We start from the raw sequence: 57,671 nt of genomic DNA on the forward strand, positions 1-57,671 counted from the left end.
CTATCGCATGCGAAAAATATGACATCTTTTTTTAAAAAACAATTCTTTATAACGATCTCTGCCTGCCTGATACTCAGCGCGTGTGGTGGCGGCACGAGTGATGCCGGAACAGGCTCTTCCTCAACCGGCACGGCGGCCACTTCAGCTGGCACGGGCTCTACGACAGCCGGCACAGGGTCCACGCCAACCGGCACGAACGGGACACCAGCCGGCACGGGCTCTACGCCAACTAATGGATCCGGAGGCACCTCGACCGGCAGCGCGGCGGCCACCTGGACCAGCGTCAAGTGGGGCGGCGGCGGCTATGTCAGCGGCCTGATCTATCATCCGACGTCGCCTAACGTCTTGTACGCCCGGACGGACGTTGGCGGAGCCTACCGCTGGAACCAGACCACGTCGCAATGGGCGCCCATTACCGATGGCCTGGGTTTCAGCCAGGCCGACTCCGTCTTCCACTGCATCGAAAGCATCGCCCTCGATCCAACCAACGACCAGCTCGTCTACTTGGTCGGGGGTAATGGCGGCAACGGTCGGCTGTATGCTTCCAGCGACCGGGGCGCCAACTGGACGTGGGTCAGCCTGCCATTCATGGTGAACGGCAACGCTGAGGGCCGGGCGATCGGCGAGCGCCTGATGCTCGATCCGACCAATCCGTCGACGATGTTCTACGGTTCGCGCAATGCCGGCCTGTGGAAGAGCGCGGACTCGGGCCATACTTGGGCGCAGGTCACGGGATTGTCTTCCCTCAATATGAACACCGCCGCGGTCGGCGTCGAGCAGATCATCTTCGACAATGGGAACGTGGGCGGCGGCCAGACGACCTGGAATATGTGGGTCGCAGTCGCCCCCGACTACGCCAACGCGGCGGGCCTGACCTCCACCTTCTACAGGTCCAGCAACGGCGGTTTTTCATGGACGCCGGTCGCGGTGCCGGCCGCGGTCGCCGGGTATTACATCCCGCACTTCGCGCGTGCCGCCGATGGCATGTACTACGTGGTATTCAACAAGAACGCGGGCCCGGGCGGCGATGGTCCCGGCTACCTCTATAAGTTTAGCGGTAACAATGGCGGTATCTGGACCTTGCTTAGCACCACCACCGCGGGCGGCTACGGCGGCGTGTCCGTCTATGGCAGCGGCCCGACCACCCGCGTCGCGCTGGCTGTGACCAATACCTGGACCGATTTCCCCGGCCAGAAGATCACCCAGTTGTCCGACAACGCCGGCAGCACCTGGCGCGAAATCGAGTCCCAGATGCCCCACACGCAGACCACCTCCGGGTACTGGGGCTGGAATGATGACGTCGAGATCGATCCGAACAACCGCGACCACATCATGCACCTTGACGGTCCCGGCATCTGGGAGACGATGAACGCCTCGTCGGCGACACCGAGCTGGACCTTGAAGGTGAACGGCATCGAGGAGACTGTCACCCTGGCCGTCATCACCCCGCCAGCCGGTGCGACGTACAAGCTCATCAACAGCGGGGGCGACATCGGCACCTGGGTCCAGACGGACCTCGCGACGATGCCGACCAAAGGCCCCACCACGGGCTGGATTAATGGCAATTCGGCCGACATGAGCTGGTCCGATCCGCAATACATTGCCGCTGTCGCCGCCGCGAACGGGTCCGGTGGCGCAGGATACGGATACTGGTCGGGCGACGGCGGCGCCACGTGGGCGAACTTCGCCACCCTGCCTGCCGGCGCCGCGGCCGATGGGCGCGAAGCGTCCAACATCGTTGTCACCGCACGCAACAAGGCGATCTGGGCGCCGTCCAATGCGGTGCCGTCCTACACTACCGACAACGGCGCCAGCTGGACGGCGACGAATCTCCCCGCGCTGACGGTGTTCGGCGGCTGGACACGCGCCTACCGGCTCGCGGTGGACCGCAAGAACCCGAACAAGGTCTATGCCTACGATTCGGGCGGTGTATGGTGGTCGGGAACGCCAGGCAGGGTCTATGTCTCGACGGATGGCGGCCATACCTTCACCCTGAGCCAGGGCTCGGTGTCGGCGGGGCTGCGCGCCAATCCGTGGCACGCCACCTCGATGGCCGTCAATCCGAACGTCGAGGGCGACGTCTGGCTGGCTGACGGCGATACCGTGTACCACTCGGTCGACTCGGGCGCCACCTGGACCAAGCTTAACAACTTCGCGTCTATCTTCAGCAACGGCAACGGGGCGCCCGACGCGCAGGGCGCCAGCGTCGTGGCCCTGGGCAAGGCAGCCGTTGGCGCGCCGTACTCGGCCGCAATCTACGTGGTGGGCGTGATCAACGGCCAGTGGGGCGTGTGGGCTTCCGACAATGCAGGCAGCACCTGGAACCGCTTTAACGACGATGCCCACCAGTTCGGCGGCATCGGCGCGATGGCGGCTGACTGGAACATCTACGGCCGGATCTATGTCAACGGCGCGGGCCGCGGCTTGCTGTATTCCAATTAATGTCGCTTGATCGCAGGTGGACAAGGGCGGCTGCGGTCGCCCTTGTTATTTTGGGTCGCTGGATAGCGACGCTGGCGCGGTTGACGCCCTGGCGCAATCCGCCGGGCATCTTGGCCCAGATGGCGTGCTACAGCAAGACGGTCAAAAGCTGTTGGAACGGTGAGAAAAACGGGATTCTGAAATTTCCGCCGGTTTGGGCGTAGAACCTCAGTTAATGAGCCAAACTAGAGGATTGAACCGACACCATGAGCCGGCGCGCGCAGTCATCCCCCCGCCACGCCTGCCCGCTAAATTGGGCGGTTTCGACTCAAATTTTTGGAATTGATGCACATAGGGAAGTCCTGCCGTCTGAGGGCCAGAATGCGTCGAAAAAAAGTGACGCAAAATGACGCACCTGTGGAGTGAACCCCTGCCACTGGACCAAGGGAAGCAAAAAATTCAAGTCGCCTGTTGTACGTGTTTGGCCTCAAATTGGTACAGCGACGAACAGCCGAAGGTAAATTGGATGTCCGTTTAAGATAGTTAAAATTGCCGATAACGGGATCGCTTCATATAACTAACGTTTATTAGGTACGTCAATCATTCGTGTTCCTGAGGTGAGGCTAGTACTTAACCCCCACACTGCGCTAGCCCAAAGAATGATACCGGCACCAAGACATCCGACTGGATCGCTGGCACCAGCTTGAGCAAATAGTGGATAGGCGATGGCTAGCAACATCAACGAGCTTCCGGTGACATAGTGAGCTCGGTTTGAAAAGATACGGGCCAAGGGTAAGAAGTGTAGGCCAACGATAAAAATGATAGAGGGGACAATCCACGAAGTCATGCCAAAATTTGGGAAAACATTGGCAACAATAATGATGAGTGTCCATTGAACTGCATTTACTATATTAAAAACGCGCGCTGTTCGCCGTCTTTCGGGAGAATTAGCGTTTGCCGCTAATGCGTCTCGATATCTGCGATATCGCAATAGTGCGCAAGAAAATAATATGATCGTCGCAGTGACGACGCCCCCTAGGACAATAGGGGTTACCCCGAATACCGAATAACTCCACAAGATTAGCCAAGCACCACCAAAGACGCTGAAAAACATTACACCAATTGCTCGGCTGGCACGCCGAGCATCCCTGATTATTGATGGCGATGTAGTATTCATGACCGACGGCTCCCTGATTTCTAATTTCGGGTTACTTAGCCTCATCCGATGCGAGGAATTGCTTTGAGGATATATATATTACTTATATTGTTACCAATTGAGTGCCATTTTTTACAAAAATAGAGGTACAGTGAATTTCCCTCCTAGCGACCGGATTAGGAGAAGTAAAAAATTCAAGTCGCCTGTAGTGCGTATTCCGCCTCGAATTGGTTGGGTGACATGTAGGCAAGCGCCGAGTGCATACGCTTGGCATTGTAAATTTCTTCAATAAAGCGTGGCAGACGTGCCGTGACATCCGCAAACGTTTCATAGCCGGCCCAATATACCTCTTCCACCTTGAGCGTCTTCATGAAGCTCTCTGCCTGTGCATTATCGTACGGATTGCCAACAGCGCTCATCGAGCCGATCAGACCATAGGCCTGCATGGCCTGTCGGTAACGGATGCTGCTGTATTGGCTGCCCCTGTCCGTATGGTGAATGCATGTGCCGGGCGGTGGATGCCGTGCCTGCATAGCGGCCTTCAGTGCCGCCAGAGTCAGCTGTGTATCGATCTGCGGGGAAAGGCATAGCCAACTACTTTCCGGCTGAACGCATCCAGAATCGCCGCCAAGAAGACGAAACCGGCTACAACCCGGATGTAGGTAATATCTGCAACCCAGACCCTGTTGGGCATGGTCGGGATGGCATTGCAGTACAGATTGGGAAACACCGCCGGATCTTCCTCGGCCGCACCAGTACGTACGAAACGTCGGGGTGGCTTGATGTGCAGATCATGTTCACGCATGAGGCGCGCAATGCGTTTGTGATTGACGACATAACCGCGTGCACGCAATTCCAACGTGACACGCCGGTAGCCATAGCCGGCGAATTCATCCTGGATATCGCGGATTAGCGCCACCAGTTTGCCATCATCCAACGCGACTAGTGCTGCAGTTGAACGGTAATAGTAGGTGCTTCTTGGCAATTGCATCACTTGGCACCCCCGTCGGATGGAGAGGGTCGCGGGCCGCTGACGATCGAGGACGACTCGTTGTTGCTGACGATTCGTACACGGGATGTTTTTTTTAATAGATCCAGCTCCATCGTGAGCTGTCCGATCTTGCGTTCCAAATGGGCAATCTTGACTTCGCACACGGCGACGGTGACCTCTTCTGCGTCCAGCTCGCCTAGATCATATTGCCTGAGCCAGATCTGGATCAGCTGAGATGACAAATGATAAAGCCGCTCCGTTTCGCGTCGGCCATACTTGCCACTACGAATGTCGCTACAAACCTGCGCTTTGAACTGCAAGCTATGGCGCCGATTGGATGCTCTCTTTGACATGATGCTGCTCCTTTTGGTAAAGGCACAGCAAGCGTATCAAATTCTCCCCCCTACCTGGCCCAGCCGCAGGGGTTCACTCCACTGGAGGGGTAAAACGAGGCTCTTGATATGAGCGATGAAAAGCTGATTTTAGGTTTGACCTCGGGGAAAAGGTAACATTGGTAACCTCCCCCATTTCCCGCTTGCAAGTGCCTGATTTATATAGATTTAGATGGTTACCTTTGAAGGTAATCTTTGGTAACCTCAAAAGTAACTTACACCTAAGTCATTGATATATATAACTATTATTTTTAGCTATATTACCTTCTACGATGGTAACCATGTTACCCAAAGGTTACCCGGAAGTTACCTTTTATCAAAACTCGCAAAGTCTTATGCAGCAAGGCTTTGCGGCCGATTTTAAAAAAAGGTTACCAATGTTACCGTTTTCCCGAGGGGTACTTTATTTTAGAAGCAGGTTCGCTCTATAGTTGAAAAATGCGTTATTTCATGCGCAAAGTTGGCACAGCACACGTTCGCCAGAGTTACTACAAATTGCACCAGGTCAATAACACGCCAGCTAGAATACTCTCAACGGCCTTAAAAAAAACTGAATTCTCCGTCCACATGAATCACCATAAAAAATAATTGGATATGAAAATGTCAGCAGATAGAGTATTCGAATTGTCGACTTGGGTTGGCGTCGTTGCTCTCACTATTGGGGTCGTGTGTTCAGCTCTAATTGCTATTTCTGGGAAAATACGAGACGACAGCCTAAAACTTGAACTCAGCGCCTCTGCGGAAAGAGTAGCAGCGGCCGAATTGAAGACGGAGCAGCTTCGAAAACAACTAGGCCCGCGCCAGATTCAGCGGGACTTATTTCTAAAAGCGATCGAGGGGCAACCTCAAGCACATGTCGAGATAGTGTATTTGAGAGACGATCCAGAATGTTTCGATGTTGCCCAGCAAATATGGCGAGTTTTGCAGGACGCAAAATGGGAGGTCGTAGCACCTGTTCCGATTCCGCAAAACGCTTCAATTGCATCGCAGCAGAACCCGACAGCAATATCTGTTGATGGGCAGCCGTCCGGGGTGACGGTCGTAACGCACTCAGTTTCAGAGCAAGAAGCGGAAGCAGGAAGCAAACAAATGCTAGGCGTGCCATGGGAACGAACACCGTGGACAGTGCTTATGAACGCGCTTAATCAGTCATTGGGGCGAATTGGTGGAAGTGGTGGCGGCTCGAATAGTCCGCCTGAAGGAACACTTCGCGTCGTTGTAGCACCACGATAGCCATGTACACAAAATTTACACAATGACTAAAAAAACGATATAGATATTGGGCTTCAGAGTCCGGCCTCGGGCACCAATGAATATAAGGCTCTCAGCGATGAGAGCCTTTTTTTCTTGCGCTCTGTAGATCATTGGAAACAGAGAAAGCGGACCTTATTGCGGTTTGGCGTATTTTGCGACGCCTGTCACATCGAACAACACACAACGCTGGTCGCCGACTACCCAGGCATCATGCCCAGGCGGCATATAGAAAAGATCGCCCGGTCCGTATTCCGTCTCGGCCCCATCATCCATCCTCACGACCATCCGACCTTCAAGGATGATGCCGGTATGCGCGGCATGGCAGGAATCCGTCCCGGCTATCGGTTTCACATGCAGGCTCCAACGCCAGCCGGGCTCGAATTCGCCACGGCCCATTGTCTGGTTACCGAGTGTAAAGACGGCTAGCTGGCCCTTTCCTTCTTTGAATGGCCGAACTTCGTCCGGTTCACTCAAAGATTTTTTCTCTAACGTCGCACTCATCGCATTTTCCTCCGCAAGAGGTGGGTGGATATGGCATTGACGAGTCAGGATAGTAGTTCAGCGGTGACAACTATTGATCAGGCGCGCCGCTACCTACCGAATAACCGGCTTTGAAAGCAGGACTGATAGTCAATAGTTCAATATATGCCGGGGCATGGCAAGTGCAAGACGCCTCCTATTTTGCGATATTGGAAGCGGCACTATGAGCTGGCGCGCAATGCTGCCGCTTTCCCGAGGGCTACTTTATTTTAGCGATTTGCTAGTTTAATGCAGAAATATTGCTTAATATCAATATTTCCCATCCTGCGGAATATGAGATGAATTTCAATCCTGCAATTCCCATAATCGCCGCCGCAGCCGAAATGCCCGTGATCCGCCCCATGACCCGCAGGAGAGAAAACAATATGTCGATTGCAAAGACGAGTGCTATCCATATCGGATATCGCGTACCCGCAGCGGTACTCACCAGCCTTGCCCTGTTTGCCCCCCATGCCGCGCTCGCGGATGAGCCCGTAGTCACCAATCCCCCCTTGCTGAAGGCACTTACCCCGACGGTGCAGCCACCGGTGCAGGAAACCGGCAGCGAGCAACCGCGCCGCCTCAATCTGCTGAGCCTGCCACGCGCCAATGAGCTATCGCCCGGGGTGGCGCGCGAGGTGTATTTCGATCTGAACATCCAGTATGTGAATGGCTGGATTCGCAACCCGGCGCGCGAGAAACCGGGCGAAATCAAGTATGACAAGGTGCAACTGCGCAGTTATGCGCAAGGGGACGGCAGCCCGGCCAAACCGACCGAGCCGTCCACGCAATGGCCCAAGGAGGGCTCGACCGTTTATATGGCACCGGAAATCGAGGCTTATCCGGGGCAGACCATCCGCATCAATCTGAACAACAACCTGCCGCGCGACCATAGCTGCACGCCCCCTCCCCCCAAGCCCGGTGAACCCAAGCACGACATCAACAAACCGCATTGCTTCAACGGCACCAACCTGCACTCGCACGGCTTGTGGGTAAACCCGGCCGGCAATAGCGACAACGTGCTACTGTCGATCAACCCCGGCGTGGGCTTCCAGTACGAATACAACATCCCGCAGACCCATCCGGCTGGCACCTTCTGGTATCACACACACCGCCACGGCTCGACTGCCTTGCAGGTATCGAGCGGCATGGCCGGCCCCTTGATCGTGCGCGGCACCCGCTTGCCGACGCCGACCGAGAATGGCGATCTGGATACGCTGCTCAAACCCTACGGCGCGACGACCTTCCCGGAACGGGTGCTGGTGTTCCAGCAAATTCAGTACGCCTGCCGCAATGCGCAAGGCGCCGTCAAGAAGGACACCCAAGGCCGGTATGTGTGCGATGCCGGTGACGTAGGCAAGATCGACGCTTACGACCAATTCAGCTCGTGGAACGACTCAGGTCGCTATACCAGCATCAACGGTGTCGTCATGGGCACGCTCGCCAAGGCCAAGGCCGGCGAGATCGAGCGCTGGCGGATGATTCACGGCGGGGTGCGCGATACCATTTCTTTCGTGATTCGCCGTCTGGCCAGCAACGCCCCCAAACCGGCCGGTTTGCAGGCGGCGGCGACCGAGCAATATGTCAACAAATATTGCACCGGCCCCAAGCTGGACATGCCACTGGTCGCAGCCGATGGTTTGACCCTCTCCAAGGCGCTGGTCAGGCAGTCGGTCACGTTCCAGCCGGGCTATCGCTGGGACGCCCTGGTGGTCTTCCCTGAGGCTGGCGAGTATTGCGTCATCAATGATGTGAAAGTGGCGGATACCGTCGACCAGGCCGTGCCTTCTGCACGCTTGCTGGGGCTGGTGAAAGTCGAGCCGGGCGTTCATGAGCCGATCAAGAGCATCCCAGCGTATGTGGAAAGCAAACTGCTGGAAGCCGCCAAGGCCAATATGCCTGTCGACGTGCAGGCCAGGATTGGCGAAGAGCTGCGTGGCGGCCTGAAACTAAGCAGCTTCGAGCCCCATCGGACCATCGACCCGAGCGAAGTGACCGGCACGCAAACCCTGGTGTTCGATATCAAGCTCAAGACCGAGACCACGCCCACGCTCTTTCAGGTCGGCACCAATGACGCGGACGTGCATTCGTACGACCCGGCGTTGATCGACCGCAAGCTACGCTTGGGTGATGTGGATAAATGGGAAATGACATCGATGCTCGGCAGTCACCCGTTCCACATTCACGTGAACCCCGTCCAGATCGTCAGCATCATTGCCCCGGATGGGAAGACAGACCTGAGCCAGGACAGCCCGCAACCCGATCCTTTCGACGACCAGTTCCGCGGCATGAAGGGCATGTGGAAAGACACGATCTGGATACTGAATCAAAGCCAGAACAAGGAAGGCACTGTCCCGTCAGGGCGAGTGGGTAAATACACCGTGACCTTCCGTACCCGGTACGAGCGCTACATCGGTGACTTTGTCCTGCATTGCCACATCCTTGACCATGAAGACCAAGGGATGATGCAGAACGTCCGCATCGCCTTGCCGGATGGCGCGGGCGGCGTCGCAATGGCGCATCACTGATCGCATGCGTCATGCCATGACCGGAGCCGCGCAAGTGGCTCCGGTAGCAGCTGTCGGCAAACCCGCGATCATGTTGCAGCGACTGTCGTTCATGTGCTCAACTGAAAAACTGCAAAACTGCAAAACTGCCGGGATCATATTCAAAATCCGGCTATTTTCCAATCCCAATCATTGTTGAGGCATTTGCGCCGGTAGTGGTAGTCGGAAGTTTGCCGTCCCATTTCTCAATCCAGCGCGATTGATTCTTGACCTGGGCGGCCTCTGACCCATAGCGCTTCATCGCTTCACCCACAATTTCCAGCGAGCGTGCATCTCCCTCTGCTTCAGCAACCTTTGCATCTGCCTTGCCCTTGGCAATTGCGACGGCATTGGCTGCGTCCGCCTGGTTTTTGCGCAATAAGGCTTCTGACTGCAACGCCTCCTGTGTCGCCTGGATTTTTGCGTTGATGGCGCCTTGAATATTGGCCGGCAGCCTGAGTTCATTGATAAATCCGAACTGCTCGACCAGCACACCGTAAGGTCCGAGTTCATGGTTTATCTCGGTACGCACCTGCTCGGCCAGCTTGATCTTGCCGCCGGATAGCAGGCCCTCGGCGTCATAAGCTGAGCCGAAAGCGTTCAGTGAATTCCGAATGGCGTTGCGAATGATCTGCGACGTGATCTCTTCATAGCCACGTTTGTATTTTTGATACAAGGCCGGCGCTTTGCTCGGGTCGATGCCATAAGAGATGCTGACATCGGCATTGATCACGACGCCGGAAGCCACTTGAAAATTCACGGATTCGTTTTCAGCGCGTCCCTCTGTCAACGATTTTGTCCAAGCGTAGGTTTGCGTAAAAGTCGGGAAATCCACAACAGTAGTACCGAATCCGATCAGATGCCAACCACTGGTCAGCGGTGCGGGTTCGACACGGCCATCGACTCGATTAAATTCAACACCGACATGATTGGCTGGTACTGAGGCAATGAAAGTATGAGAGAACATGCCAAGCACAAGCAGAGCGCCCACGACCATAACTGCCGGTTTACCAAATGAACTACCTTGCATCTTATTTATCCCAGCGCCTGTGCCCGGCGTGCGGTGGATTCAGGCGAATCCATGCTGGGATTGTAAATCAAAGATGCCGCTCAGAAACTATGATGTCTCTGATTTTCATAGGGCAAAGTGATTTTGTTTTCTCCTGCTGTGGTGCATCGGCGGTGCGTTGAAGGTAATCCATCTTATTAACTACCGACTATCGTATGCGCGAGATCGTTTTAAAGCACCGGTTTGTCAAATTCCCCACCGCTGGCCAGCGAGCAAGGATTGCAGCACACCATGCCGTCGATTTGATCTAGAATTACCAGTTCCACCTTAGGGAGAAACGCTAATGAGCCCGTTAGCCGCTATCACAGCAATCCTTAGCGCGTTATTAATCGGGGCGATCAGTCCAGGCCCCAGTTTCGTGATTGTTGCCCGCAACGCTATCGGCCTGTCACGTCGCGATGGTTTGGCCACGGCTATCGGAATGGGGATCGGGGGAGTTTTTTTCAGTGGCGTTGCACTGGTCGGACTTTACTCGCTGCTGGCTTCGGTTGCATGGCTCTACATCGGCCTCAAAGTGGCAGGCGGGCTGTACCTGGTTTACCTTGCGGCTAAAATCTGGCGCGGAGCGCCGGCTCCGCTTACCGTTGACAGCGACCGCTCTGAAAGCGGCGGCAACCTGCAAAAATCTTTCTGGGTCGGTCTCAGCACGCAATTGAGCAATCCGAAGACCGCCATCTTTTATGGCAGCATCTTCGCAGCGCTGCTGCCCCAGCATCCGCCCCTCTGGTGCTACTTCGCCCTGCCGCCGCTGGTTTTTGCGGTCGAAGCCGGGTGGTACACGACCGTCGCCCTGTGTTTTTCCAGCCAAGGTCCGCGCGAACTTTATCTGAAAGCCAAGACATGGATCGATCGTGTCGCAGCCGGCGCAATCGCAGCGCTTGGGCTGCGCTTGATATTCACAGCGCATAAAACCGGCATTTGATATTTGAACCGGATTTATCTCTGTCGAATCAATCAGAGAAGGCCGCAGACGGCACCAACACCACGCCCTCCATCAAGCGGCGCGCGCTGCGGCTCATGACGGCTTTGGTTACCACCCAGGCGCCGTCGCGTTGCTCTGCCTCGGCGCCGACAGTCAAACTACCGGAGGGATGGCCGAAGCGGACCGCACCCGCCGCCTGGCTCGCTTGCTCAGGCATCATACGATTGACGATGGTGCCGGGAATGACGGCGGCGACAGCGATTGCTACGGCCCCGGTTCCGGTCATCGCGTGATGCAATTTTCCCATTGAAAAAATCCGGACATTGAGATCCAGCGCGGCGGGGTCGATATGCTTGCCGCTCGATGCCACGTAGGCCAACGGTTTGGCGACGAAAGCCAGTTTTGGCGTATGCGGCCGCAGTTGCGTTGCTTCCTCTGCAGTCTTTGCCAGCCCCATCCGGACTGCTGCGTGAGCGCGGATCGCCTCCACCTTTTGCAGCAATTCGGCGTTGCCATTGACGTCACGCTGCAATTCAGTTCCCGTCAGCCCGAGCGTTGCAGCATCCACAAAGATAGTCGGATTGCCGGCATTAATCATGGTCAGCGCGACCGCACCCACACCGGGTACATCGAGCATGTCGATCGGCGATCCGGTCGGAAACATGCCGCCTGCGCCGTCCTCAGCGCCATCACCGCCCGGATCCAGGAATTCGATTTTGATTTCGGCCGCCGGAAAAGTAACGCCGTCCAGCTCGAAATCGCCCTCCTCAACTACCGCACCGTCTTGCATCGGCACGTGGGCGATGATCCTGGCGTTGATGTTCGCCTGCCAGATGCGGACGCTTGCGACGCCGTCACGCGGCGCACCCACCAGGTCTTGGGCGATCGCAAACGGGCCAACCGCTGCAGTCAGATTGCCGCAATTGCCTGACCAGTCGATCATCGCCTTATCGATGGCGACCTGGCCGAACAGATAATCGACATCGCAATCTTCGCGTATGGAGCGGCTAATCAGCACAACCTTGCTGGTGCTGGAGCTCGCACCTCCCATGCCGTCAATCTGCTGGCCGTAAGGATCCGGGCTGCCAATCACGCGCAGCAATACGCGGTCGCGCAATACCGGATCGGCCGGTAGCCAATCCTTACAAAAGAACACCCCTTTGCTGCTGCCGCCACGCATATACACGGCTTGAATTTTGCGTTGTGCCAAGACTGCTCCCGAAGATACGCCCGGTCATCGGACTAGGCATTGCGCCTATTTAACTACGAACGTATCTGCAATACAAGATCAGTGCTGCACGGATGTCGAGGCATAAAGAGTTGCTGACGGCGTCGACGCGCCACTAGCCGCCCCCAGAGACAGCAGCCGCTGCGCCATGCAAAACACGAACAGCAACACACCGATGACGATTTTGGTCCACCACGAACTCAAGCTGCCGTCGAAAGCAATCAAGGTCTGGATCAGGCCCAGGATCAGCACCCCGGTCAGGGTACCGGCGACATAACCGTAACCACCGGTCAGCAAGGTGCCGCCGATCACCACAGCGGCAATCGCATCCAGCTCCGTGCCCTGCGCGTGCAAGCCATAACCGGACAACATGTAAAACGAAAACAAGACCCCGGCCAGGGCTGCGCAAAATCCGCTGAATGCGTAGACCATCACCTTGGTGCGCCCGACCGCCAACCCCATCAGCAACGCCGACTGCTCGTTACCGCCGATGGCGTACACCGCACGCCCGAAGCGCGTGTAGTGGGCAATGTAGATGGCCAGCCCAAGCATTAGCATGGCGATCGCTACGCTGGGCGAAATGAAGGCGCCAAAAATTCCTATGCGGGCCTGCGACAAGGTCACATACAGCGGCTGATCGATCGTGATGGAATTGATGCTGATCAGGTAGCACAAACCACGCGCCAGGAACATGCCGGCCAAGGTGACGATGAACGCCTGCAATTTAAAAAAATGAATCAGCGCTCCCATCAGCGCGCCGAAGCCGCTGCCGATCAGGAGCACGCAAGCAATCACCAACAGCGGCGGCCAGTGCCACATCTGCAACAGATAGGCCGAAATCATGGTGGTCAGGGCCAGCACCGAACCAACCGACAGATCGATGCCGCCGGATAAAATGACGAAAGTCATGCCAATCGCGATCACCAACAGGAAGGCATTGTCGATCAAGAGATTCAACACCACCTGCAAGGAAAAAAATCCGCTGTAGGCGAATGATCCGAGAGCGAACATCACGATCAGCAAAGCAACGGTTGCCAGCGAAGTGAAGTAAGGCGACGACAGTGAGCGGCGGAAGGATTTCATATTTTTTTACGATTCACTTTCTCACAGTGCGCGACCGTGAAGCGCCGCCAAACATCTCGCTTCCAAGACCGCGAAACTCAGGCGATTGCGACAGGCACACGGCAAACACCACCATCGATTTCACCACCATATTCACTTCCGGCGGCACGCCCATCGAATAAATCGTGTAGGTCAGCGCCTGGATAATCAATGCGCCGATGGCACTGCCGACCAGGCTGAATTTTCCGCCGGCCAAAGAAGTGCCGCCCAGCGTCACCGCCAGGATTGCATCCAGTTCCAGCAGCAGGCCGGCGTTATTCGCATCTGCGCTCTTGATATTGGAGCTGATCATCAAGCCGGCGACGCCGGCGCAGGCGCTGCAAAACATGTACACGAAAAAGATCAAGGCAGCGGTCCTGATGCCGGCCAGCCGCGCCGCCACCGGGTTGATGCCGACCGTCTGGATGAACAAACCTAGCGCGGTCTTGCGCATCAGCAGCGCCACCACAAAAAACACGCCGACGGCGATAAACAGGGAAAACGGCAGCCCGAAAAGGTAGCCGCTGCCGATATAAAAAAACGGTTTGTAATACACCGTGACGATCTGACCGTCAGTCAATAATTGCGCCAGTCCACGCCCGCCCACCATCAGGATCAAGGTCGCAATAATCGGCTGCAAACCTAGCGTGGCGACCAGAAATCCATTCCAGACACCGCATAAAATAGCTGCGCCCATAGCCGCAGCAATCGCCCACACCATCGGGATGCGGCTTGCATATTCCGGCACGCCGTTATGCATTTCCACCGTGCCGCCTATCAGCAACGCGGCAACCGTACCGGCGATGGCGACCACCGCGCCCACCGAAATATCGATGCCGCGCGTGGCAATCACCAGGGTCATGCCGAGGGCAGTCAGTATGAGCGGCGCGGCGCGGTTGACGATGTCGATCAGGCTGCCATACAGATGGCCATCCTTCCACTCGAGCCGGAAAAATCCCGGGATCATGAAAAAATCCAGCGCCAGCAGCAACCCCAGCGCCGCCAATGGCCGCAGCAGCGGATGCAGCAACAACTGACGCAAGCGCGCCGCCGATCGCAGGCCGGCGCCACTCTGCAACCCGCTATCGGAGACGGGATCGGATACTGAATCGGAATTCAACGACACGCTCATTCACACTCTCCTGCGATCACCTGTAACACCGATTCGTCGTCGAGTTCGCCATTCAGGTATTCGCCGCAAGCCTGGCGATCGCGCAGTACCAGCATGCGGTCGCTGCACCGTATTACCTCTGGAATTTCAGAGGAAATGAACAGGATCGCCATGCCCTTGCGGCACACGGCGATCATATGATCCATGATCTCTTGTTTGGCGCGCACATCGATGCCGCGTGTCGGCTCATCCAGAATCAGCATTGCGGGATCGGTGGCAAGCCAGCGCGCCAGCAAGGCTTTTTGCTGGTTGCCGCCGGACAGGGAGCTGATCGGCGTCTCGCTATCGGGAGTCTTGATGCCCAGCCATTTGATATAGTCGCTGGCGATCGCTTGCTGGCGTTTGCGCGGAATTACGCGCAGCAAACCGGCCCGCGCCTGCAGCGCCAGGATGATGTTTTCGCGCACCGACAGCGCAAGTATCGCGCCTTCTGCCTTTCTGTCTTCGGAGCAAAAACCGATACCGGCGGCGATGGCGTCGCGCGGCGAGTTGAATCTGACGGCTTTGCCCTTCACGCATAGGCTGCCGCTGTCGGCCTTGTCGGCGCCGAACAGCAAGCGCGCGGCTTCGGTGCGGCCGGATCCCAGCAAACCGCATAGCCCGAAGACCTCGCCCGCATGAAAATCCAGATCCAGCGGCGCCAGCACTCCCTTGCGCCCCAAGCCACGCGCCTGCAGCACCAGCTCGCCGCCGCCTGGCGTACGCGCCTCTTGGCCGGCGCCGACCGGCTCTCCATTTGATGGCGACTGCAGGCCGACCATTTTGTTAACCAGTTCGAAGCGGCTCAAGCCGCTGGCCGGATATTCGCCTTCGAGAACTCCGTTGCGCAAGACCGTGATGCGATCAGAAATTTCGTAGGTCTGCTCCAGAAAATGTGTCACGAACAGGATCGCCATGCCCTGCCCGCGCAATTTGCGCAAGACATCAAACAGCAAACCTACTTCGGCCTCATCCAGGCTGGAGGTCGGTTCGTCGAGAATCAGTACTTTCGCCGATACGCTCAAGGCGCGTGAAATCGCCACCATTTGCTGGATCGCCAGCGGATACCTGGCCAGAGCGGCCGTCACGTCGATATGGATCTGCAAATCGGCCAGCAAACGTTGCGCCTGCTGCTGCATGGTTTTCCAGTCTATGCCGCCATATTTCCTTGGGTAACGGCCAATGAATATGTTTTCAGCAACCGACAGATTCGGACACAGATTGACTTCCTGATACACCGTGCTGATGCCGAGGTTCTGCGCCTCCAGCGTGGAAGCCGGCTGGACGATTCTGCCGTCCAGCCGGATCTCGCCGCTGTCAGGCGTATAGACGCCGGTCAATACCTTGATGAGGGTCGATTTGCCCGCACCGTTTTGCCCCATCAATGTGTGAACCTCACCTGGGTACAAGCGCAAGGCAACGTCACTCAGCGCTTTGACGCCGCCAAATGCCTTATGTATGCCGTTTAACTCCAGCGTCGGTGCCGCCATCATCTGTACAAAACTCAGTACTTACGATTTGGGAATTCCTTGGCTGCCACTTCAGCCGGGAACACGCTTTCTTCCGTCGTAATGCGCTTCGGAACGGTCTCGCCGGCAATCACCTGTTTCGCCACTTTCATGAGTTGCGGCCCAAGCAAGGGGCTGCATTCGACCGTGACATTGAGTTTGCCAGCCATCATCGCTTCAAACGCGCCTTTAACGCCGTCGATGGAGATGACCACAATGTCGACGCCGGGTTTCAAGCCCGCTTCTTCGATGGCCTGGATTGCACCGATCGCCATGTCGTCGTTATGCGCGTATAAAACATTGATCTTCTTGCCGTCGGTTTTGAGGAAGGCCTCCATCACCTCCTTACCCTTGGCGCGGGTGAAATCGCCGGATTGCGAGCGGATAATTTTCAGATGCGGATTGGCGGCAATGGTTTGCGCAAAACCCGCCTTGCGGTCGATCGCAGGGGCGGATCCGACTGTCCCCTGCAACTCAACGATATTGATATCGCCGGCGGGCATGGTCTTGGCCCGTTCCAGCAACCAGCGGCCGGCGCGGCGGCCTTCTTCAACAAAATCGGAGCCGATGAAAGTCACATACAGGGATTTGTCGCTGGCGTCGACCGCACGATCTGTCAGGATAACCGGGATCTTGGCGGCTTTCGCTTCGCGCAAGACAGTATCCCAACCCGACTCCACCACCGGAGAAAACGCAATGACATCGACCTTTTGCGCAATGAAGGAACGAATCGCCTTCACCTGGTTTTCCTGCTTCTGCTGAGCATCGGCGAACTTGAGCGTGACGCCGGCCTGTTTTGCCGCGTCCTTGATCGACGCCGTATTCGCGGTGCGCCATTCGCTCTCGGCGCCGACCTGGGAAAAACCCAGCACCAGCGACTTTTCAGCATAGGCGCTGGCGGCAACTCCCAAGCCCAGACCGAAACAAAGGGCCGCGCTCAATACCGTTCTGCGTGTCATTTTCATTGGTAGTCTCCGTTTTTATGTTTTTGATAGATAAAACGTTTGAAGGGCGCGATCCATACTAGGAGGGAATCCGGCCGTTTTCCAATGAATTTTTTCGTGATTCAGATACAGGTTTAAGTATCTGTTTGCCGACGCTGCGTCAGCGGCCGATAAATGCTGGACAAAAAATCAGCACTGACTTTCGTTGCGGGCTGAATCCAGAGCTTATGCAATCGGCCGCAGCTCGCTGCGGCTCATGCTAAGCGATGAACATAAAAACCGTGCTAACCACCCATCTTGGACCTGTCAATATTGATAGTTACGGCTAGCCGCATATTGAAGTAGGTTATGCGATGCCCTGGCGTCCCTCCGCGGCATGCAGCCTGAAATCATCGATGACTCAACCTCACCCTGTCTACCCCGTCCGGGGAGATATGAAGGATGTTTTTTAGAGGAAATGAATATGAACAATGAAATTGTCGGCGAATACAAAATGAGCTCCAGTGACAACTATGATGCATACCTGTCCGCATTAGGAACGGGCATGATAATGCGCAAACTCCTGACAACAGCAAAACCCACCGAAACGATATCGATCGCCGGCGACACTATCGCAATAAAAATATCGACTGTGTCCAAAACCAACGAAATAAAGTTCACTCTTGGCCAGCAATTCGATGAAACGACAATCTCTGATAAACAGTTCCGAACTACGGTAACAAGTGAGGGCAACATACTCATACAGAATCAAATTGACGGCGACAGCAAAACAGGTGTCATCACCCGAGAGTTCACAACGGAGGGCATGACAAAAAAAATGGAGTTCGGTCCAGTGAAGGCTAGACAGGTTTACACAAAAGCCACATAAGGGTGCGGCTCACGACGCATTCCAGACAAAAAAAAGCCCGCTAACTTTCGTTGCGGGCTGAATCCAAACCTTATGAGGTGTTGGAGGAGACAGAGACACTATATCGCGCTGCAGCATAGCCGTCTGCTTGATTGTTGTGATATCAGATATTCACCATACAAATATTGCAGCGAGGTTGCCAGATTATTTGCGCGCCGCATCGAGAATCAAGCCGGCCAGGCGCTCATAGTTACCGTCAAAATGATGGCCGCCGCTCAGCTTGAGCAATTTGACGCGGCTGGCATCTAGGCTCGGACAGGCGGAATCGTTTTCTTCGCTGCCGTAAATGCACATCGCCAGGCCGGCCGGCAGTTTTGCGACTTCGGACGGGATAGGCAAACCGTCGTTACTGGAGCTGACCCAATTGGTCAAATGAAATTGGAAATCGGCTTTTTTACCCAGGCCCATCATCGCGATCAAGGGCACCGACGCCAGCGCCTTGCCTGACAAGCGGTTGCCGACAAAGGGCAAGACATCGGCTCCTTGCGAATAACCGATTAATACCACCTTGGTTTTTTTCCAGCGCGCCATATAGAACTGCATCAGACGCTCCACATCTTTTGCCGTCGACGCCGGGGTGCGGGCGCTCCAGAAATAGCGCAGCGAATCGATGCCGATCACCGGCACGCCGCGCTTGGACAACGCAGTGGCGACGTCACGATCGATACCGGCCCAGCCGCCATCGCCGCTGATCAGGATCACCATGGTATCGGCATCACGGCTGCGTTCGGATGACGCCAGTGCAGCGACTTCCACCACAGGTAAATCGGACACTGCGGCAGGCGGCGCTTGCACCGCTACAGGTAATTTTGCATTCAGGCTGGAGTAAGCCGTCTTCAGTTGCGCCAACCGGTCCCGCTCCGTGCCGGACGCCATGCTCAGTTCGGCTGAGCCGACGCTAGCCACAAATGCACGGGTGCGGGCTACACCACCTTCGCAATGCCGGGCCTCAGACGCTTCTGCATCCAGCAAAACCCGCCAGGCCGCCGGCAGCTTGGCAACCGGCAGCAGGTCCACTCCCTTGCTCTTTGCACGCACTTTGAAATGCACGTTCTCGCCTTTGCACAGCGGCTTGCGCAAGTTCAGCGTCGGACAAAATCCCAGCGACAAGGCGGCGCCAAAAGTATTCGCTGGCGCTTGCGCCAGCATCGCATAAGCCAGGGTTGCGCCGGATCCTTCTCCCACCAATAGCGGCGGATAATATCCGGGAAGTTTTTCGTAAGCCTGCACAAAGCGGCTCAAATTTTCCAGGTCACCGTCCGGAAACGCGCAATCGCCGCCGTCCGCGTTCAGGCTGGCGAATAGTTGCGGCGTACTGATGCCGGCCACCAAAGCGCCCTGCTGCGCCAGCGCATGGGCCTTGTCGGCGGCGCTTTTGTCCCAGCCGGCATCCCCCGAAAGCAGCAAGACGACGCCATTGACCGGCTCCGCCGGCCGGTAGATTTCAATATTTTTGAAACGCCCATGGCTTAGGCTGTGATACGCCTCATCTGCACCCGCACGGTTGCCGATGAAAGCCAGCGCGCATAAGGCCAGGCAAATTATTCTCTGCTTGCTTAGTTTTCTCAGTGTCATTTACTGATTGCTCCCTTGAGGCCGCCGCTGATCAGCGCAGCGGTATCGGTGAACGCGAACAGCGGCGCCAGGCCGCCCTTGGTCACCAGATAACGCGCCTCCCACACCGGATCGAATTTGTCTTTGAAATTGCGCAGGCCGCGGAAATTATAAAAACGTCCGCCGTGCATGAACAGCATGCGGCCAAAGCGCTGCCAGCGCGGCGCCAGCTGATGGTCTTTCATGCCCGACATCGGCGCCATGCCCAAACCGAAACGCTGGAATCCCTGCTCCTTGAAATGCAGCATCAATTGGGAAAACAGGAAATCCATGGTGCCTGGCGGCGCATCCGGCAATTGCCGCATCAAATCGATGCTGGCTTCAACCCGCAGTACGTCTGGACACATCAAACTGGCAAAGGCGATGATCTTTTGCTGGCGACGAATCACTGCGACCGGTTGACGCAAGACATAGGTCTCGTCGAAAGCACCCAGCGAAAAACTCTTTTCGCGGGTGTCCTGATCGGCCAGCCAGGCATCCGAGACGAGCTTGAGCTGCCCCAATAGCGGCGGCAATTGTTCAACCGTCAGCATCTCGAAACTTAAGCCCTCGCGCTCGGCGCGATTGACACCATGCCTCAGGTTGGCGCGGCGCGGTCCTTGCAAGCTGAATTGATCCAAGGGCACGTAAGCCTCTTCGCCCAGCTTATAAACCCGCAGACCGGCATCCAAATATAGCGGCAGGGACTGCGGCCTTACTTTATAGAACGCAGCTCGGCCGCCGTGGCCGTCAGCCAGTTCGATAAAGCGCCAGATCAGCTCGGACCACTCCTGTTGCTCGCCGACCGGATCGGACAAGGCCACCCAGGAACGATTATGTTTGGCGAACATGATGAAGCTATTGCCCGAAGCAGAAAACAGCAGGCTTTTATCGCCCATCAGAGCCAGGCAGGCGTCTGCGGCGGGCTGCTTGCGGAGGATCTCGGCGGCGCGTTGCAGCTCCTGTTCCACGGGCCGTTCGGCGACGCCGGTTGAGCGCCGGAACAGCTGCCACAAGCCCAGTCCCAGGGCCATGATGGCCACCACCATCAAGGTTCGCATCGAGCGCGGCGCGTAATCGTCGAAGGCAAATTGCCACCACATGCGATCGGCGTAGTCGATATCGCGGTAGGCGAACAACAGTATCCAGCCGCAGGCAGCGAGCACGCAGGCAACCGCAATCAGCCAACCGGGCTCGAAGCTTTGTGAAAACAAAGACGAGCGCCGGTCGAACTGCTTGCGCGAAATCACCAGCAATGAGGCCAGCATGAACAATACGATAAATTCGGAAATGGCGATGCCCTTGGGCAGCGCCAGAATCCCGGCGATCACGGTCAGCACCAGCGACGCCCACCAGGCTGCATCGAGGCGGTGCAGCAAGCCGCGCGCCAGGAATAACATCGCCAGGCCGGCGACGCTACCGATCAGGTGCGACGCCTCCACCACGAACAAAGGTACATGCAGCCTCAGCAATTCTTCGGCATGGCGGGTAGCCGGCGTGACGCCGGATATCAGCAACATGGTGCCGGTCACCAGTGTCAATGCGGTGAGCAGCCATGGCGATAATCTGACCGCCGCACGGGCCACCGGTGCGCCGGCGCCGGCACGCATTTCAAATGCAGCGAGCAGAATCGTTGCCAGCAACAACGGCAACAGGAAATAGATGCTCCGATACAGCAGCAAGGCGGCGGCGATGGTGCTGGTCGGTGCGTGATTGGCGCAAGCCAGCAAAATCACTGCTTCGAATACGCCGACGCCGCCCGGCACATGGCTGATCACGCCGAGCGCCATCGCTATCGCATAAAACGCAACGAATGTCGGCAAATCGATGACGCCGCTCGGCAGCAAGAACCATAAGGTTGCCGCTGCGGCACTTAAATCGACGGCGGAAATCAGCAGTTGGCGCAGGGCCAGTCCCGCTTCTGGCAAGCGCAGATTCCAGCGACCAAACAACAACAGCTCGCGCTGCATGCGACATACGCCGATAAAACCGGCGACGCCCAACAGCACGATGCAGGCCAGCGCACGCAACAGCCAGCCGGGAATATGCGCCAACGCCTCGACCTGCGGCGCCCCCCACAGTAAGCCGATAGCGCCGAAAGTGGTCATGCCAAGGCCGAATGCGCCCGCGTTGAAGGCGATGGCTTGCACTACCTGAGAAGCCTCGACCCCGCTCGCCGTATATAAGCGCATGCGCACCGTGCCGCCGGTCAGCACGCCGAGCCCGACGGTATTGCCGAGTGCGTAGGCGATGAACGAGGTCAAACCGATGGTGGTCCCTTTGACCTTGGCGCCGACGTAACGCAAACTGGAAACGTCGTAGCCGGCCAGCGACAGATAACTTACCGCCGTCGCCAGCACTGCCAGTAAAAGATTGCTGAGCGGCGTATGTTTCACGGCATGCACGATGCTGCGATAGTGCACATCTGCGAGCAAGGTATGCAGGGACTTGAACACCAGGGCGCCCAAAACCAGCACTACCAGCACAGTCAGCCAGAAGCGCCAGCTTATACCCGTCTTCTGAGCAGCAGGAGCGGCGTCAGGCGCCGGCATATCTGTTGTCGATGAGGATGAAGGACGTGCCATGTAACCTTTATTTATCCGGCCGAACCTCGATGAGCAATCTCAATGAAATCGGCCGTCAACTACTTGAACAACTGGTAAGAGCCAGTTTACAAGGCAAGGTTCGCTACGGTAAATAATAAACTGACAAAGAAAAGTAGCGCAAAAACAAAAAAACCGCATCAGCACGAGGCTAGAAGCGGTTCTTTGTACGTTCTCGAATTTCTCGGAACATGTTCTTGGAGGAGGCGGTGGGATTTGAACCCACGATACAGGTTTAAGCCCATATGCTTCCTTAGCAGGGAAGTGCCTTCGACCACTCGGCCACGCCTCCAAACTTAAACGGCTTTTAAGCAACGCCGCGTTAAGGACACGAATAATAACTTTTCATGCGGTTTTGGTCAATAACGCTATGCGAGATTAACAGCTTTTTTGAAAAAAAAAATCAATTAAGCGCTTTCCAGCCCAAAAGCCTTGTGCAAAGCCCGCACTGCCAGTTCCATGTACTTCTCGTCGATCAACACCGATATCTTGATTTCGGAGGTCGAAATCATCTGGATATTGATGCCCTCTTCCGACAAGGTACGGAACATTTGCGAGGCGATGCCGACATGGCTGCGCATGCCGACGCCGACGACCGACACCTTCGACACCTTGGTGTCGCCGGTGATGCTGGCGGCGCCGACGTGGGCCTTGACCTTGTCGTTCAAGACCGCCATCGCCTTGGTGTATTCGCCGCGCGGCACGGTAAAGGTGAAGTCGGTTTTTCCGTCCACCGACTGATTCTGGATAATCATGTCGACTTCGATATTGGCGTCGGCGACCGCGCCCAGAATCTGGTAGGCGATGCCGGGACGGTCAGGCACGCCCAGCACGGTAATCTTGGTCTCGTCGCGATTGAACGCGATGCCGGTAATGGTGGCTTGTTCCATCTTGGTGTCTTCCTCAAACGAAATCAGGGTGCCGGAAATTGCTTCTTCTTCCAACGGCATTAAAGGGTCTGTCAGCGAAGACAGCACGCGGGTCGGCATCTTGTAGTTGCCGGCAAATTCGACCGAGCGAATCTGCAGCACTTTCGAGCCCAGCGACGCCATCTCCAGCATCTCTTCAAAGGTCACGGTCTTCAGGCGCCGCGCATCCGTCACCACCCGTGGGTCGGTGGTGTAGACGCCATCGACGTCGGTAAAGATCAAGCATTCTGCGGCCTTCAGCGCGGCAGCCACGGCAACTGCCGAAGTATCGGAACCGCCACGGCCCAGAGTGGTGATATTGCCGAGTTCGTCGATACCCTGGAAGCCGGTGATGATCACTACCTTACCGGCGTCCAGGTCTTGCCGCACCTTGACGTCGTCAATCGAGCGGATGCGCGCCTTGGTGTGGGCGGAATCGGTCTTGACCGGCACTTGCCAGCCGGCGTAGGACACCGCTTGCTTGCCGATCGCCTGCAAGGCCATGGCCAGCAAGGCAACCGAAGCTTGTTCGCCGGTAGCGGCCAGCATGTCGAGTTCGCGTGGATCCGGATGCTCGCTGATTTCTTTCGCCAGGCCGAGCAGACGGTTGGTTTCACCGGACATCGCGGAGGGCACCACGACGATTTGGTGGCCAGCGTCATGCCATTTGGCGACGCGCTTGGCGACATTCTTGATGCGCTCGGTCGAGCCCATCGAAGTGCCGCCGTATTTGTGAACGATTAAAGCCATAGGGAGAGTAGTTGGGTGCTAAAAGCGGGCGTGGTGCAATGAAAAAATAAGCAAGAAAAATAAAATCAACCCTTTAATGTACCCGCAACGGCACATTATGACAAGAGGCCTGTCGGAGAGAAAACAAGGAGAAAATGCGGCGGCAACCGTTGCTTAAGTTGAAATAAGTTGAAACAAGCTGAAATACTTACTTCAGCGCAATCTCATCTGCTTGCCAACGCAAGCTGATATGCGGGCCCGGCCCGGTTGCCAGGTGCACGCAATCCATGCCAATGCCGGCCGCGAACAGGATCTGCTTGCCGCTGCTCACCAAGGGCAGGCGCTCGCGCTCCCAGGGTGGCACATCGAAAGCCTGATAGTGATATTTGATACTTTTTGTGGGCCGGTTAAACGCCAGCTTGAGCCGTTCGCCGCCGGATCGATATTGAATTTGCAAGGGCTGTGCGGATAGCCAGTCTGCCGCAATCCCCTGCTCTACCCGGTCGAAATGCAAGACGCCGCCGAATTCGGGAAAGCGCATCTCAGCTTCGCCATTCCAGCGAAAAGCTTGCGGCTCGATCTCGGAACGATCGATATCGTCACGCGGCGTCAGGAATACGCGATTGCGGTGGCGGCGAATATGGCAATCCGGATGTGTCACGCACAATTGGGCGTCGGCTTTTGCCTCCAGCAATTGCTGCCGCATTTCACTCAGCCAGGCGCTGGATGGCATGCGCAAATGATGCAAGCCGAACCAGTAGCGCAACAGATTATCGATCCGCTCGCCGCTCAGCTGGCGCACGTGCTGCAAATCAAGACATGCACCGTCCGCACAAACTGCCATGTCTTGCGCCGCCAGGTCGATCAGCAATCTTTGGGTAGTCTGCATATGCCCGGAACTACGCGAGAAACGCTCCTGGAATCCGGGAAAATATTGGGCCAGCACCGGCATCACTTGCTGGCGCAAGGCGTTGCGGGCATAACGCGGATCGTGATTCGATTCGTCTTCGATATACGTCAGCTGTTGAGTTGCGACATATTTTGCAACGTATTCTTCCAACGCTGCACGCGACACTTTCAGCAATGGCCGCGCCATCAGCAATTGGTCATCGCCAAGCAAGGTCGGCGCTGTGTTCCATCGATCCATGCCGGACAAACCGGCCGCACCGGAGCCGCGCAATAATTGCAGCAGCACGGTCTCAGCCTGATCATCCAGGTGATGCGCCGTCAACAATAAAGGAATCTGATGCTGCCGGCATAAATCGCCCAGCGCCGCGTAGCGGCCGATGCGAGCAGCTTCTTCCACGCCGCTCTTGGCGTCGTTGTGCAATTCGATGCCGCGGGTATCGAATGCGACATTCAGCTTTGCGCACGTTTCTGCACAATGGATTTGCCACTGATCTGCGTTGGGGCTGATGCCGTGATGGATGTGGAAGGCGAATAACGCGATGCCATGCTGGCTGGCATACTGCGCAGCCGCATGCAGCAGCACGCTGGAATCGAGTCCGCCGCTATAGGCGATCGCCAGCCGCGCCGACTGCTCTGGAATCACGGCAGGGAACGCTTGCGCGATTCCTGCCAGGGTGTTTTCTAAGTACGCGTAGATACTTGTGGTGATTGAATTCGACACGCCTATTCTGCTGCCAGCACTTCCTTGAATTTACCGTAGCTCATCAGTTTTTCATGGCGTGCATTCAACAAATCCTTGGTCTTGACGCCCTGGAACTGGCGCAGCGTATCGGCCAGCGCGCGCTTCAGCAAAGAAGCCATCTGCTTCGGATCGCGATGGGCGCCGCCCAATGGCTCGCTGACGATCTTGTCGATCAGGCCGACTGCTTTCAAACGATGCGCGGTCAAGCCCAGCGCGTCAGCGGCGTCGGCTGCGCGCTCGGCGGTTTTCCACAAGATCGAAGCACAACCCTCGGGCGAAATCACCGAATAAGTCGCGTACTGCAACATCAAGACCGCATCGCCGACCGCAATCGCCAGGGCGCCGCCAGAACCACCTTCACCGATGATGGTGGCGATCAGCGGCACTTTCAACTCAGCCATCGCATACAAATTATGGCCAATGGCTTCCGACTGGCCGCGCTCTTCCGCATCGATGCCAGGGAAAGCGCCAGGAGTATCGACAAAAGTAAAAATCGGCAGGCCGAATTTTTCCGCGACTTTCATCAGGCGCAAGGCTTTGCGATAACCTTCCGGCTTAGGCATGCCGAAATTACGCATGGCGCGCTCTTTAGTATCGCGCCCCTTTTGATGGCCGATCACCATGCAAGCCTGGCCGTTAAAGCGCGCCAGACCGCCGACTATCGACTGATCGTCGGCATAGGTGCGATCGCCGTGCAGCTCATGGAAATCGGTGAAAATTTCATTCACATAATCCATGGTGTAGGGGCGTTGCGGATGGCGTGAAATCTGCGAGACTTGCCAAGGGGTCAATTTTGCGTAGATATCCTTGGTCAATTGCTGGCTTTTTTTCGACAGGCGATCGATTTCTTCTGAAATATCCACCGCCGAATCGTCCTGGACGAAACGCAGCTCTTCGATCTTGGCGTCTAGTTCGGCGATCGGTTGTTCGAAGCCGAGGAATGTTGTTTTGCTCATTTTGTTTCCTTGATTAAAGCATCATTACTGCGTAAGTTATAAGTAAATTATAAGAAAGTTACTACTCAGCAATGACTTGATATTCTGTAGACACCGGATCCAGGCTGCGCCATAGATACCAGGTTGCCACGGTACGCCATGGCTCCCAGTTGGCCGACACCTCGCGTGCATCGCTACGCGAAACCGGCTCTCCTGAAAAGTAATTGACACTAATGCCTTTAAGCAACCCCAAGTCATCCAAAGGCAAAATATTGGGCCGGAGCAAATTAAATATCAAAAACATCTCCGCTGTCCAGCGTCCAATGCCGCGGATTTGCGTCAGATCCGCGATGACATCCTCATCCTCCATCTCCTGCCACTGCTCGGCGTTGACTCGTTTCGACTTGAAATGGTCCGCCAGATCAAGGATATAGTCAGCCTTACGCTTAGACAAGCCGCAAGCCGCAAGTTGCTCGGGGCCGGCTTTCAAAACCTGGGCAGGAGTGCTCTTGGGACAGACTAACAGAAATTTTTGCCATACAGATTCCGCAGCCTTGACAGAAATCTGCTGGCCGACCACCGAACGCGCCAGCGTGGTAAACGCCTCACCGCGGCTGACCAGGTGCAGATCGCCAAATTGCGGGATCAATTTACGCATGATACGGTCACGCTTCATCAACTCGGCCTTGGCGTCCTCCCAATACGAAGGCACAAAAAACCCGGAATTGACAGCTATCGCTTTTTGCATGAGTTTACGCCCTTCGCCATTCGGTTTGACCACCGGGCTTATCTTCCAGCAAGATGCCTTCGGCCAGCAGTTCCTTGCGAATCTGGTCTGCGACAGAAAAATCCTTGGCTATTTTTGCCGCTTGACGAGCTTGAATTTTGAGTAGGATATCTTGCTCTGACAACGTGGCTTGTGCAATGCCATTTCCGACAACATCGTTAGCGGCAAGCGCACGGCCTTTCAAAAAATCTTCGGGCTCACGCTGCAAAAAACCCAGTACGCCGGCCAGGCCTTTTAACTGGCGAGCCGCCGCCGGCGAGCGGTTTTTATTTACTTCATTGGCCAGATCGAACAAAGTCGAAATGGCCATAGGCGTATTGAAATCGTCATTCATGGCTTGCGCTACCCGCTGGGCATGGGCCTCGCTCCAGTTCAGCGGCAAGCTATCCGCCGCGACTTCCTTCAATGCGGTATACAAGCGGGTCAGGGAATGCTTGGCGTCATCCAGATTGGCGTCCGCATAATTTAGCGGGCTACGGTAATGCGCACGCAGGATGAAGAAGCGCACCACTTCCGCATCGTATTTTTTCAGAACGTCGCGAATCGTGAAAAAATTTCCCAAGGACTTGGACATCTTCTCATCGTCAATACGCACAAAGCCGTTGTGCATCCAGTAATTGACGAATTGATGGCCGTGCGCGCCTTCCGATTGTGCAATTTCATTTTCGTGATGCGGGAACTGCAAATCCTGGCCACCGCCGTGGATATCAAACTGCTCGCCCAGCAATTGTTCGGCCATGGCGGAACATTCAATATGCCAGCCCGGCCGGCCCTGGCCCCAGCGCGAAGTCCATTTGACCTCGTCCGGCTCGCTGTCCTTGGCCGCTTTCCATAACACGAAGTCGAGCGGATCGCGCTTGCCGAGATTGACGTCGACCCGTTCGCCGGCGCGCAAATCGTCGAGCGACTTACCCGATAATTTGCCGTAGCCGGCAAAGTCGCGTACAGAATAATTCACATCGCCGTCGCTACCCTGATACGCCAGCCCCTTGTGCTCCAGCTTTTCGATCAGCGCCAGCATCTGCGGCACGAACGCCGTCGCGCGCGGTTCGTGATCCGGCTTTTGCACGCCGAGCGCTGCCGCGTCCTGGTCCATGGCCTGGATGAAACGGCCGGTCAGTTGCGAGATCGTTTCGCCATTCTCTACGGCACGCTTGATGATCTTATCGTCGATGTCGGTGATATTGCGCACGTAAGTGACATCCAGCCCCGATTGCCGCAACCAGCGCTGCACCATATCGAACACCACCATCACCCGGCCGTGACCAAGATGGCAATAGTCGTACACCGTCATGCCGCAGACATACATGCGGACCTTGCCCGGTTCGATTGGAGAAAACGGCTGCTTCTCACGCGCCAGCGTGTTATATATTTTCAGGTCGCTCATGGGGAGTTACTGCCTACGGATACAAATATGGAACAGAAATAAAGCACAGAAATATTGCACGCCGTTCCACGCATCCGCGCACTTACGGTGCGGGACATCAGTACAACTGAATCGCCAAAACTCTTTTGCAGTGCTTAGTTTGATAAAATGTTGCTTTTCGCCGCAGTATATCATTGCTGAAATACGAAAACGTAGCACTTACATGAAGGATTTTTATGCTTGCACCTCGTAGCTTGACTTTTCGTTTGCCGCGCCGCACCTTCACTCTGGCGCTTGCATCGGCCGTAGCGGCTGCCTGCCTGATAGGCAATCCGTCAGTTGCCAGCGCCGCCGACAAGGCCCATGCTTTGTTGAAAACCAATGCAGACAAACCCCATGTCTTGTTAAAAACCAATATGGGTGACATCGTCATCGAGCTCAATCCGGAAAAAGCGCCGAAGACCGTCAATAATTTCTTAAGCTATGTTAAAAGCGGCCACTACAACGGCACCATTTTTCATCGCGTCATCGACAATTTCATGATCCAGGGCGGCGGCATGACCAAGGACATGATGGAAAAGCCGGCGCCGAACAAGGTGGAAAACGAAGCCAGGAACGGCCTCAAGAATGCCCCTTACAGCGTCGCCATGGCGCGTACTGCAGACCCGCAATCGGCCGGTGCGCAATTCTATATCAACGTAAACAATAACGAATTCCTTAACTACCCTGGCCGCGACGGTTGGGGTTACGCGGTCTTCGGCCAGGTCATCAAAGGCACTGATGTAGTCGACAAGATCAAGAAAGTGAAGACCGCTTATCAGGACGTGCCGACCACGCCTGTCATCATCGAATCGGCTACATTGACAAAATAAGCCCGCCTTTTAACTTTATCCATCTACCAACCATCCAATAGGAAATATCATGGCTGTCATTCTCACCACCAACCACGGCAAGATCAAAATCGAACTCGACGCCGAAAAAGCACCAAAGAGCGTTGAAAATTTCCTGGCTTATGTTAACGCCGGCCACTACAACGGTACGATTTTCCACCGCGTGATCCCTGGCTTCATGGTGCAAGGCGGCGGCTTTGAACCGGGCATGAAACAAAAGCCAACCAACGATCCAGTCGAAAACGAAGCCAAGAACGGCCTCAAGAACGAACCGTACACCCTGGCGATGGCCCGTACTTCTGCGCCGCACTCCGCCTCTGCCCAATTTTTCATCAACGTCAAGAACAACAGCTTCCTCGACTATCCAGGCCAGGACGGCTGGGGCTACTGCGTATTCGGCAAAGTGGTTGAAGGCATGGATATCGTCGACGCCATCGAAAAAGTAAAGACCACGCGTACCGGCATGTTTGCCGATGTACCGGTGGATGACGTCATCATCGAAAAAGCCGAAGTAGTCGCTTGATTCAGGCTTAAATCCTTCTTATGACAGTCTCAGTCTCGAACCAGCCCGGCGCTCCGCTTGCGCTATTCATCTCCGATCTGCACTTGCAGGCGGCGCACCCGCGCACGACGCAAGCCTTCCTGGATTTTCTGCAGGAACACGCAAGGCAAGCGCAGCAACTGTATTTGCTGGGAGACTTGTTCGAGTACTGGGCTGGCGACGACGACCTGGAAACGCCCTACAACCGCGAAATTGCCGAAGCGATCCGGCAGATCAGCGATAGCGGCGTACAGGTTTTCTGGATCGCCGGCAATCGTGATTTCCTGGTTGGCGACGGCTTTGCGCAAGCGGCCGGCCTGACCATGCTGCCCGATCCATCGGTAATCACGGTGGGCGGCCAGCGCCTTGCCATCGCCCATGGCGATGCACAATGCACCGACGATCTTGCTTACATGGCGTTTCGCGCGCAAGTGCGGCAACCGCAATGGCAGGCGCAATTTCTGGCGCTGCCGCTGGCGCAACGCAAGGCGATCATCGCCGGTGTGCGTAAAGAGAGCCAGGAAGAACAGCGCCACAAGTCGATGGAAATCATGGACGTCAATCCGGCAGCGGTGACGGCCTTATTTGAAACCACCGCCACCACCACCCTGATTCATGGCCACACCCACAGACCGGCACGCCACCTTTCCGGCAGTGGCGAGACGGCCCGTACACGCTACGTATTGCCGGATTGGGACTATGACGTCAAGGCGCAAAGAGGCGGCTGGATCGCGATTGATGCGGCTGGCGTGATTCGGCGCTTTGGCCATGATGGCCAGGAACTCACCGACTGAGAAATCTTGCCGACTCTCAGTCAGGTGCGAAAGTAAAATAATTAATCAAACTGCCGCTTGAACTCGGCAAACTGTGCCGACAAATCTTCCATCTGCCGCCGCAAGCCGACAACTTCTTCCTCCAGCTGGCTGATCCGATCGTGGCCGCCATTTTTCACTACCGCTGCACTGCCCGACATCGCATCCGCAATCGCCTGCTGTTCCAATACTTCCTCGCCTGCCAGCAAATGCGCGTAACGCGATTCCTTGGTGCCAGGCGCTTTGGTCAGACGTGCCGCCAGCGGTGGATATTTATCGACCAGGAATTGCAATGCCGTTTCGACCTCGCCCACCGAGGTAAACTCATGCAGCCTGCCGCTACGGCTGCGCAACTCGCCCGCAGTCTGAATCCCGCGCAACATCAAAGTGGTCAATACCGCCAGCTTGTCTTGCTCCAACAGCCATTTGACGCGCATCCGGTGCTCATATTTGGCCACTCGGGCACCAGCCTGATTTACCTCCACCACCAGCTTGCGCTGCATCAGGCGTTGCAAAACATCCAGCACTGTCGACTCGGCGATGGCCATTACCGGATCCCGGCTGGATAACTGGTTGCAGCCATTGGTCAGGGTATTCAAGGACAAGGGATAGTTGTCCGGCGTCAGCGCTTCTTTTTCGGCAAGCACCGCCAGCACGCGAATTTCAAACTGATCGAGGTAAGCATCTGCAGCAGCGGCGCCGGCATTCGCCGCCAGCTTGCCATCGCTATCATTTTCGTCGGCCGGGATATTGTTCACTTCTTGATTCATCGCTATCTCTCCTGGCGCACAGTCCTACTCAACCAGTTTATTCAGCTGGTCCGGGTCAAATTTTTCAAGCTCAGGCAAACTCTCGCAAGCGATGCCCGATTTTTTCAGCAGAGCAATGATGCGGTCGATCTGATGCTCCTGCGCCGCCGCATTGTCGATCAGGCCATGCAAGGCTTTTGACAAGGGATCGTCGCCGTTGGGGGTGACGCCGTAGGCGGCAAACATGCGGGCCGCGGCCTCATCTTTGCCACCACTGCTTTCTTTCAGAACGATGCGCGCAGGATTGCCCACTGCGGTCGCCCCCGGCGGCACTTCCTTGACCACCACTGCATTGGAACCGACCTTGGCACCCTCGCCGACAGTAAAGCCACCCAGCACCTTGGCGCCGGCGCCGATGATTGCGCCACGCGCCAGAGTCGGATGGCGCTTGGCGCCCTTGTTGAGGGAGGTGCCGCCCAGGGTGACGCCTTGATAAATCGTGCAGTCGTCGCCGACTTCGGCGGTTTCGCCGATCACCACGCCAAAACCGTGGTCGATGAACACACGCCGGCCTATGGTGGCGCCGGGATGGATTTCAATTCCGGTAAAGGTACGGGCGATCTGCGAAATAAAACGCCCCGGCCACTTGAAGCCGTTGTGCCAGCAATGGTGGGCCCAGCGATGCAGGATGATGGCGTGCAAGCCGGGGTAACAAGTCAGCACTTCCCACTCGGTGCGAGCGGCGGGATCACGCGCCATGATGTTGGCAATATCTTCACGAATGCGGCTGAACATAGGGATGTCGAATCAATGCGGAGGCGTAATGTTATTCCAAATTACGCCTGCCGTCTTTTGCTGCGGAAGTCCGGGGAAATCGGTAAAACGATTTCAGGCTGGACGGGGACTATCTGAATCGCCGCCGTCGATGGCAAACATCAAATAATAGCTGGCGGCAATTCAGAATGGCTAACGCGGAATCGGATCAACAACCCTTTACCATGCGCTGGCGGCGGGCTTCATACAAGCAAACGCCGGAAGCCACCGACACATTCAGGCTTTCGACCGAGCCGAACATCGGCACATTGACCAGCACATCGCAAGTTTCACGGGTCAGGCGGCGCATGCCCTCGCCTTCGGAACCCATGACCAGCGCTGCCGGGCCTGAAAAATCGGCTTCGTACAAGCCCTTTTCGCCATCTTCGCTGGTGCCGATCAGCCAGATTTCGCGTTCTTTCAGCTCGCGCAAGGTGCGCGCCAGATTGGTCACGGTAATGTAAGGCACGGTTTCAGCCGCGCCGCTGGCAACCTTGGCGGCAGTCGCATTCAATCCAACGGCCCGGTCTTTCGGCGCGATCACGGCATGCGCGCCGGCGCCGTCGGCCACCCGCAAGCAAGCACCCAGGTTGTGCGGATCGGTGATGCCATCGAGCACCAGCAATAACGGCGGACCGACAATCGCATCCAGCAATTCATCCAGGTTACGCGCCAGCGACAGTTCGCCGGCTTTGGCTACCACGCCTTGGTGGCGGCGGGTGCCGACAATATTCGACAAGCGCGCATCATCCACCGGAATCACACGTACGCCAACAGCCTTGGCCGCATTCAGCAATTCCTGCATGCGACGATCGACGCGGCCGGCATCCACATAAATCTCTTCCACCGACGATGCCTCATGACGCAAACGGGCGGTGACGGCGTGAAAGCCGAAAATCATTTTACTTTTCATATTCTATCTATCAGGGGGCTATCTAAATCTATCTTTTACGCTTGCTGGATTTCGTGAAGGCCTTTGGCGCCCGCGTTTTTTCCGCGGCGCTTGGGGTCTTGGCCTTCTTGGCTTTGCCAGGGCTAGTGGTCTTGGCTGCAGTCGTAACTCTGCTGCTGGTCTTTTTCGGCGGCGCTGCCTTGCCGCCGGCCTTAGGTTTGGCGCTGCGCGCTTGTTCGCTATCGGCGCGCCGCGCTTCGTTCTTGAGCACGGTCTTGATGCCCGGCTCGTTGACCAGACGCAAATCGATCTTGCGTGCGTCCAGATCGACCCGGCTTACCTGCACCGTGACCCGGTCGGTCAGTTGATAACGGATGCCGGTGCGCTCGCCGCGCAATTCGTGCCGCGCTTCGTCGTACTGGAAATAATCCGCGCCAAGTTCGGTGACATGCACCAGGCCCTCGATGTACAAAGCGTCGAGCTGGACAAAAATGCCGAAAGTGGCGACACCGGAAATCACACCGGTGAACTCTTCGCCCAGCTTGTCGCGAATGAAATAGCACTTGAGCCATGCTTCAACATCGCGTGAAGCCTCGTCGGCGCGCCGCTCGTTGGCTGAGCAGTGCACTCCAAGCGCTTCCCAGACGGCCAGGCTGCCTTCATTTTTCTTCTTGCCGGCCGCCCTGTCTTCAGCCTGCTTCTTGCGGCCCGCCGGCGACAGCATGGTGTTCAGCGCGCTGGTATCGAGCCCCTTAGGATCGTAGCGTTTGCCTTGCAGGATCGCCTTGATAGCACGATGGGTCAGCAAATCGGGATAGCGTCGGATCGGGCTGGTGAAATGCGCATACGATTCGTACGACAAGCCGAAGTGGCCAATATTTTCCGGGTCGTAGACTGCTTGCTGCATGGAACGCAGCAGCATGGTTTGCAGCAATATGGCGTCCGGCCGCGCCTTGATCTTCGGCATCAGCTCGGCGTAATCGGAGGCGGACGGCGTATCGCCGCCGGCCAGCGTCAGGCCGACCTGCTTGAGGAAGGTGCGCAGTATCGCCAGCTTTTCCTTGGTAGGATGGGCGTGGACCCGGTATAAACCCGGATGCTTGTGACGCTCCATCAGATCGGCGGCGCAGACGTTGGCCGCCAGCATGCACTCTTCAATCACCTTGTGCGCATCATTGCGGGTGCGCGGCAGGATTTTCTCTATCTTGCCGGCGGCATTGCAGACGATGTAAGTCTCGGTGGTTTCAAAATCGATGGCGCCACGTGCCTGACGTGCTTGCAGCAAGGCATGGAACACTTCATACAGATGCAGCAAATGCGGCACCAGGCCGGGACGTTTGGCGGCTTCCGGGCCCTTGGTATTGCCAAGGATGGCCGCCACTTCGGTATACGTCAGGCGCGCCGCCGAATGAATCACAGCAGGATAAAACTGATAAGCCTTGATTTCGCCCTTGGCGCTGATCACCGCATCACATACCAGGGTCAGGCGGTCGACGTCGGGATTGAGCGAGCACAGGCCGTTGGAGAGTTTCTCCGGCAGCATCGGAATCACGCGGCGCGGGAAATACACCGAGGTGCTGCGTTCCAGCGCGTCGACATCCAGCGCGTCGTTAGGCTTGACGTAATGGCTGACGTCGGCAATCGCCACAATCAGCCGGTAACCGTTGGCGCGGCCGATCTTGACCGGTTCGCAATATACAGCGTCGTCGAAATCGCGCGCGTCTTCACCGTCAATCGTCACCAGCGGCACGTCGCGCAAATCGACGCGGTCGCCCAGATCGGCGGCCTTGACTTCGCCCGGCAACTTGGCGGCCAGTTTCTTGGCGGCTTCGGAAAATTCATGCGGCACGCCATATTTGCGCACTGCAATTTCGATTTCCATGCCCGGGTCGTCGATATCGCCCAGAATCTCTACAATCTTGCCCACCGGCTGGGTATAGCGCGACGGTTGCTCTGTCAATTGCACGCTCACCACTTGCCCCGCCTTGGCTTTGCCAGGGGAGCCGGCCAGAATGATGTCCTGGCCGATGCGCTTGTCTTCAGGGGCGATCACCCAGACCCCGTTTTCATTCAACAAACGGCCGATCACATGGGTGTTCGCACGCGACACCACCTCGACAATCGTCCCTTCCGGACGGCCGCGGCGGTCGGTGCCGATGATGCGCGCCTGCACCCGGTCGCCATTCAGCACTTTCTGCATTTCCTTTTCAGGCAGGAAAATGTCGCCGCCGCCCTCGTCCGAAATCAGGAAACCGTAACCGTCGCGGTGACTGCTGACGCGGCCTTCGATAAAACCGGGTGAATTGGTGAGTTTGTAGATGCCGCTGCGGTCAGGCTTGATCTGTCCGTCCCGTTCCATGGCGTTCAAACGGCGCGTCAAACCATCCATTTCATCGGGTTTGACATTAAGCGCGGCGGCTAGAGCGGCGGCGTCTTGAGCCTCGGAAGAGGTGCGCAGAAGGCCGAGAATTTCCTCCCGGCTGGGGATGGTGTAGGAATATTGGCTCAAAAGGCTATTTTCAACAGGTTGTTATTCATCAAGGCTTAGTGTAACGGAGGATTATGACATTCTCCTAACCAAGCAATTTATATCTTCAGATCGTTATGACTTGGTTGACTTATTCCTATATTGGCTTATAATCTCGCTCTCTCAAGCCCACGTGGCGGAATTGGTAGACGCGCATGGTTCAGGTCCATGTGCCGCAAGGTGTGGGGGTTCGAGTCCCTCCGTGGGCACCAAATACCATAGACCAGACCCCTCTTCGGGTCTGGCTCTCCGCAAAATTCCCAGTACTATCGAGTTGGTTCGGGGTACGTTGTGGATATCAGAATTAGCAATCATCTAAGCATCACGGTGCGCCATTTCCTGCGCAAACGCGATGCATATAATATCAGCAAAATGCATTAATCCAGCCTCAGCGAGTCCCGACCGGTTATCGGCTCGCCACGGCTCTATCTAATTCCGATCTGCGCGAAATGATGAAGCGTAAAGCCTGCCTCATCGGAATGGATTGAGCAGCACTTTCTGAGGATTCACCACGATTCCGGCCTGAATCTCAGCATCAATCACCTGGTAGAAGGCGTTGCCGGTATCGGCGATATTCCAAGCACTCAAAATCACGTGATAACCACTACGGCTGGCCGGAATATTGCAGCTGTGCGTTACGTGCGTGTTGCTGACCGGAGCAAAACCGCCCTTGATAATGCAAAACGGCGTCAGCTCAAAAGAATCGCGGCGCAATTCCTGATTCGGATTCCAGCCTTGCTTAGTAATGTAATAACGCCAGTCCTGCGTCATATGGCCGGCGGTAAAGTACCAGGTGAAATCATGCTGCCCCGCCTTTAGCGCCACTTTTTTCCAACGTCCCTGGGTTTGCGCGTTCAATTCGGAAAACTGTGCCAGGCCGCCAGCCGCGATGGTACCGTCGGCAGGCGCCGCCTCCGGAAAACCCTTCGGACCCTCGACACTTTGCGGCTCATACTGGATCGCGCCACACGCTGAGTTTTCTTGCGTCTTGCACATGAAAGCGCGGGATTTTGGCGCATCGATATAACCGTGCGCCTGAACTGCCAGCGGCGACGTCAGCGCCAGCAATAGAGTCAGTTTGGCTGGACAAGACAATGCTTTTTTCATTCGGCCTCCGGAAAAGTGGGAATCTGCATAGATGGATAAGGACACGAACAACAACTACCGGCCGCTCGATTCTCGAACCAAGCCCGCCTGCCGCGTAACTGCTAATGTTGACAGTCGCGCGACCGACCTTGCCGGCAGACAAATCCTTTCCAGATTCACCATATAATGAGCGGCTTCTTGCCCGCCGCATTTTTCCAGTCGACCGGGGCGTCAACGCCATAAGGATATTCATAGTGAAACTGACCAACCGATCTGTCATAGCATTGCTGTGGGGCTTGCTCTATCTGGTCACCGGCTACATGTCGCATCAGCTCAACGGCCCGATAGCGGCGACAGGTTATATCTGGCTGCCCGCCGGCGTCACGGTGGCGGCCTTCATGCTGACCAAGACCGCACGCTGGCTACCATTGATCATCGGTTTCGTGCTGGCGCAACTGCTGCTGGGCTGGATCGAAGATCGCAATTTGTTTCGTGTCACGTTGTTTGCTCTTGACGAGATCGGCGTCGCGGCGATTGTGGTGGCGTTGGTGCGGATGACGCAATTGCCGATGGAAGGTTTGCATTTCGTGCGCGGCCTGCTGATCGCCGGCGTCGCATGCAGCGCGATCAGCGCCGCAATCGGTGCCGCCTGGTACTTGCTGGTGCAACAGGTGCCATTCTGGCCGACAGCCCGTATCTGGGCCGCATCGGACCTGGTCGGCATCCTGATCGTCACACCAGTGCTGGCGGGCTGGTCGCGCTTCCACGCCATGCGCTCGGGCGGCATGGGCCGCAGCGACTTTCTGATGGGGCTGGCGGCGTTCTTCGCCCTGGGAGTGACTGCTTATGTGATTTTCGACGGCCACGGCATCGGCAATTTTTCTGCCGGCGTCAATTTTGCACTGACCTACATACCGCTGTTTTTCGCCGCGATCGTGACCCTGCTGTGGGGCGGCCGCGGCGGTTCACTGGCGGTTGCCATGCTGGCCTTCTTTGCCCTGCTGAACACAGTGCAAGGTGATGGGCCGTTTGCCGCCTTTGCCGATACCCATTCCAAACATTCCCTGCTGGAAGCGCAGCTCTATCTTGCGGTTGCCGCCCTGCTTTGCCTGTTGATTAGCGCCCTTAAAACCACCCGCGAGCAATTGCACGAAGACGCGGCACAGTGGAAAAGCGATGTCGAGCTGGCCTTGTGCGTCAGCCGGCAACTGGTCTACAACATCGACCCGGATAGCAAAAAACTGTGCTGGAACGGCGACCTGCAAGGATTGCTAGGCGTAAGCAGCAGCGCATTCAGCGATCTCGACCAGGTTCTGGCGCACGTCCATCCTGACGACCGCCAGCAATTACGCAAGCGCTGGCTGGACGACACCGATGACGACGCCCGGTCCGACCTGGATTTCCGCCTGCTGCTGCCGGCCGGAAAAACCAGCCATGTGACCGACATGAGCGCAGTGCTGCTCGACAGCGACGAATCGGTCGCCATGGTAGCCGGCGCCTGGCGGCTCAACCTCAAGGAGGATGCGCGGCAACGGGGCCGGGCATGACTGTTCGTACCGGCGCCCTGCTGATTCATGGCCTGGGCGGTACTCAATTCGATCTTGGCTCGATGCACAAAGTGTTGCAACGTGCCGGCGTGGAAACCCACGCCGTTACCCTGCCCGGCCACGGCGGCCAGCCTGAGGATCTGATCAGCGTAAGCTACGAAGACTGGCTCGACGCCATCACCGCCAGCTACCGTGAACTGGCGCCGCAATACGATACTTTCCATGTCTTGGGCATGTGCCTGGGCTCGCTGCTGGCGCTGGCCCTATGCGAACGGGTGCAGCACAGCAAGGGCAAACTGGTGACTTTGGCGCCGCCGGTCTTTATCGATGGCTGGTCGACGCCCTGGTATCGCCAGCTGCGGCATCTGGTGTATTGGATCCCCGGCATGGCGAGCCGGATGAAAGTGGAAGAAGACGAGCCGTTCGGCATCAAGAATGCGACGGTGCGCGCTATCGTCAAGGCCAAGTTCGCACGCGGTGACAATTTCCACTACCGCTGGGTGCCGCTGGCCTGCATACGGCAGGTCGACCGCCTGCGCCAGAAAGTGCTGGCCGGCGCCCATAGAATTTCTTGCCCGACCTTGGTGGTGCACGCACGCGAAGACGAACTGACCAGTATGAAATCCGCCGAATTCCTGCAAGCGGCTTTGCCTGATACGCAGCTGGTGGTGCTGGAAAACAGCTATCACATGATTTGCGTCGACAATGACCGGGAGCAGGTGGTTAACAGCGTGCTGGAATTTTTCGGTCACCCGCCGCTGCCGCCACGGCGGGTGCGTGGCGCTGACAAGGCTTGAGGTTCGCCGTCCGCATCAACTTATTAAGCGCCTTAGATAGGCGCCTTAGAACACCCGCCCCAATTGCAAATACACATTCCAGACGCCACGCGGAGCCAGCGCCAGGCCAAAATACAGAGGTCCAAGGAAGCTGCTGCCGCCCAAAAACACACTGGCGCTTTTCTTTAACGGGCCAGAACCAAAAGCGGTGCGCGTCTGCCAGACGTCGCCGGCTTCCAGGCTGGTGCCCAGCACCGTACTGCGCAGCCCGGGCAAATTCAGTTCCGGCATGTCGCGCAGATAGGTCAAGCGGCTATACAGCAGGTAGTTACCGGTAAACTGGTCGGGGGCGTAAGCCGATAAATGCTGGAATCCACCCAGGGTAAATCCGAGCCCGCCATTGCCGGCAGCATCATTCGATTCGTTGCCATAGGTGCCCGCCGCTTCCAGCGCCAGGTTAAGTGTATTGCCGCCGCGGCTGGCTGCCCACAGCGCCTTGCCTTGAGCGTCGCTGTAGCTGTTATTCGCGCCGCCGAAAGCAACGTTGCTGATAGCGGAAAGATAGTAGCCTTTGCGCGGAAACAGCGGGTCGTCAAGCTGATCCACGGTGAGCTGAGTACGGACCACCGGTTGTTTTGTCCGAACTGTGTCAAACGTCAGATCGGGGAAAAAATCAGTAATTATGTTTGGAAAATTATAGATAGGCTTGGCCACCTGCCACTGGTAGTAGACCCCCGCTCGAAATTCGCCGAGTCGTCCGATCGGCATGCCCAGATCGACCCCCACCTTGGTGGTCTCGAGCCGATACGCGGTTAGCGGAACGGTGGAAGAATTCGCATCGTTATCTGTGTAGATATCAAAATGCCGGCGCCCGTATTCGGCATAAGGCGCCACATACAAACCTACGGTATTCCATATCGGCTGCCGCAATTCGGTATGCAAGCTAGCTTGCTTGCTGCCCAGCACGATGTCGTTGCGCCACTCCAAGCCACTTTGCGTAAGCCATGGCAAGCGATGGCCGATTTGCAAATTGAAATCGCCGCGGCCGTCGAAATTGTTCGACATGCCGAGGCCGAACAACAGGAAATGCGGCCCCCAGGATTTTTCATCGGCCTCCACTTTCAATACATTGCGGCCGTTCTCGCTCACCAGCTCCTGCGTCACGCTCTTGAAATCACCGTTGGTCGACAAGCTCGCCACTTCCTTATTGAGCGCGACCGGGTTGTACAAATCTCCTTCACTCACGTTCAATGCGCGCCGCACCACTGCTGCCGGCACGCGTCCATTACTGTGGATTTCAATCGCATCGATGTGGGTATCCTGCGCCAGCACCGGGCCGCCGCTGCGTGCTGCAAGATACGCCTTCCATTCCTGCGGCTGCAGCGCCAGCGCCGCCAGTTTGGCGCGCTGGCGCTGAGCGGCGTCGTAACCGGCCTTGACGCCGTCCTTGCCGCGCGAGAAATCGGAAAACGACAGATCGCCCAGATCCGGCTCTATCAGCACATCGTCTTGCTTGAGCGAATCGATCTGCTGCCGGACATTTTGGCGAATCAGAATCGTCACCATCTGCTGCGCCACCGAGGTCGGCGAATCGAGGGTGGATGGGTCTTCCAGATCGGTGGCGATATTGACCGCGATGATGATGTCAGCACCCATGCTGCGCGCCAGCGATACCGGCAAGTTGCGCACCAGGCCGCCGTCCACCAGGGTGCGGCCATCCAGCTTGAGCGGTGCGAACAGTCCCGGCACCGCCATGCTGGCGCGAATCGCACGTGGCAGCGAGCCTTGGCTTAGTATCACTTCGGCGCCGCTGCCGAGATCGGTCGCCACTGCGCGGAAAGGCGTCGGCAGCTTGTCGAAAGAAATATTCGCCGGCAGCTGCGGCGTCCAGTTCTGCAATAAGGTCAGCAGATTATTACCCTGCACCAGGCCGGCCGGTAGTTTCAGCTTGCCGTCGCCGTAACCGGCTGCCAAGCCGATCGGATATTGGAAATCGTCCTCGCGCTGTGATTGCGGCAATTCTGCCCGCTCATTGCGGTCAAAGGCGATATCGCTCAGATTGGTCTCGGTCAGGATACGATCCAGCTCTTCCACCGACAAGCCGCTCGCATATAAACCGCCGACCACCGCCCCCATGCTGGTTGCCGCCACATAATCGATAGGAATGTGCATTTGTTCCAGCGCTTGCAGCACACCCAGATGGGCGTAGCCGCGCGCGCCGCCGCCGGACAGCACGAGGCCGATGCGCGGCCGGGCCGGGGTTATGGTTTTTGCGTCAACAACGGCATCAGTTGCACCAGCGGCTCTTTCCGGCGCGGCCAACGCCGGGCTCGCATGCGCCAGACTCAACAGCAGGCACCCCAGATAGATACATAAACTGTGGAACAGACGGGAAATTACATTATTTCGCTTCGAAAGAGGCATAACTAGCGGGAAAGCACCTGATATTGGGATGATTGACTGGGTTATTAAGCAAGGAACTGCCAGATTATATTTGAATAAGCCAAAGTTTCCCCAATACATCCCGTGCCATTGCAAACAGCTGGCTATTGAAGCCGACATCCGCGCCCTAATATGGTTAAAACGCACAGCCGTCAGATGGCCTCGTTGCGCCCCAATTCATTTTTCTCACAGGTTCCCCCATGCCCTCGCGTTTTGCCATTCTGGTTGTACTATTTTTGCTGGGCCTGTTGCATGCTCTGATCGGCATGCTCTTGATACCGGTGCTAGCGCCCATCCCGCTCTTGCCAGCTTTGCTGGGCTGCTGGCTGTTGCTGTCGTTTCTGCTGATTCCAGCGGGTCTGTTAGCCCGCGCCATCCAGAGCCAGCCCTTGTCGGATCGCCTGGCATGGGCCGGCATGCTGGCGATGGGGATCTTTTCATCGCTGCTGCTGGCAACCTTGTTACGCGAGCTATGCCTGTGGATGTTGCCTTGGTTTAAGCTGAACCATGATCAATTCTCGCTCTGGAGCGCGGTCGCAGTATTACTGCTGACCGTCGTCTCAAGCCTTATGGGTTATTTCAATGCGCGCCGCCTGGCGGCGGTAGTCGAGGTGGATATACCGATCAGCGGCTTGCCGGCTGCCTTGCATGGTTACACTATCGTGCAGATCAGCGACATTCATGTCGGCCCGACCATCAAACACAGTTATCTGGACGCGATCGTCAACAAGGTCAACACACTTGAGCCGGACTTGATCGCTGTCACAGGGGATCTGGTCGACGGCAGCGTGCAGGAACTGGCTGCGCACACTGCGCCACTGGCCAATTTGCGCTCCCGCCACGGCGCTTATTTCGTCACCGGCAACCACGAGTACTATTCGAACGCACCGGAATGGGTGACGGAGGTGCGCCGGCTTGGATTGACGGTGCTCATGAATCAGCATGTGATCATCAATCATCAGGGAGCGTCGCTGCTGGTGGCTGGCGTCACGGACTATAGCGCCCACCATTTTGACGAAGCCCAGCGCAGCGATCCGCATGCGGCGCTGGCCGGCGGTCCGCAGCATGTGGCGCTGAAATTGCTGCTGGCGCATCAACCGCGTTCGGCGGCAGCGGCAGCCGACGCCGGTTTCGACTTGCAACTATCCGGCCACACCCATGGCGGCCAGTTCTTCCCCTGGAATCTGTTTGTACCTTTGCAGCAGCCGTATACCGCTGGCTTGAACCGCTTGCGCAATTTATGGGTGTATACCAGCCGCGGCACCGGTTATTGGGGGCCGCCAAAACGCCTGTTCGCGCCATCCGAAATCACCCGCTTGCGTCTGGTGCTCGCTTAGACCAGGCTGGATGCAGCAGGCAAGATGCACTACGCCGGATCGATTGGATTTTCAGAGAACCACCTTGCCGCGCATGGCTTTGTCTTTGCCGCGGCGGGTCTTGCTGTCGACCCGCTTTAACTGCGCGCTGCGGCTGGGCGCGGTTGGCCGTCTTTTCTTGGGAATCACGGTCACGCTCAGCAATAATTCCTGCAAGCGCAACAGAGCTTCACTTTTGTTCTTTTCCTGGCTGCGCGATTGCTGCGCCTTAAGGATCAGCACGCCGTCTTTGGTAATCCGCTGGTCGTTCAGGGCCAGCAGTTTTTCCTTGTAAAACTCCGACAATGACGATGAACGGATGTCGAAACGCAGATGTATCGCCGATGAAACCTTGTTAACATTCTGGCCGCCCGGCCCTTGGGCGCGGACGGCGCTGATCTCAATCTCACTAAGCGGAATCGCGAGTGAAGCGGTGATGCGCAGCAGCTTGTCGTCGTTAGGCGGAAACATGGGCAATATTATGGCACCTGCGTGCAGGCCATGCGCTTGCGCCTCAGTTCGATGGCGCGCTACGCAAATCTTGCAGCAAGGTTCCCGCCGCCTTGGCTTCGGCTTCATGGCCAGGTTCACGCCATGACTCCGCCAAAGCGTCGGTCTGCCATTGCTGCATCGCCGGTAGACCGAGCAAACGCGTTGCATAGGCTTGCGCTGCAGGACTCAGCTTGAGGCCGTAGGTCTGCACCCGGAAAGCCACCGGCGCGAAGAACGCATCGACCGCGCTGAAGTTTGCACCCGCCAGGAAAGGCCCGCCAAAACGTTGCAAGCCTTCGGTCCACAACTCGTCCAGGCGCGCAATATCGCGCTGGAGTGCATCGGACAACTGTTCAAGCCGCACTCGGATACCACAATTCATCGTGCAGTTTTCGCGCAAGGCGCCAAAGCCGGAATGCATCTCGGCGGCGGCGCAACGGGCCCAGGCTCTGGCTTGCGGATCGCTCGGCCAGACGCCTTCATGGCGCTCGGCCAGATATTCGACAATCCCCAACGAATCCCACAAGGAAGTACCGTCATGTATCAGCGCCGGCACCTTGCCGGTCGGAGAAAAACTGCGGAACGCATCCCAGTTGGAGCCTGCTGCCCCATCCGTAAACGGCACAATATGCTCGTTGAACGCCAATCCAAGTTCACGCATCAGCACCCATGGCCGCAAAGACCAGGAGGAATAATTTTTGTTGGCGATATACAGCTCATACATGGTGACAGGCACTCCGTTTCGAGGTGTTATGGTTAAACGTCAAGGTCAAACAAAATAAGTGATCTGGATAGAACCGGCAAGTTTTCAAATGTGCATCGCTTTGCAGCGATGGTATTTTATATGTTTCCGGATAAGAATATCCATGAAGCTGTGGCGTTGCCATATCGGCTGAGGCATGATGACTATGGCAGTCGATAATTTATCCATCACGATTTATCCATCACGATCAAGCCACTCAACGTAAAATCAGCTGCGACCATGCAAATCACAGGAAAACCAATGAGTTTTTTGCCACCTGCCCTGTTCGGTTCATCGCTGTTGCTGCTGGCGCTCGGCAGCAGCGTCTGCAATGCGGCTGATCGTTATCTGATTGACCCAGAACATACTTTTTCGTATTTCGAGTACAACCATTGGGGTTTATCGACGCAACGCAGCCGCTTTGACCGCACTACTGGTTCGATTGACATTGACCAGACCAGCCATAGCGGCAGCATAGACATCGAGATCGATGCAGCGTCGATCAGCACCGGTACCGACAGCTTCAACCAGATCTTGCGCTCCGGTAGTTTTTTCGACACCGCAAACTATCCAAAGATCAGCTTCAAATCCTCCAATCTGCATTTTGAAGAACAGCAGTTGACGCAAGTCGACGGCGAGCTGACGATCAAGGGAATCACGCATCCGGTAAAGCTGGAAATCCACAATTTCAACTGCCGCTTCATGCCGGTATACGGCAAGCAAGTCTGCGGCGCCAACGGCTCCGCCAATATTTTACGCAGCGATTACAAGCTTGGGCGTTATGTCCCTTTCGTCAGCGATGCAGTAACCTTGCGCATCGACGTCGAGGCCATCAAAGAATATAACGTGGCGGTGCCGAACTGAGCCAGGCGGCGGCGATATTCATTTGTCGTTTTTGTTAAAGCGAAGCTGAGCTGAGGCAGCCCGAGTCAGCTGCAATCGGTTACAGGCGGTACTCGACGAAAGCGCGCGATTGATAAGGTTTGCGCGCTATCCACATGGTGTGGCTGGCAGCATCGATCAGAGTCGTCGCGACAGTCGCGTATTGGGCGTCGACGCCGTCCGCTTCAGGCTTACGCAATACGCCCCCAGCGTTGAGAAAATCATCCGCCAGCACGTTTTTTACCGTTGCCCAACTGATTTTTCCGGAACCATGGCCGATGGCTTGCAGCATTGCGGTCTCTACCCGTCGCTGGCGATAAAGAGAATCGGGATTGACGGCCAGCCCCAGTTCACGCAGCTTGGTGCGCGCTACCGGGCATAACCAGTGATTGGCGTGCACCAGAAAACCGTGCTGCGGCGCCAGCCAGAAAATTTCGTCAGGCGCACACTCAAGATTGACCGCGTCGCCCACCGATTTGCCGTCGCCACTGACACCGGCTTGCGCCAGCATCAGGTTATTGGAACAGAAACGCCGCGTGCGCCACAGTATGCGCATGGCCGTATTCATATTCGGCGCTTCCAGCATCTTGCGCCGCACCAGCACCAGGGGAACATCGGCCAGCTGGCGGTAGTCGCGATCGGAATTCAGGAAATTGCCGGTCAGGGATACGCCGGCGCCGTTGAAGCCATGCCGCGCCAGGCTGCCGGCTTCGGTAAACATGAGCACATCCGGTTCGCGCGCATTACCGCCGCGCCGGATTCGCAAGACGATGCCGGTGTCGAGGCATTCTTCGCGCCAGTCCCAGTTATGGGCGTGCATCAGGCGGCCGCTTTCTGCGTTTTCCGGCAATACCACCAGATTGGTGCAGCCATCATCCAGCGCCTTGCACACCGTTGATAACTCACCATGACCAAACATCATTTCGGTACGACAATTGATGAGGATCACATCCTCCAGCGGCACGTCGGCGCCCTGGGCTATGCCTTGCATTTCTTCCAGGTAGTCGGGGTCGAAACGTTCGATGGCCGGCCGCATGCCCAGCGCCAGTGCGTTGAGACGTTCGGTAGAAACTTCTTGCCGCGCCAGTTGCTGGCGATACAGGCGAGCGCTGCGCATGATGCGCTCCGGCACCGCCAAGCCATGTTGCTGTCCGCGCCGATACGGCGAGCCGCAAACATCCACCTCAGGGAAAGATTCAATAGCCGCCGCAATATCGTTCATACAGGAAACACCTCCAAAATTGCTTAATAAACAATTAACAGGCATTTTGTATTATCAATTTAATAAAATCAATTCAATGTTACCTTTTCAGAATTTCCTTATCCGTTACTCCTAGTCGTCCTGCTTGCCCTGTAGTTTACTCATATGATATTAATCATTTAACATCATCCAAATGTAAACCTAACAGCGGCGTCAGAATGACAAAACCCAAAAAATCGAGCAATCCAAGCCCCTTGCAACGTGACTTGGCAAACCGGCTAATCCAGCAGATCACGACCGGAGAGTTAGCCGTCGGTGCGCATCTGACCGAAGAAGGTTTGGCGAGTCAGTTCGATGTCTCGCGGACCCCGGTCAAAGCGGCGTTGCGCTTATTGGCAGAACAGGAGTTGCTGGATTACCACGTGAATAGCGGTTATTTCGTCAGCCCCAACGCCAACTCCGAGAAAGCCGCAGAGATGGTGGTCGGCGGCGTCAGCAGCGACACCCTGTATCAACGGCTGATCGACGACCGTACTCACAATCGATTGCCCGACACCATGACCGAAACCGATTTCCTGGAGCGCTATTCGGTGCCGCGCAGTTTATTAAGAGGGACGCTGGTGCGGATGGCGGCAGACGGCCTGATTGAAAAACGTCGTGGCCAGGGCTGGAATTTTCCGCCGACCATAGGCACCCCTGAACTGATGACCGATAGCTATCAGTTTCGCATCATGGTGGAGTGCGGCGGATTGCTTGAAAGCGGTTTCAGAATTGATCCAGCCCAGTTGCAGAGCAGCCGCCTGGCGCATGAAAAACTATTGGAGCAGACACCGGCCGACTATTCAGCCACGGCGTTTTTCGCCCTCAATTCCGCATTCCACGAAATGCTGGCGCGCTTCTCCAACAATCGCTACGTGCTGCAGGCGATACAACAGCAAAACCAGCTCCGGCGCCTGGGCGAGCACATCGCGTTTCACCGCGCCCCACGCCAGATCGACTCATGCCAGGAGCATTTGCAAATCATCGAGGCGCTGGAAAGTAACAACACGGAATGGGCGGCCGCACTGATGCGGCATCACCTGAATACTGCTCGTGATGTCTGATGTGAATGCAATAGGCATCGGACGGCCTGTCAAACTCTGCAGGTCCGCCCATTTTTTCTATTATTTTTGCCTAACTCAGAATCAAAAACACCGCTGCACTAATTCCTGAAAAAAATCGAAACAGCACTGCTGCTTCATGGCTGCTTCATGGCTGCTTCATGGCTAATTCATGTGCGGCAGCTTAGCGTCCATAGCCGCCAATCGCGCTTCCAATGCGTGTATTTTCTCCAATAAATTGAGCGCCATCGCCACGCCATGTGTATCCAGTTCAAAATCGTCACGCAAACGGCGCGCGGTTCTTGCGAGCACAATCGTTTGCGCGCGAAACACATAGGCCGGCGCCGCGCTATGATCCGGCTCGATGGCGCCGATCGCTACCAGATCCGCCAGCTCGGCTTGGCTGAGCCCTGAAAATTCCGCCAGCTCATCCAGCGAACACAACTCGATGTCGTTTAACCAAACGGCTTCTACTAACAGAGCAGTCATTGGCGCTCTCCTAACTAAGATGCTGACGTGGATTGAATTTCGATTCCGCCGCGAGTTGCTCGAACAATTCACGCTCGCGCACCGTTGGCGCCGGCGGCACCTCTATCCTCACCACCGCATATAGGTTGCCCGATTCGCCACTGGCAGACGGCAGACCGCGCCTGGCAAGGCGGAATTGGCGATTGGCGGCGGTGCCGGCAGGAATGTTCAGCTCGACCTTGCCGCCCAAAGTCGGCACCAGCACGGCAGCACCCAATACCGCTTCCCACGGCGTCAGAGGCAGGTCGATATACAGGTCTTTCCCGCTCACCCGATACAGCGGGTGCGGGATCACTTTCATCACGACATACAAATCGCCATGCTTGCCGCCATCGTGTCCTTGCCCGCCTTTACCGGATAAACGCAATCTCTGTCCGTCTTCTGCGCCCTTAGGCACCCGCACCCGGTAAGTGCGCGGCACCCGGTGCAAGGCGCCGTGTTCATCGTACTCGGGCATGCTCAGGCGGACGTCGGTTTCGCCGCCGTCATAAATCTGCTCCAAAGTGATGGGCGCGTTGACTTCATAATCTTCGCCCCTGGCCGGACGCACTCGGGCGCCAGGTCCGCCGCCATGGCGCGATGCGGCGAAAGCCGCCAGGATATCGGCCATGTCGACATCGCCGAAGGCGGCGCCATCCGCCGCGAATCCTTGCTGCCAAGAGTGCGGTGGCTCCACGTTTTCACCCGCCTTGTGGCTGCCGAGCTGGTCGTAGGCGGCGCGCTTTTCGCCGTCTTTCAAGGTCGCATAGGCTTCGGCGATCTCTTTGAATTTTTCTTCCCCTGCCGGGTCTTTGGAAATATCAGGATGATATTTATGCGCCAGCTTGCGGTAGGCCTGCTTGATCTGGGCGGCGCTAGCCGAGCGCTCCACGCCTAATGCGCTGTAATAGTCTTTGAATTTCATTTCAGTTTTTTAAAAATTCGACAAAATTCCGGTTGAATTCCCTGAGTTGCTCACGTACCTGCTCGTCAACCAATTCTCCGTTCTCATTAAATACCTTAGTGGCGCGCGACACCATCAGACGCCCGCCGAACCAGGGTTGCATGCCTAGCGTGCGCAATACCGGCAACCATGCATTCTGCGACAGGATGGTGCCGAAACCTCCCGGCGAAGCGCCAATCAGCGCCACCCGGCGGCCACTAAAGATGCGCGCGCTATCGGCTGGCGGCCGCGACAACCAGTCGAGCGCGTTCTTGAACACACCCGGTATGGAATTATTGTATTCCGGCGTCACCAGCAGCAAGCCGTCGGCCACCGCTATCTGTTCCTTCAGCAGTGTCACGGCCGGCGGAATTCCCTCGGCTTGTTCGAGATCGCCGTCATACAAGGGAATCCCCTTGATGCTGCCGATTTCCAAGACCGCGCCAGCTGGCATCAAGCCGGTGGCGGCGCGTAACAATGCGGCATTCAGCGAACCGCTGCGCAAGCTGCCTGCTACTCCGACGATTTTGGTCATGCGCTTCTCCTTTGAACGGCTTATTGCGTAGCTTAATTGCTTGGCTTAGTTGCGTAAATTAACTGTGCGGATCGAGCCCGGCCTGGCCCTGACTCAAGGTAGTCAGAATTTCCGTGCCTTGCCTGATGGTCTTGGTCACCGGCGTCTTTTCACAAATCTCTGCCAATCTGGCTATCTGTTCCGGGCTGAGTTGCGCCCCAAAAGCGACTGTGCGGTCTATGCTTTCCCGCCCCTGCTCATCGCGCGCAAAGTGCAGCCGCACATCGATCAGGCCGAGATCCCATTGTTTGCGATCGGCATACATGCGTAAAGTGAGGGAGGTACAGGCGGCCAGTCCGGCCAGCAGTAATTCGTAGGGTGCAGGGCCGCTATCGGTGCCGCCGTTGCTAAGCGGCTCATCGGCCTGCAATTGGTGCGACCTGGCTTGAATTCGTTGGGCAAAGCCGGTGATGCTTTGTAAGTGTACAGACGCCATGCGCGCTCCTTATCAAAGTGGGGATTGCTAATCCACGGACGCCGGCAAGGCATGCGCGGATTCGATGTAGAGACTATAGCCGTTTTAGAAGATGGGGATAACAGGAATCTGCCGTGCGGTCGGTGCGAACCTGGGTCGCACCAGGCAAAATCTCCCTAGTACAGCAAGCTCAAAGCAGCTCAATCTGCTGGCGCAACGCGCCACACGCCGCGCTAAGCTGGGCATGATCAACCGCCAGTCCGGTATTCAGGACAGCTTCAATGTGCAGCGTGGCGTTGACGGTTGCCGGCACACGGAAAATCATGGCCGCCCCTTTCAGGCTATGCGCCGTTTGCTGTATGGCGCAGTAATCGCGGCGCTCAAGCGCCTGCTCGATGCTGGCCAGATCTTGTCTCGCGCTGGCCAGGAACAAATCGTCAAGACCTAGTTCGGCATCGTTCAAAGGCAATGGTGGATCTGGCTGAGGCTGGCTATGCTTGCTGTTGGTCATGTGGTCCAATTCCAGTTATCCCGAGATGTCGCCGTTATCGTCTGCACGCATTGCAGAACGCGCATGCAGGACACGCATTGCCGGACGAAAAGCGACCTTGCGTTCATCTTTTAAATCAGATGAATAGAGATAGCCTAGATATGGAAACTAATTGCCGCAATAGCAAACTTATATATTTCACAATCATTAACAATAGGTAATAACGAAACGCCGGTTACATCGAAGGAACCGGCGAATTTACAACAGATATTTCCATTCGGCAATTAAATTCAAAGCCTATTTAATCCAATCCCCCCGTTAACGCACCGCCAGCCGCCATAAAGAAGTCAGTTCAGCGGCACGCGCTGAATGCAGCGGATCGGTTTGATCGGATGCCTTGGGATGCTGCGGCCGGATATCGGTTTTCCCCAGCACTATCAAGCCTGCCGCCGCAATCGCCGCCAGCAGTTCGGCGCGCGAACGCAGGGCCAGATGCTCGGCCAGATCGGACAAGATCAGCCAGCCCTCGCCGCCAGGTTCCAGATGCTGCGCCAGGCCGCTCAGGAAACCACGCAACATACGGCTTTCGGGATCGTATACCGCATGCTCGATGGGCGAGCTGGGCCGCGCCGGGATCCAGGGCGGATTGCAGATTACCAGCGGCGCCCGGCCTTCGGGAAACAGATCAGCCTGCACCAGGGTTACCTGACCATCCAGATTCAGCCGCAGCAGATTTTCACGGGCGCAAGACAGCGCACGCGGGTCCATATCGGTGGCGACGATGCGCTGCACGCCGCGTTTAGCTAATACCGCCGCCAGCACGCCGGTCCCGGTGCCAATGTCAAACGCCAGTTTGGTGCTCGGTAACGGCGCTGCCGCCACCAAGCCGATATATTCGCCACGGACCGGCGAATACACGCCGTAGTGAGGATGGATGCGCTCGCCCAGGGCGGCAATCTCAACGCCCTTCTTGCGCCACTCATGCGCGCCGATCAGGCCCAGCAGTTCGCGCAGCGAAGCTACAAACGGTTCTGTCGACGCGCCATAGGCTTCATTGCAGGCGAGTTTCACATCGGGCGCGCGCCGCAACGGGATGCTGTAGTCGGCCTCGAACGGCAGCAACAGCATGCCCAGGGTGCGGGCTCGTTGCGATTGCGCCTGGCGATGCAGATTGAAGGCATCGGTCGGTGAAACCGGTTGCTTGCGCGGCTTGCCGCGCTTTTCAGTCTTCGGTTCGGCGCGCCGCGCCAGCGCCTGCAGCAACTGACGAGCATTCTGGAAATCGCCGCGCCACAGCATGCCGGTGCCTTCACAGGCCAGGCGATACGCGGTGTCAGCTGTCATCCTGTCATCGGCAATCACCACCCGCTTGGGTGCCGCATTACCGTTTTCCGAGCGCCAGCGCGCCGAGCGCGGCTGATCTTCCTCGATCCAATGGATCATCGGCTGTTCGCTTGCCGTCATAGGGCGCCCGCAAGACGGTCGGCCGAAGGCAATTCGACAGTGGGGAAATTCAAAAGCATGGATTGGTCTCGATCAGTGTGGTAGGTGGGAAGCAGATCATGGTGTTTTACTAAAACACCATCTGCGCTGCCCGTTTGCAATCGCGGCAAACGGGACATCTTCGATAGTTCCCAAGTATACCTCTTGAGCGCGGCAATAAGCCGTTTCTTTCATCCAGCCAGATTCAAGATCGTCTTCGCTTGAGGCGTGGCGTTAAAAAGTTTCCCAGTCGTTCGCGTCAGACGCCGCCAGTTTGACTGCTGGCGCCTTCGACAAAGCCGGCCCGGTTCTGGATGCTGTCGCCTTGCTGGAGCCAGCACCAGCGCCATTCCGAGCTTTGGCCGCATCGACAGTCTTCAGCAACGGTGGCGGCGCCCGTTTGACTAGCACCGGTTTGGCGCCAGGCGACGTTTGCGAGCGCTTGGCAACTGTCAGCGGCGTGCTGCTACGCTGCTGCTGGTCAGATCTGGATTTAGCAACAGATACAGCTGCCGTCTCAGCCACCTGGAACACCGCTACCGCATCCTGCAAGCGCTGCGCCTGCCCTTCCAGCGAACTGGCCGCAGCCGCCACCTGCTCTACCAGCGTGGCGTTCTGCTGCGTCACCTTATCCATTTGCGTCACCGCCTGGTTGACCTGTTCGATGCCGCTGCTTTGCTCTTCCGACGCCACCGTGACCTCCGCCATGATGTCAGTCACGCGCTTGACCGCCTGCACGATTTCATCCATGGTCTGGCCGGCGCGGGCCACCAGTTCAGAGCCGCCGTCAACCTTGCTGACCGAATCCCCGATCAATTCCTTGATTTCCTTGGCGGCCTGAGCGCTGCGCTGCGCCAGATTGCGCACCTCGGCCGCCACCACCGCAAAACCGCGTCCTTGCTCACCGGCGCGCGCCGCCTCCACCGCTGCATTCAACGCCAGGATATTGGTCTGGAACGCGATGCCGTCGATGACGCCGATAATGTCGGCGATGCGTTTGGAGCTATCGGTAATGCCTTGCATGGTATGCACCACCTGGCCCACCACCTCGCCACCCTTGGCTGCAATATTGGAAGCGCTCTGCGCCAGCTGGCCGGCCTGTCTGGCGTTATCGGCATTTTGCCGCACGGTTGCCGTCAGTTGCTCCATGCTGGCGGCAGTCTGTTCCAGCGAAGCCGCCTGTTGCTCGGTGCGCGCCGACAAATCGCTATTGCCGGCGGAAATTTCCTTGATCGATGCACCGATGTTTTGGCTGCCTTCACGAATTTCGGTGATGGCTGCCGCCAGTTGCTGCTGCATCTGCCGCATCGCATACAACAAGCTGCTCTGGTCGCGGCTATCGACTTGCACCGTCAAATCCAGTTCGCCTCCGGCGATTCTGGCGGCAATGGCGGCGGCATAACTGGGTTCCCCGCCCAGGCTGCGCGTCACGCTGCGAATGATCAGCAGCATGGTGGCCGATACGGTGGCGCCGATGACAAACATGATCAGCAGCTGCTTCAACAGATTGTCATAAAACGCGGCTTGCACATCATTCACAAACACGCCAGACACCAGGAACCAGTCCCACGGCGCAAAGTAATTGACGTGACTGATTTTTTCCCCGCGGACATCGGCGGTGCCGGGTAAGCGCCCCATGTAATGGACGATGCCCTGCTGTTGCTGCTTGCCGAGCTTGACCATTTCAGCGTAATACAACTTGCCCTCGGTGTCCTTGCGTTCACCGACGTTCTTGTTGACGATGTCCTTGCTGGTCGGGTGCATCAATACCACCGGCCGCGAATCGAAGACAAATACGTAGTTATCCTGCGCATAGCGCATGCTGCCGATGCGTTGCAAAGCCTGACTCTGGGCGTCCGCCAGGCTGAGCTTGCCGGCGGCGACGTCATCGGCATAGCCTTTAACGATGCCGGCCGCGGTCTCCACCACATTCTTCAGCCCCGCTTCGCGCTCGTGCATCATCGTATCGCGCGTATTCAAGGCCGACCAACCGGCCAGCAACAGCAAGCCTAGCCACATGACCGCCAGCACCAGCCACAACTTTGCTTTCAGACTCAGATTTTTCATACTTGCGCACTTTCCCAAAAAATAAAATCTAGGCGGCAACTCGCCGCGCCCCAGGCCGAGCGGACAATTGCGCAGCTTGCGGTGTGATGTCGACACTGCGCCGGCCTGGCTCAGCATGGTTGACATGACTGTTATCGGTTTTGAACACCGCTACCATCTGCGCCAGATTGACGGCTTGTTCCTGCAGCGATGCGGCGGCAGCGGCAGCTTGTTCCACCAGCGCGGCGTTTTGCTGAGTTACCTCATCCATTTGCGCAATCGCGTGATTGACCTGTTCAATCCCCGTGCTTTGCTCCTGGCTGGCGGTGGCGATTTCGCCGATGATGTCGGTCACCCGCTTGACGCTGGTAACCACCTCGCCCATAGTCGCGCCAGCCTGTTCGACCAGCTTGCTGCCGCTGCCGACCTGGCTGACCGAATCGTCGATCAACACTTTGATTTCCTTGGCTGCTGCGGCCGAGCGTTGCGCCAGGCTGCGCACCTCCGATGCCACCACCGCAAACCCGCGGCCCTGCTCACCGGCGCGCGCCGCTTCCACCGCAGCATTCAGGGCCAGGATATTGGTCTGGAAAGCGATGCCGTCGATGACGCCGATGATGTCGACGATTTTCTTCGACGAGCTGCGGATGTTACCCATGGTGTCAACCACCTGCGACACCACCGCGCTGCTATTGCTTGCCACCTGCGAGGCAGTTACCGCCAGCTGGTTGGCCTGGCGCGCGTTATCGGCGTTTTGCTTGACGGTCGAGGTCAGTTGTTCCATCGCCGAAGCGGTTTCTTCCAGCGATCCGGCCTGTTGTTCGGTACGGCTCGACAAATCCAGATTGCCGCTGGCGATCTGGCCGGAGGCGGTGGCAATGGTGTCGGTCGAACGCTTGATATTGGTGATCGTATGCAGCAGCGATGTGCGCATGCATTTCATCGCATACACCAGGCTGCTTGTGTCGCCCGGGCGTGTCGCTATATCCAGGCTGAGATCGCCATCGGCAATCCGGTTGGCGATAACGGCGGCATGACCGGGGTCGCCGCCGATTGCCTCCAGCATGCTGCGGTTGGAATAGATCACCAATGCAATCAGCGCCAGCGCCACCACCAGCAAGATGGCGCCGGCCCGGTACAGGGATTGCATGAAAGCCAGGTTCAGGTCATCCACATAAATGCCGGTGGTGGCGATCCAGTCCCACGGCTGGTAACCGAGTGCGAACGACATTTTCGGCACCGCTTCGGCAGCGCCGACACGCGGCCAGACATAATTGACAAAACCGCCGTCGGCCTGGCTGCCGGCCTTGGAAATCAGGGCAAATACCAGATTACCGTTGGGGTCCTTGAAATCGCTCATCTTGCGCCCGTCCAGCTCCGGCTTGATCGGATGCATGACCATCTCTTCATGCGACGTCGACACCGAAAAATAACCGTCCTTACCGTAGCGCATGGCTTTCAAGCGCGCCAGCGCCTGCTGCTGCGCCTCGCTCTTGCTGAGGGCGCCGCTGGCAGCCAGCGCGCCATATTCCTTGATGATGCTCATGGCGACGGTGGAGACATTGATCAAATCGCTTTGGCGTTCTTCCAGCCGAATCTGTCGTGCCTGATAAGCGTTGAACACGGAGATCGAAAATAATGCGACCAGGCTGAGCAGCAATGGCAGCCAGAGTTTTTGCGTAAAAGACAATCTGTTCATGAATGGGTCTCCGTTTTGCCTTGGCAATTATTGATATGACGAACAGCGATGACGAGCAGCGATAGCGAGCAACAAGCCAGCGGCGGCAATGCGCCTGTCGTGCCTTCCTTTGCTTTAACGGCAGAGCGTTTGAATAACTAAAGGGGAAATTGAGAATTTACACAACCGTGCTGAGTGCACAGGGCCAATTGAGCGACAGCGGATTAGGTTGCAAAACAGGTTTGCAAGGATAGGCTAGCTGTGTCGGCGATTTGCCGATGGAGATTTAACAATCAACACCTATGTTTGAGTGACTGTCCATCATCGTCACATGAAATTATCAATTGTTACCTTTGGGATTTCACAATGATATACAAATCAGGAATAAAAAATCTGCAATAATCGCGTCCTGCAGCGGTCCGCCATCGCCAAAAATTCGCCCGATTTCGACCCGACTGGTTTATTGTATCCACTTAGAAACTGACCATCGCGGCTCTATTATCAGTACACCAATTTCAGAGCGTTCTTAAGCCATAAGTCAGGCGGCAGCCCAACAGATAGATCGCAGCGATCATCGATTAACGACAGGAGAAATAACACGTGAAGCAATGGACTATTCGGCAAAGAATGCTGGTCAGTTTTGGTGTGATTCTGGCGTTGATGGGATTCATGGCCGGCGTCACCTACTGGAAGCTGGCCGCGATCCAGCACGAAACCACCAGCTTCCAGACTGACTCCATGCCGGGCCTGGAATTAAGCACCGGCATACGCTCGACCTGGTTTCAAAGTTATCTGCTGGCGTTGCAGGTGATCGCAGTGGATAACGGCGGCGAACGCAAGCATGACCTGGAAACCCTGCGCGCCGACAGCGAGAAAATGGACAAACTGATTGCCGACTACGACAAGACCATTTTCGAAGCAGAAGACAGAAGCCATTTCAACGCCTTCAAAGCTGCACGCTTGCAATACGACCGGATCATGGCCGAGGTATTGAAACTGGATGAAGCGCAAAAGAGTGCGCAAGCGCGCAGCCTGCTGATGGAACAATTACAACCGGCCTGGCAGCAAGGCCGTGCCGCTGCTACCCAATTGCGCGACTTTAACCAACAGGCTGAAGTGCACTCGGTAGAAAAAATCGAGGCCGCAGTGCTGGTCGCCAAAAGTACTTTGCTGGCAGCGTTGGTGATTGCGCTGGTGGCAGCGGTGATCTGCGGCTTCTTCCTGCTGCGCGCAATCACGCGGCCGATGGCGGACCTGATCGCCGCACTCGAAGTGATGCGTTCCGGCGATTTGTCACAACGCCTCAACCTCAATCGCCATGACGAGTTTCAGGCGCTGGAAGCAGGCTTGAATCGCATGTCCGATGAACTGACCGGACTGGTCGGGCAGGCGCAAAAATCGGCAGTTCAAGTCACCACATCGGTAGTCGAGATCGCCGCCACCGCCAAGCAACAGCAAGCCACTGCTAACGAAACCGCCGCCACCACCACTGAGATCGGCGCTACTTCCCGTGAAATCTATTCCACCTCGCGCGAGTTGGTGAGCACCATGAATGAAGTCTCGTCCGGCGCCGAGGAAGCCGCCAGGCTGGTCGGCACCGGCCAGGCCGGCCTGACCCTGATGGAAGACACCATGCACCATGTGATGGATGCGGCCGGCTCGGTCAACGCCAAACTGGCCATCCTCAACGAGAAAGCCAGCAATATCAATCAGGTAGTCACCACCATCACCAAGGTTGCCGGACAAACCAACCTGCTATCGCTGAATGCTGCGATCGAGGCTGAAAAAGCTGGCGAATACGGTCGTGGATTTTCTGTGGTGGCGATCGAAATCCGCCGTCTGGCCGACCAGACAGCGGTGGCTACCTACGACATCGAGCAGATGGTGAAAGAGATCCAGTCAGCGGTATCGGCCGGCGTGATGGGCATGGATAAATTTTCCGAAGAAGTGCGGCGCGGCATCGCCGACGTCCAGAATGTCGGCACCCAGCTATCGCAGATCATTCATCA

Annotated in this window: 47 protein-coding genes, 2 tRNA genes and 1 pseudogene (1 of these 50 running past the window's edge); 15 read left to right on the top strand and 35 right to left on the bottom strand. The window is 56.7% G+C overall.

Going from position 1 to position 57,671, the window contains the following annotated elements; genetic code table 11:
* Window positions 1-18: 18 nt before the first annotated feature.
* On the top strand, window positions 19-2,442 hold the full coding sequence (locus VNZ60_RS07170) for a dockerin (protein ID WP_325657738.1): 2,424 nt from the start codon (window positions 19-21) through the stop codon (window positions 2,440-2,442).
* Between the two features lie 1,329 nt (window positions 2,443-3,771).
* Here the strand turns inward: VNZ60_RS07170 and VNZ60_RS07175 are convergent.
* The 3 genes and pseudogenes from VNZ60_RS07175 to VNZ60_RS07185 form a co-directional block, all read right to left on the bottom strand.
* Window positions 3,772-4,023 carry an integrase core domain-containing protein gene (locus VNZ60_RS07175; protein ID WP_325657739.1) on the bottom strand — a complete coding sequence of 84 codons (252 nt, stop codon included), beginning with the start codon at window positions 4,021-4,023 and terminating at the stop codon, window positions 3,772-3,774.
* Window positions 4,024-4,035: 12 nt separating this feature from the next.
* Window positions 4,036-4,568 (bottom strand): annotated as a pseudogene (locus tag VNZ60_RS07180) (IS3 family transposase); the annotation flags it as partial.
* The gene (locus VNZ60_RS07185) at window positions 4,568-4,921 is read right to left on the bottom strand and encodes a transposase (RefSeq protein WP_325657741.1); all 354 of its coding nucleotides are present in this window, start codon (window positions 4,919-4,921) and stop codon (window positions 4,568-4,570) included. The gene VNZ60_RS07185 and the pseudogene VNZ60_RS07180, both read right to left, overlap by 1 nt.
* Window positions 4,922-5,560: 639 nt before the next feature.
* On the opposite strand from VNZ60_RS07185, the gene VNZ60_RS07190 reads away from it, so the two are divergent.
* On the top strand, window positions 5,561-6,193 hold the full coding sequence (locus tag VNZ60_RS07190) for a hypothetical protein (protein ID WP_325657742.1): 633 nt from the start codon (window positions 5,561-5,563) through the stop codon (window positions 6,191-6,193).
* Between the two features lie 153 nt (window positions 6,194-6,346).
* Here VNZ60_RS07190 and VNZ60_RS07195 read toward each other — a convergent pair whose 3' ends face one another.
* Window positions 6,347-6,715, bottom strand: a complete 369-nt coding sequence (locus VNZ60_RS07195; RefSeq protein ID WP_325657743.1) for a cupin domain-containing protein — start codon at window positions 6,713-6,715, stop codon at window positions 6,347-6,349.
* A 380-nt stretch (window positions 6,716-7,095) separates the two neighbouring features.
* Here VNZ60_RS07195 and VNZ60_RS07200 point away from each other — a divergent pair, with 380 nt between their 5' ends.
* Complete coding sequence (locus tag VNZ60_RS07200; RefSeq protein ID WP_325657744.1) at window positions 7,096-9,261, top strand: multicopper oxidase family protein; 2,166 nt, start codon at window positions 7,096-7,098, stop codon at window positions 9,259-9,261.
* Between the two features lie 151 nt (window positions 9,262-9,412).
* Here the strand turns inward: VNZ60_RS07200 and VNZ60_RS07205 are convergent, their stop codons facing one another.
* Window positions 9,413-10,309, bottom strand: coding sequence for a prohibitin family protein (locus tag VNZ60_RS07205; RefSeq protein ID WP_325657745.1), 897 nt, complete (start codon window positions 10,307-10,309; stop codon window positions 9,413-9,415).
* Window positions 10,310-10,631: 322 nt separating this feature from the next.
* On the opposite strand from VNZ60_RS07205, the gene VNZ60_RS07210 reads away from it, so the two are divergent.
* The gene (locus tag VNZ60_RS07210) at window positions 10,632-11,270 is read left to right on the top strand and encodes a LysE family translocator (protein WP_325657746.1); all 639 of its coding nucleotides are present in this window, start codon (window positions 10,632-10,634) and stop codon (window positions 11,268-11,270) included.
* Window positions 11,271-11,298: 28 nt separating this feature from the next.
* On the opposite strand, the gene prpF is transcribed toward VNZ60_RS07210, so the two are convergent.
* From prpF to VNZ60_RS07235, 5 genes are all read right to left on the bottom strand, one after another.
* The gene (gene prpF / locus VNZ60_RS07215) at window positions 11,299-12,480 is read right to left on the bottom strand and encodes a 2-methylaconitate cis-trans isomerase PrpF (RefSeq protein WP_325657747.1); all 1,182 of its coding nucleotides are present in this window, start codon (window positions 12,478-12,480) and stop codon (window positions 11,299-11,301) included.
* Between the two features lie 78 nt (window positions 12,481-12,558).
* Entirely contained in the window at window positions 12,559-13,581 is a 1,023-nt protein-coding gene (yjfF, locus tag VNZ60_RS07220) for a galactofuranose ABC transporter, permease protein YjfF (protein ID WP_325657748.1), read from the bottom strand.
* Between the two features lie 13 nt (window positions 13,582-13,594).
* A complete protein-coding gene (locus VNZ60_RS07225) occupies window positions 13,595-14,731 on the bottom strand; it encodes an ABC transporter permease (RefSeq protein ID WP_325657749.1) in 1,137 nt (378 codons plus the stop codon).
* Window positions 14,728-16,242 carry a sugar ABC transporter ATP-binding protein gene (locus tag VNZ60_RS07230; protein ID WP_325657750.1) on the bottom strand — a complete coding sequence of 505 codons (1,515 nt, stop codon included), beginning with the start codon at window positions 16,240-16,242 and terminating at the stop codon, window positions 14,728-14,730. The genes VNZ60_RS07225 and VNZ60_RS07230 overlap by 4 nt, the downstream gene beginning before the upstream one ends.
* 11 nt (window positions 16,243-16,253) lie before the next feature.
* Complete coding sequence (locus tag VNZ60_RS07235) at window positions 16,254-17,222, bottom strand: ABC transporter substrate-binding protein (protein ID WP_325657751.1); 969 nt, start codon at window positions 17,220-17,222, stop codon at window positions 16,254-16,256.
* 442 nt (window positions 17,223-17,664) lie between these two features.
* On the opposite strand from VNZ60_RS07235, the gene VNZ60_RS07240 reads away from it, so the two are divergent.
* The gene (locus VNZ60_RS07240) at window positions 17,665-18,069 is read left to right on the top strand and encodes a lipocalin/fatty-acid binding family protein (protein WP_325657752.1); all 405 of its coding nucleotides are present in this window, start codon (window positions 17,665-17,667) and stop codon (window positions 18,067-18,069) included.
* A 183-nt stretch (window positions 18,070-18,252) separates the two neighbouring features.
* On the opposite strand, the gene VNZ60_RS07245 is transcribed toward VNZ60_RS07240, so the two are convergent.
* The 8 genes from VNZ60_RS07245 to cysS form a co-directional block, all read right to left on the bottom strand.
* Window positions 18,253-19,683 carry a virulence factor family protein gene (locus tag VNZ60_RS07245; RefSeq protein ID WP_325657753.1) on the bottom strand — a complete coding sequence of 477 codons (1,431 nt, stop codon included), beginning with the start codon at window positions 19,681-19,683 and terminating at the stop codon, window positions 18,253-18,255.
* Window positions 19,680-22,286 carry a bifunctional lysylphosphatidylglycerol flippase/synthetase MprF gene (gene mprF, locus VNZ60_RS07250; protein ID WP_414648793.1) on the bottom strand — a complete coding sequence of 869 codons (2,607 nt, stop codon included), beginning with the start codon at window positions 22,284-22,286 and terminating at the stop codon, window positions 19,680-19,682. Before mprF ends, VNZ60_RS07245 begins: the two co-directional genes overlap by 4 nt.
* Window positions 22,287-22,502: 216 nt before the next feature.
* Window positions 22,503-22,596 (bottom strand) — tRNA-Ser (locus VNZ60_RS07255).
* A gap of 115 nt (window positions 22,597-22,711) precedes the next feature.
* Entirely contained in the window at window positions 22,712-23,962 is a 1,251-nt protein-coding gene (locus tag VNZ60_RS07260; RefSeq protein ID WP_325657754.1) for an aspartate kinase, read from the bottom strand.
* Window positions 23,963-24,149: 187 nt separating this feature from the next.
* A complete protein-coding gene (gene tilS, locus VNZ60_RS07265; protein ID WP_325657755.1) occupies window positions 24,150-25,571 on the bottom strand; it encodes a tRNA lysidine(34) synthetase TilS in 1,422 nt (473 codons plus the stop codon).
* 2 nt (window positions 25,572-25,573) lie between these two features.
* On the bottom strand, window positions 25,574-26,548 hold the full coding sequence (locus VNZ60_RS07270) for an acetyl-CoA carboxylase carboxyltransferase subunit alpha (protein ID WP_211466600.1): 975 nt from the start codon (window positions 26,546-26,548) through the stop codon (window positions 25,574-25,576).
* Window positions 26,549-26,609: 61 nt separating this feature from the next.
* Entirely contained in the window at window positions 26,610-27,275 is a 666-nt protein-coding gene (locus VNZ60_RS07275; RefSeq protein WP_325657922.1) for a DNA-3-methyladenine glycosylase family protein, read from the bottom strand.
* Between the two features lie 4 nt (window positions 27,276-27,279).
* Window positions 27,280-28,701 (bottom strand): cysteine--tRNA ligase, encoded by a 1,422-nt coding sequence (gene cysS / locus VNZ60_RS07280; protein WP_325657756.1) that lies wholly within the window; start codon window positions 28,699-28,701, stop codon window positions 27,280-27,282.
* 215 nt (window positions 28,702-28,916) lie between these two features.
* Between cysS and VNZ60_RS07285 the strand changes: the two genes are divergently transcribed.
* Genes VNZ60_RS07285 through VNZ60_RS07295 form a run of 3 tightly spaced genes read left to right on the top strand, consistent with a single transcriptional unit; the run spans window position 28,917 to window position 30,905 of the window.
* Entirely contained in the window at window positions 28,917-29,552 is a 636-nt protein-coding gene (locus VNZ60_RS07285; RefSeq protein ID WP_325657757.1) for a peptidylprolyl isomerase, read from the top strand.
* 49 nt (window positions 29,553-29,601) lie between these two features.
* On the top strand, window positions 29,602-30,093 hold the full coding sequence (locus tag VNZ60_RS07290) for a peptidylprolyl isomerase (protein ID WP_325657758.1): 492 nt from the start codon (window positions 29,602-29,604) through the stop codon (window positions 30,091-30,093).
* Window positions 30,094-30,113: 20 nt separating this feature from the next.
* Complete coding sequence (locus VNZ60_RS07295; protein WP_325657759.1) at window positions 30,114-30,905, top strand: UDP-2,3-diacylglucosamine diphosphatase; 792 nt, start codon at window positions 30,114-30,116, stop codon at window positions 30,903-30,905.
* A gap of 41 nt (window positions 30,906-30,946) precedes the next feature.
* Here VNZ60_RS07295 and VNZ60_RS07300 read toward each other — a convergent pair whose 3' ends face one another.
* The 4 genes from VNZ60_RS07300 to rnr all read right to left on the bottom strand — a co-directional run bounded on the left by VNZ60_RS07300 (window position 30,947) and on the right by rnr (window position 35,886).
* Entirely contained in the window at window positions 30,947-31,693 is a 747-nt protein-coding gene (locus VNZ60_RS07300; protein WP_325657760.1) for a YceH family protein, read from the bottom strand.
* A 24-nt stretch (window positions 31,694-31,717) separates the two neighbouring features.
* Window positions 31,718-32,467, bottom strand: a complete 750-nt coding sequence (gene cysE, locus VNZ60_RS07305; protein WP_325657761.1) for a serine O-acetyltransferase — start codon at window positions 32,465-32,467, stop codon at window positions 31,718-31,720.
* A 187-nt stretch (window positions 32,468-32,654) separates the two neighbouring features.
* Window positions 32,655-33,398 carry a 23S rRNA (guanosine(2251)-2'-O)-methyltransferase RlmB gene (gene rlmB, locus VNZ60_RS07310; RefSeq protein WP_061540435.1) on the bottom strand — a complete coding sequence of 248 codons (744 nt, stop codon included), beginning with the start codon at window positions 33,396-33,398 and terminating at the stop codon, window positions 32,655-32,657.
* Between the two features lie 28 nt (window positions 33,399-33,426).
* Window positions 33,427-35,886, bottom strand: a complete 2,460-nt coding sequence (gene rnr / locus VNZ60_RS07315; RefSeq protein ID WP_325657762.1) for a ribonuclease R — start codon at window positions 35,884-35,886, stop codon at window positions 33,427-33,429.
* 145 nt (window positions 35,887-36,031) lie between these two features.
* Here rnr and VNZ60_RS07320 point away from each other — a divergent pair.
* Window positions 36,032-36,116: transfer RNA gene (locus VNZ60_RS07320), tRNA-Leu, on the top strand.
* Window positions 36,117-36,375: 259 nt separating this feature from the next.
* Here VNZ60_RS07320 and VNZ60_RS07325 read toward each other — a convergent pair.
* Window positions 36,376-37,011, bottom strand: coding sequence for a lytic polysaccharide monooxygenase (locus tag VNZ60_RS07325; protein WP_325657763.1), 636 nt, complete (start codon window positions 37,009-37,011; stop codon window positions 36,376-36,378).
* 233 nt (window positions 37,012-37,244) lie between these two features.
* Between VNZ60_RS07325 and VNZ60_RS07330 the strand changes: the two genes are divergently transcribed.
* A complete protein-coding gene (locus tag VNZ60_RS07330) occupies window positions 37,245-38,537 on the top strand; it encodes an MASE1 domain-containing protein (RefSeq protein ID WP_325657764.1) in 1,293 nt (430 codons plus the stop codon).
* Window positions 38,534-39,334, top strand: a complete 801-nt coding sequence (locus tag VNZ60_RS07335; RefSeq protein ID WP_325657765.1) for an alpha/beta hydrolase — start codon at window positions 38,534-38,536, stop codon at window positions 39,332-39,334. The genes VNZ60_RS07330 and VNZ60_RS07335 overlap by 4 nt, the downstream gene beginning before the upstream one ends.
* Before the next feature lie 45 nt (window positions 39,335-39,379).
* Here VNZ60_RS07335 and VNZ60_RS07340 read toward each other — a convergent pair whose 3' ends face one another.
* A complete protein-coding gene (locus VNZ60_RS07340) occupies window positions 39,380-41,737 on the bottom strand; it encodes a patatin-like phospholipase family protein (RefSeq protein ID WP_325657766.1) in 2,358 nt (785 codons plus the stop codon).
* 218 nt (window positions 41,738-41,955) lie between these two features.
* On the opposite strand from VNZ60_RS07340, the gene VNZ60_RS07345 reads away from it, so the two are divergent.
* Complete coding sequence (locus VNZ60_RS07345) at window positions 41,956-43,092, top strand: metallophosphoesterase (protein WP_325657767.1); 1,137 nt, start codon at window positions 41,956-41,958, stop codon at window positions 43,090-43,092.
* 51 nt (window positions 43,093-43,143) lie between these two features.
* On the opposite strand, the gene arfB is transcribed toward VNZ60_RS07345, so the two are convergent.
* Together arfB and VNZ60_RS07355 are read right to left on the bottom strand one after the other, a co-directional pair.
* Complete coding sequence (gene arfB / locus VNZ60_RS07350) at window positions 43,144-43,581, bottom strand: alternative ribosome rescue aminoacyl-tRNA hydrolase ArfB (protein WP_325657768.1); 438 nt, start codon at window positions 43,579-43,581, stop codon at window positions 43,144-43,146.
* 43 nt (window positions 43,582-43,624) lie between these two features.
* The gene (locus tag VNZ60_RS07355) at window positions 43,625-44,338 is read right to left on the bottom strand and encodes a glutathione S-transferase family protein (protein WP_325657769.1); all 714 of its coding nucleotides are present in this window, start codon (window positions 44,336-44,338) and stop codon (window positions 43,625-43,627) included.
* Window positions 44,339-44,605: 267 nt separating this feature from the next.
* On the opposite strand from VNZ60_RS07355, the gene VNZ60_RS07360 reads away from it, so the two are divergent.
* Window positions 44,606-45,208: a YceI family protein gene (locus VNZ60_RS07360; RefSeq protein ID WP_325657770.1), complete on the top strand. Its 603-nt coding sequence runs from the start codon at window positions 44,606-44,608 to the stop codon at window positions 45,206-45,208.
* A gap of 79 nt (window positions 45,209-45,287) precedes the next feature.
* On the opposite strand, the gene VNZ60_RS07365 is transcribed toward VNZ60_RS07360, so the two are convergent.
* Window positions 45,288-46,448 (bottom strand): C45 family peptidase, encoded by a 1,161-nt coding sequence (locus VNZ60_RS07365; protein ID WP_325657771.1) that lies wholly within the window; start codon window positions 46,446-46,448, stop codon window positions 45,288-45,290.
* Between the two features lie 197 nt (window positions 46,449-46,645).
* Between VNZ60_RS07365 and VNZ60_RS07370 the strand changes: the two genes are divergently transcribed.
* Window positions 46,646-47,530, top strand: a complete 885-nt coding sequence (locus VNZ60_RS07370) for a GntR family transcriptional regulator (RefSeq protein WP_325657772.1) — start codon at window positions 46,646-46,648, stop codon at window positions 47,528-47,530.
* 162 nt (window positions 47,531-47,692) lie between these two features.
* Here the strand turns inward: VNZ60_RS07370 and VNZ60_RS07375 are convergent, their stop codons facing one another.
* From VNZ60_RS07375 to VNZ60_RS07410, 8 genes are all read right to left on the bottom strand, one after another.
* On the bottom strand, window positions 47,693-48,016 hold the full coding sequence (locus tag VNZ60_RS07375) for a chaperone modulator CbpM (RefSeq protein ID WP_325657773.1): 324 nt from the start codon (window positions 48,014-48,016) through the stop codon (window positions 47,693-47,695).
* Window positions 48,017-48,026: 10 nt separating this feature from the next.
* Window positions 48,027-48,959 (bottom strand): DnaJ C-terminal domain-containing protein, encoded by a 933-nt coding sequence (locus VNZ60_RS07380; protein ID WP_325657774.1) that lies wholly within the window; start codon window positions 48,957-48,959, stop codon window positions 48,027-48,029.
* Window position 48,960: 1 nt separating this feature from the next.
* The gene (locus VNZ60_RS07385; protein WP_325657775.1) at window positions 48,961-49,512 is read right to left on the bottom strand and encodes an NADPH-dependent FMN reductase; all 552 of its coding nucleotides are present in this window, start codon (window positions 49,510-49,512) and stop codon (window positions 48,961-48,963) included.
* Between the two features lie 58 nt (window positions 49,513-49,570).
* Window positions 49,571-49,987, bottom strand: a complete 417-nt coding sequence (locus VNZ60_RS07390; protein ID WP_325657776.1) for an OsmC family protein — start codon at window positions 49,985-49,987, stop codon at window positions 49,571-49,573.
* A gap of 169 nt (window positions 49,988-50,156) precedes the next feature.
* Window positions 50,157-50,477 (bottom strand): Hpt domain-containing protein, encoded by a 321-nt coding sequence (locus VNZ60_RS07395; protein ID WP_325657777.1) that lies wholly within the window; start codon window positions 50,475-50,477, stop codon window positions 50,157-50,159.
* Between the two features lie 297 nt (window positions 50,478-50,774).
* Window positions 50,775-51,920 carry a class I SAM-dependent methyltransferase gene (locus VNZ60_RS07400; protein ID WP_325657778.1) on the bottom strand — a complete coding sequence of 382 codons (1,146 nt, stop codon included), beginning with the start codon at window positions 51,918-51,920 and terminating at the stop codon, window positions 50,775-50,777.
* 252 nt (window positions 51,921-52,172) lie between these two features.
* Window positions 52,173-54,005, bottom strand: coding sequence for a methyl-accepting chemotaxis protein (locus tag VNZ60_RS07405; protein WP_325657779.1), 1,833 nt, complete (start codon window positions 54,003-54,005; stop codon window positions 52,173-52,175).
* 28 nt (window positions 54,006-54,033) lie between these two features.
* Window positions 54,034-55,683, bottom strand: a complete 1,650-nt coding sequence (locus tag VNZ60_RS07410; protein WP_325657780.1) for a methyl-accepting chemotaxis protein — start codon at window positions 55,681-55,683, stop codon at window positions 54,034-54,036.
* A gap of 579 nt (window positions 55,684-56,262) precedes the next feature.
* Between VNZ60_RS07410 and VNZ60_RS07415 the strand changes: the two genes are divergently transcribed.
* Window positions 56,263-57,671 carry the 5' portion of a methyl-accepting chemotaxis protein gene (locus tag VNZ60_RS07415; RefSeq protein WP_325657781.1) on the top strand. Its footprint extends 220 nt past the window's final position, so 1,409 of the gene's 1,629 nt are visible here — the first part of the coding sequence; it begins with the start codon at window positions 56,263-56,265; its stop codon lies off the right edge, out of view.

It is taken from the genome of Collimonas sp., assembly GCF_035566375.1.
In the GTDB taxonomy this organism is placed as follows: Bacteria; Pseudomonadota; Gammaproteobacteria; order Burkholderiales; family Burkholderiaceae_D; genus Collimonas.

Excerpts from the sequence above, each read along its gene's own strand:
- VNZ60_RS07375 (WP_325657773.1), bottom strand. The coding sequence starts at position 48,016 with ATGACTGCTCTGTTAGTAGAAGCCGTTTGGTTAAACGACATCGAGTTG.
- VNZ60_RS07260 (WP_325657754.1), bottom strand. The coding sequence starts at position 23,962 with ATGGCTTTAATCGTTCACAAATACGGCGGCACTTCGATGGGCTCGACC.
- VNZ60_RS07295 (WP_325657759.1), top strand. The coding sequence starts at position 30,114 with ATGACAGTCTCAGTCTCGAACCAGCCCGGCGCTCCGCTTGCGCTATTC.
- VNZ60_RS07190 (WP_325657742.1), top strand. The coding sequence starts at position 5,561 with ATGTCAGCAGATAGAGTATTCGAATTGTCGACTTGGGTTGGCGTCGTT.
- VNZ60_RS07225 (WP_325657749.1), bottom strand. The coding sequence starts at position 14,731 with ATGAGCGTGTCGTTGAATTCCGATTCAGTATCCGATCCCGTCTCCGAT.
- rlmB (WP_061540435.1), bottom strand. The coding sequence starts at position 33,398 with ATGAAAAGTAAAATGATTTTCGGCTTTCACGCCGTCACCGCCCGTTTG.
- VNZ60_RS07235 (WP_325657751.1), bottom strand. The coding sequence starts at position 17,222 with ATGAAAATGACACGCAGAACGGTATTGAGCGCGGCCCTTTGTTTCGGT.
- VNZ60_RS07335 (WP_325657765.1), top strand. The coding sequence starts at position 38,534 with ATGACTGTTCGTACCGGCGCCCTGCTGATTCATGGCCTGGGCGGTACT.
- VNZ60_RS07390 (WP_325657776.1), bottom strand. The coding sequence starts at position 49,987 with ATGGCGTCTGTACACTTACAAAGCATCACCGGCTTTGCCCAACGAATT.
- VNZ60_RS07360 (WP_325657770.1), top strand. The coding sequence starts at position 44,606 with ATGAGTTTTTTGCCACCTGCCCTGTTCGGTTCATCGCTGTTGCTGCTG.
- VNZ60_RS07230 (WP_325657750.1), bottom strand. The coding sequence starts at position 16,242 with ATGATGGCGGCACCGACGCTGGAGTTAAACGGCATACATAAGGCATTT.
- arfB (WP_325657768.1), bottom strand. The coding sequence starts at position 43,581 with ATGTTTCCGCCTAACGACGACAAGCTGCTGCGCATCACCGCTTCACTC.
- VNZ60_RS07380 (WP_325657774.1), bottom strand. The coding sequence starts at position 48,959 with ATGAAATTCAAAGACTATTACAGCGCATTAGGCGTGGAGCGCTCGGCT.
- VNZ60_RS07385 (WP_325657775.1), bottom strand. The coding sequence starts at position 49,512 with ATGACCAAAATCGTCGGAGTAGCAGGCAGCTTGCGCAGCGGTTCGCTG.
- VNZ60_RS07300 (WP_325657760.1), bottom strand. The coding sequence starts at position 31,693 with ATGAATCAAGAAGTGAACAATATCCCGGCCGACGAAAATGATAGCGAT.
- VNZ60_RS07290 (WP_325657758.1), top strand. The coding sequence starts at position 29,602 with ATGGCTGTCATTCTCACCACCAACCACGGCAAGATCAAAATCGAACTC.
- VNZ60_RS07270 (WP_211466600.1), bottom strand. The coding sequence starts at position 26,548 with ATGAGCAAAACAACATTCCTCGGCTTCGAACAACCGATCGCCGAACTA.
- VNZ60_RS07395 (WP_325657777.1), bottom strand. The coding sequence starts at position 50,477 with ATGACCAACAGCAAGCATAGCCAGCCTCAGCCAGATCCACCATTGCCT.
- VNZ60_RS07195 (WP_325657743.1), bottom strand. The coding sequence starts at position 6,715 with ATGAGTGCGACGTTAGAGAAAAAATCTTTGAGTGAACCGGACGAAGTT.
- VNZ60_RS07210 (WP_325657746.1), top strand. The coding sequence starts at position 10,632 with ATGAGCCCGTTAGCCGCTATCACAGCAATCCTTAGCGCGTTATTAATC.
- VNZ60_RS07240 (WP_325657752.1), top strand. The coding sequence starts at position 17,665 with ATGAACAATGAAATTGTCGGCGAATACAAAATGAGCTCCAGTGACAAC.
- cysS (WP_325657756.1), bottom strand. The coding sequence starts at position 28,701 with ATGAGCGACCTGAAAATATATAACACGCTGGCGCGTGAGAAGCAGCCG.
- VNZ60_RS07340 (WP_325657766.1), bottom strand. The coding sequence starts at position 41,737 with ATGCCTCTTTCGAAGCGAAATAATGTAATTTCCCGTCTGTTCCACAGT.
- mprF (WP_414648793.1), bottom strand. The coding sequence starts at position 22,286 with ATGGCACGTCCTTCATCCTCATCGACAACAGATATGCCGGCGCCTGAC.
- VNZ60_RS07370 (WP_325657772.1), top strand. The coding sequence starts at position 46,646 with ATGACAAAACCCAAAAAATCGAGCAATCCAAGCCCCTTGCAACGTGAC.
- VNZ60_RS07170 (WP_325657738.1), top strand. The coding sequence starts at position 19 with ATGACATCTTTTTTTAAAAAACAATTCTTTATAACGATCTCTGCCTGC.
- VNZ60_RS07205 (WP_325657745.1), bottom strand. The coding sequence starts at position 10,309 with ATGCAAGGTAGTTCATTTGGTAAACCGGCAGTTATGGTCGTGGGCGCT.
- VNZ60_RS07275 (WP_325657922.1), bottom strand. The coding sequence starts at position 27,275 with ATGCAAAAAGCGATAGCTGTCAATTCCGGGTTTTTTGTGCCTTCGTAT.
- VNZ60_RS07245 (WP_325657753.1), bottom strand. The coding sequence starts at position 19,683 with ATGACACTGAGAAAACTAAGCAAGCAGAGAATAATTTGCCTGGCCTTA.
- yjfF (WP_325657748.1), bottom strand. The coding sequence starts at position 13,581 with ATGAAATCCTTCCGCCGCTCACTGTCGTCGCCTTACTTCACTTCGCTG.
- VNZ60_RS07365 (WP_325657771.1), bottom strand. The coding sequence starts at position 46,448 with ATGAACGATATTGCGGCGGCTATTGAATCTTTCCCTGAGGTGGATGTT.
- VNZ60_RS07200 (WP_325657744.1), top strand. The coding sequence starts at position 7,096 with ATGACCCGCAGGAGAGAAAACAATATGTCGATTGCAAAGACGAGTGCT.
- VNZ60_RS07185 (WP_325657741.1), bottom strand. The coding sequence starts at position 4,921 with ATGTCAAAGAGAGCATCCAATCGGCGCCATAGCTTGCAGTTCAAAGCG.
- VNZ60_RS07175 (WP_325657739.1), bottom strand. The coding sequence starts at position 4,023 with ATGCAGGCCTATGGTCTGATCGGCTCGATGAGCGCTGTTGGCAATCCG.
- VNZ60_RS07400 (WP_325657778.1), bottom strand. The coding sequence starts at position 51,920 with ATGACGGCAAGCGAACAGCCGATGATCCATTGGATCGAGGAAGATCAG.
- VNZ60_RS07325 (WP_325657763.1), bottom strand. The coding sequence starts at position 37,011 with ATGAAAAAAGCATTGTCTTGTCCAGCCAAACTGACTCTATTGCTGGCG.
- VNZ60_RS07345 (WP_325657767.1), top strand. The coding sequence starts at position 41,956 with ATGCCCTCGCGTTTTGCCATTCTGGTTGTACTATTTTTGCTGGGCCTG.
- VNZ60_RS07410 (WP_325657780.1), bottom strand. The coding sequence starts at position 55,683 with ATGAACAGATTGTCTTTTACGCAAAAACTCTGGCTGCCATTGCTGCTC.
- VNZ60_RS07285 (WP_325657757.1), top strand. The coding sequence starts at position 28,917 with ATGCTTGCACCTCGTAGCTTGACTTTTCGTTTGCCGCGCCGCACCTTC.
- VNZ60_RS07405 (WP_325657779.1), bottom strand. The coding sequence starts at position 54,005 with ATGAAAAATCTGAGTCTGAAAGCAAAGTTGTGGCTGGTGCTGGCGGTC.
- cysE (WP_325657761.1), bottom strand. The coding sequence starts at position 32,467 with ATGTTCAGCCGCATTCGTGAAGATATTGCCAACATCATGGCGCGTGAT.